54 protein-coding genes and 3 rRNA genes (2 of these 57 only partly in view) are annotated in these 55375 nt (G+C 69.6%); 28 read left to right on the top strand and 29 right to left on the bottom strand.

Going from position 1 to position 55375, the window contains the following annotated elements; genetic code table 11:
• The 4 genes from DEJ46_RS18560 to rrf all read left to right on the top strand — a co-directional run.
• Nucleotides 1-16, top strand: the final stretch of a protein-coding gene (locus DEJ46_RS18560) for a MarR family winged helix-turn-helix transcriptional regulator (RefSeq protein ID WP_055642278.1). The gene continues 551 nt to the left of window position 1, outside the view; only the last 16 of its 567 coding nucleotides appear in the window; its start codon lies beyond the left edge, outside the window; it ends in the stop codon at nucleotides 14-16.
• 649 nt (nucleotides 17-665) lie between these two features.
• A 16S ribosomal RNA gene (locus DEJ46_RS18550) occupies nucleotides 666-2191 on the top strand.
• Nucleotides 2192-2480: 289 nt separating this feature from the next.
• A 23S ribosomal RNA gene (locus DEJ46_RS18545) occupies nucleotides 2481-5603 on the top strand.
• A gap of 84 nt (nucleotides 5604-5687) precedes the next feature.
• A 5S ribosomal RNA gene (gene rrf / locus DEJ46_RS18540) occupies nucleotides 5688-5804 on the top strand.
• Together the 16S, 23S and 5S rRNA genes form the textbook arrangement of a ribosomal RNA operon.
• 60 nt (nucleotides 5805-5864) lie before the next feature.
• On the opposite strand, the gene DEJ46_RS18535 is transcribed toward rrf, so the two are convergent.
• Genes DEJ46_RS18535 through DEJ46_RS18520 form a run of 4 tightly spaced genes read right to left on the bottom strand, consistent with a single transcriptional unit; the run spans nucleotide 5865 to nucleotide 9493 of the window.
• Nucleotides 5865-6536, bottom strand: a complete 672-nt coding sequence (locus DEJ46_RS18535; protein ID WP_150267891.1) for a response regulator — start codon at nucleotides 6534-6536, stop codon at nucleotides 5865-5867.
• Nucleotides 6533-7780 (bottom strand): sensor histidine kinase, encoded by a 1248-nt coding sequence (locus tag DEJ46_RS18530; RefSeq protein ID WP_150267889.1) that lies wholly within the window; start codon nucleotides 7778-7780, stop codon nucleotides 6533-6535. The genes DEJ46_RS18535 and DEJ46_RS18530 overlap by 4 nt, the downstream gene beginning before the upstream one ends.
• A 13-nt stretch (nucleotides 7781-7793) precedes the next feature.
• Nucleotides 7794-8594: an ABC transporter permease gene (locus DEJ46_RS18525; protein ID WP_150267887.1), complete on the bottom strand. Its 801-nt coding sequence runs from the start codon at nucleotides 8592-8594 to the stop codon at nucleotides 7794-7796.
• Nucleotides 8591-9493 carry an ABC transporter ATP-binding protein gene (locus DEJ46_RS18520; RefSeq protein ID WP_150267885.1) on the bottom strand — a complete coding sequence of 301 codons (903 nt, stop codon included), beginning with the start codon at nucleotides 9491-9493 and terminating at the stop codon, nucleotides 8591-8593. The genes DEJ46_RS18525 and DEJ46_RS18520 overlap by 4 nt, the downstream gene beginning before the upstream one ends.
• A 156-nt stretch (nucleotides 9494-9649) precedes the next feature.
• Here DEJ46_RS18520 and DEJ46_RS18515 point away from each other — a divergent pair, with 156 nt between their 5' ends.
• On the top strand, nucleotides 9650-10210 hold the full coding sequence (locus tag DEJ46_RS18515) for a GNAT family N-acetyltransferase (protein ID WP_150267883.1): 561 nt from the start codon (nucleotides 9650-9652) through the stop codon (nucleotides 10208-10210).
• A 45-nt stretch (nucleotides 10211-10255) separates the two neighbouring features.
• Here DEJ46_RS18515 and DEJ46_RS18510 read toward each other — a convergent pair whose 3' ends face one another.
• The 7 genes from DEJ46_RS18510 to DEJ46_RS18480 form a co-directional block, all read right to left on the bottom strand.
• The gene (locus DEJ46_RS18510; RefSeq protein ID WP_150267881.1) at nucleotides 10256-11728 is read right to left on the bottom strand and encodes a type IV secretory system conjugative DNA transfer family protein; all 1473 of its coding nucleotides are present in this window, start codon (nucleotides 11726-11728) and stop codon (nucleotides 10256-10258) included.
• The gene (locus tag DEJ46_RS18505; protein ID WP_150267879.1) at nucleotides 11729-13123 is read right to left on the bottom strand and encodes an ATP-binding protein; all 1395 of its coding nucleotides are present in this window, start codon (nucleotides 13121-13123) and stop codon (nucleotides 11729-11731) included.
• Between the two features lie 20 nt (nucleotides 13124-13143).
• The gene (locus DEJ46_RS18500; protein ID WP_150267877.1) at nucleotides 13144-14697 is read right to left on the bottom strand and encodes an SCO6880 family protein; all 1554 of its coding nucleotides are present in this window, start codon (nucleotides 14695-14697) and stop codon (nucleotides 13144-13146) included.
• Nucleotides 14694-16031 carry a hypothetical protein gene (locus DEJ46_RS18495; protein ID WP_150267876.1) on the bottom strand — a complete coding sequence of 446 codons (1338 nt, stop codon included), beginning with the start codon at nucleotides 16029-16031 and terminating at the stop codon, nucleotides 14694-14696. Before DEJ46_RS18495 ends, DEJ46_RS18500 begins: the two co-directional genes overlap by 4 nt.
• The gene (locus DEJ46_RS18490; protein WP_150267874.1) at nucleotides 16021-16854 is read right to left on the bottom strand and encodes a hypothetical protein; all 834 of its coding nucleotides are present in this window, start codon (nucleotides 16852-16854) and stop codon (nucleotides 16021-16023) included. Before DEJ46_RS18490 ends, DEJ46_RS18495 begins: the two co-directional genes overlap by 11 nt.
• 115 nt (nucleotides 16855-16969) lie before the next feature.
• Nucleotides 16970-17278 (bottom strand): hypothetical protein, encoded by a 309-nt coding sequence (locus DEJ46_RS18485; RefSeq protein ID WP_017242359.1) that lies wholly within the window; start codon nucleotides 17276-17278, stop codon nucleotides 16970-16972.
• Nucleotides 17279-17558: 280 nt separating this feature from the next.
• Nucleotides 17559-18131 carry a TetR/AcrR family transcriptional regulator gene (locus tag DEJ46_RS18480; RefSeq protein ID WP_150267872.1) on the bottom strand — a complete coding sequence of 191 codons (573 nt, stop codon included), beginning with the start codon at nucleotides 18129-18131 and terminating at the stop codon, nucleotides 17559-17561.
• A gap of 114 nt (nucleotides 18132-18245) precedes the next feature.
• Between DEJ46_RS18480 and DEJ46_RS18475 the strand changes: the two genes are divergently transcribed.
• The 5 genes from DEJ46_RS18475 to DEJ46_RS18455 all read left to right on the top strand — a co-directional run bounded on the left by DEJ46_RS18475 (nucleotide 18246) and on the right by DEJ46_RS18455 (nucleotide 22688).
• Nucleotides 18246-19139: an NAD(P)-dependent oxidoreductase gene (locus tag DEJ46_RS18475; RefSeq protein ID WP_150267870.1), complete on the top strand. Its 894-nt coding sequence runs from the start codon at nucleotides 18246-18248 to the stop codon at nucleotides 19137-19139.
• Between the two features lie 113 nt (nucleotides 19140-19252).
• On the top strand, nucleotides 19253-20254 hold the full coding sequence (locus DEJ46_RS18470; protein ID WP_411757762.1) for an NlpC/P60 family protein: 1002 nt from the start codon (nucleotides 19253-19255) through the stop codon (nucleotides 20252-20254).
• A gap of 224 nt (nucleotides 20255-20478) precedes the next feature.
• Nucleotides 20479-21201, top strand: coding sequence for a phosphatase PAP2 family protein (locus DEJ46_RS18465; protein WP_150267866.1), 723 nt, complete (start codon nucleotides 20479-20481; stop codon nucleotides 21199-21201).
• Between the two features lie 322 nt (nucleotides 21202-21523).
• Nucleotides 21524-22366 (top strand): hypothetical protein, encoded by an 843-nt coding sequence (locus tag DEJ46_RS18460; protein WP_150267864.1) that lies wholly within the window; start codon nucleotides 21524-21526, stop codon nucleotides 22364-22366.
• A 142-nt stretch (nucleotides 22367-22508) separates the two neighbouring features.
• Entirely contained in the window at nucleotides 22509-22688 is a 180-nt protein-coding gene (locus DEJ46_RS18455) for a hypothetical protein (RefSeq protein ID WP_150267862.1), read from the top strand.
• Between the two features lie 38 nt (nucleotides 22689-22726).
• On the opposite strand, the gene DEJ46_RS18450 is transcribed toward DEJ46_RS18455, so the two are convergent.
• Nucleotides 22727-23092 (bottom strand): metal-sensitive transcriptional regulator, encoded by a 366-nt coding sequence (locus DEJ46_RS18450; RefSeq protein ID WP_150267860.1) that lies wholly within the window; start codon nucleotides 23090-23092, stop codon nucleotides 22727-22729.
• Between the two features lie 193 nt (nucleotides 23093-23285).
• Here DEJ46_RS18450 and DEJ46_RS18445 point away from each other — a divergent pair, with 193 nt between their 5' ends.
• Together DEJ46_RS18445 and DEJ46_RS18440 are read left to right on the top strand one after the other, a co-directional pair.
• Nucleotides 23286-23906: a DUF47 domain-containing protein gene (locus DEJ46_RS18445; protein ID WP_015035093.1), complete on the top strand. Its 621-nt coding sequence runs from the start codon at nucleotides 23286-23288 to the stop codon at nucleotides 23904-23906.
• 6 nt (nucleotides 23907-23912) lie between these two features.
• On the top strand, nucleotides 23913-24911 hold the full coding sequence (locus DEJ46_RS18440) for an inorganic phosphate transporter (protein WP_150267858.1): 999 nt from the start codon (nucleotides 23913-23915) through the stop codon (nucleotides 24909-24911).
• A 119-nt stretch (nucleotides 24912-25030) separates the two neighbouring features.
• On the opposite strand, the gene pstB is transcribed toward DEJ46_RS18440, so the two are convergent.
• The 11 genes from pstB to mshD all read right to left on the bottom strand — a co-directional run bounded on the left by pstB (nucleotide 25031) and on the right by mshD (nucleotide 36556).
• Nucleotides 25031-25807: a phosphate ABC transporter ATP-binding protein PstB gene (gene pstB, locus DEJ46_RS18435; protein ID WP_150267856.1), complete on the bottom strand. Its 777-nt coding sequence runs from the start codon at nucleotides 25805-25807 to the stop codon at nucleotides 25031-25033.
• A 24-nt stretch (nucleotides 25808-25831) separates the two neighbouring features.
• The gene (gene pstA / locus DEJ46_RS18430) at nucleotides 25832-26905 is read right to left on the bottom strand and encodes a phosphate ABC transporter permease PstA (protein ID WP_150267855.1); all 1074 of its coding nucleotides are present in this window, start codon (nucleotides 26903-26905) and stop codon (nucleotides 25832-25834) included.
• The gene (pstC, locus tag DEJ46_RS18425) at nucleotides 26902-27876 is read right to left on the bottom strand and encodes a phosphate ABC transporter permease subunit PstC (protein WP_150267853.1); all 975 of its coding nucleotides are present in this window, start codon (nucleotides 27874-27876) and stop codon (nucleotides 26902-26904) included. Before pstC ends, pstA begins: the two co-directional genes overlap by 4 nt.
• A gap of 107 nt (nucleotides 27877-27983) precedes the next feature.
• A complete protein-coding gene (gene pstS, locus DEJ46_RS18420; protein ID WP_150267851.1) occupies nucleotides 27984-29129 on the bottom strand; it encodes a phosphate ABC transporter substrate-binding protein PstS in 1146 nt (381 codons plus the stop codon).
• A 210-nt stretch (nucleotides 29130-29339) separates the two neighbouring features.
• A complete protein-coding gene (locus DEJ46_RS18415; RefSeq protein WP_150267849.1) occupies nucleotides 29340-29753 on the bottom strand; it encodes an NUDIX hydrolase in 414 nt (137 codons plus the stop codon).
• Nucleotides 29750-30769 (bottom strand): CHAD domain-containing protein, encoded by a 1020-nt coding sequence (locus DEJ46_RS18410; protein WP_150267847.1) that lies wholly within the window; start codon nucleotides 30767-30769, stop codon nucleotides 29750-29752. Before DEJ46_RS18410 ends, DEJ46_RS18415 begins: the two co-directional genes overlap by 4 nt.
• The gene (locus DEJ46_RS18405; protein ID WP_411757761.1) at nucleotides 30756-33098 is read right to left on the bottom strand and encodes an RNA degradosome polyphosphate kinase; all 2343 of its coding nucleotides are present in this window, start codon (nucleotides 33096-33098) and stop codon (nucleotides 30756-30758) included. The genes DEJ46_RS18410 and DEJ46_RS18405 overlap by 14 nt, the downstream gene beginning before the upstream one ends.
• A gap of 239 nt (nucleotides 33099-33337) precedes the next feature.
• Nucleotides 33338-34306 (bottom strand): ABC transporter permease, encoded by a 969-nt coding sequence (locus DEJ46_RS18400; protein ID WP_223834758.1) that lies wholly within the window; start codon nucleotides 34304-34306, stop codon nucleotides 33338-33340.
• The gene (locus DEJ46_RS18395; RefSeq protein ID WP_150267845.1) at nucleotides 34303-35151 is read right to left on the bottom strand and encodes an ABC transporter ATP-binding protein; all 849 of its coding nucleotides are present in this window, start codon (nucleotides 35149-35151) and stop codon (nucleotides 34303-34305) included. Before DEJ46_RS18395 ends, DEJ46_RS18400 begins: the two co-directional genes overlap by 4 nt.
• Nucleotides 35148-35531, bottom strand: coding sequence for a GntR family transcriptional regulator (locus tag DEJ46_RS18390; RefSeq protein ID WP_150267843.1), 384 nt, complete (start codon nucleotides 35529-35531; stop codon nucleotides 35148-35150). Before DEJ46_RS18390 ends, DEJ46_RS18395 begins: the two co-directional genes overlap by 4 nt.
• Before the next feature lie 98 nt (nucleotides 35532-35629).
• A complete protein-coding gene (gene mshD, locus DEJ46_RS18385; RefSeq protein WP_150267841.1) occupies nucleotides 35630-36556 on the bottom strand; it encodes a mycothiol synthase in 927 nt (308 codons plus the stop codon).
• A gap of 152 nt (nucleotides 36557-36708) precedes the next feature.
• Here mshD and DEJ46_RS18380 point away from each other — a divergent pair, with 152 nt between their 5' ends.
• Complete coding sequence (locus DEJ46_RS18380; RefSeq protein ID WP_150267839.1) at nucleotides 36709-38553, top strand: bifunctional metallophosphatase/5'-nucleotidase; 1845 nt, start codon at nucleotides 36709-36711, stop codon at nucleotides 38551-38553.
• A 117-nt stretch (nucleotides 38554-38670) separates the two neighbouring features.
• Nucleotides 38671-39522, top strand: coding sequence for a phosphatidylinositol-specific phospholipase C domain-containing protein (locus DEJ46_RS18375; protein WP_150267837.1), 852 nt, complete (start codon nucleotides 38671-38673; stop codon nucleotides 39520-39522).
• Here DEJ46_RS18375 and DEJ46_RS18370 read toward each other — a convergent pair.
• The 5 genes from DEJ46_RS18370 to DEJ46_RS18350 form a co-directional block, all read right to left on the bottom strand.
• Entirely contained in the window at nucleotides 39487-40911 is a 1425-nt protein-coding gene (locus DEJ46_RS18370) for a sensor histidine kinase (RefSeq protein ID WP_223834756.1), read from the bottom strand. The two genes, DEJ46_RS18375 and DEJ46_RS18370, sit on opposite strands and share 36 nt — an antisense overlap.
• Entirely contained in the window at nucleotides 40908-41633 is a 726-nt protein-coding gene (locus DEJ46_RS18365; protein ID WP_150267835.1) for a response regulator transcription factor, read from the bottom strand. Before DEJ46_RS18365 ends, DEJ46_RS18370 begins: the two co-directional genes overlap by 4 nt.
• Nucleotides 41634-41665: 32 nt before the next feature.
• Nucleotides 41666-42748, bottom strand: a complete 1083-nt coding sequence (locus tag DEJ46_RS18360; RefSeq protein ID WP_150267833.1) for a S1C family serine protease — start codon at nucleotides 42746-42748, stop codon at nucleotides 41666-41668.
• A 108-nt stretch (nucleotides 42749-42856) separates the two neighbouring features.
• Nucleotides 42857-43882: a LacI family DNA-binding transcriptional regulator gene (locus DEJ46_RS18355; protein WP_150267831.1), complete on the bottom strand. Its 1026-nt coding sequence runs from the start codon at nucleotides 43880-43882 to the stop codon at nucleotides 42857-42859.
• Nucleotides 43883-43906: 24 nt separating this feature from the next.
• Nucleotides 43907-44728: a winged-helix domain-containing protein gene (locus tag DEJ46_RS18350; protein WP_150267829.1), complete on the bottom strand. Its 822-nt coding sequence runs from the start codon at nucleotides 44726-44728 to the stop codon at nucleotides 43907-43909.
• Between the two features lie 217 nt (nucleotides 44729-44945).
• Between DEJ46_RS18350 and DEJ46_RS18345 the strand changes: the two genes are divergently transcribed.
• The 8 genes from DEJ46_RS18345 (at nucleotide 44946) to DEJ46_RS18310 (ending at nucleotide 50241) form a co-directional block, all read left to right on the top strand.
• Entirely contained in the window at nucleotides 44946-45770 is an 825-nt protein-coding gene (locus DEJ46_RS18345) for an alpha/beta hydrolase (RefSeq protein ID WP_150267827.1), read from the top strand.
• A 45-nt stretch (nucleotides 45771-45815) separates the two neighbouring features.
• Entirely contained in the window at nucleotides 45816-46070 is a 255-nt protein-coding gene (locus tag DEJ46_RS18340) for a MoaD/ThiS family protein (RefSeq protein ID WP_024756296.1), read from the top strand.
• Nucleotides 46071-46080: 10 nt separating this feature from the next.
• Nucleotides 46081-47262, top strand: a complete 1182-nt coding sequence (locus DEJ46_RS18335) for a hypothetical protein (protein WP_150267825.1) — start codon at nucleotides 46081-46083, stop codon at nucleotides 47260-47262.
• Between the two features lie 123 nt (nucleotides 47263-47385).
• Entirely contained in the window at nucleotides 47386-48072 is a 687-nt protein-coding gene (locus DEJ46_RS18330) for a DUF2993 domain-containing protein (RefSeq protein WP_150267823.1), read from the top strand.
• Nucleotides 48073-48371: 299 nt separating this feature from the next.
• Complete coding sequence (locus tag DEJ46_RS40915) at nucleotides 48372-48452, top strand: putative leader peptide (protein WP_350497993.1); 81 nt, start codon at nucleotides 48372-48374, stop codon at nucleotides 48450-48452.
• 165 nt (nucleotides 48453-48617) lie between these two features.
• Nucleotides 48618-49457: a sulfurtransferase gene (locus tag DEJ46_RS18320; RefSeq protein WP_150267822.1), complete on the top strand. Its 840-nt coding sequence runs from the start codon at nucleotides 48618-48620 to the stop codon at nucleotides 49455-49457.
• A 45-nt stretch (nucleotides 49458-49502) separates the two neighbouring features.
• The gene (locus DEJ46_RS18315; protein WP_030693674.1) at nucleotides 49503-49793 is read left to right on the top strand and encodes a DUF1416 domain-containing protein; all 291 of its coding nucleotides are present in this window, start codon (nucleotides 49503-49505) and stop codon (nucleotides 49791-49793) included.
• A gap of 187 nt (nucleotides 49794-49980) precedes the next feature.
• The gene (locus tag DEJ46_RS18310; RefSeq protein ID WP_150267820.1) at nucleotides 49981-50241 is read left to right on the top strand and encodes a DUF3099 domain-containing protein; all 261 of its coding nucleotides are present in this window, start codon (nucleotides 49981-49983) and stop codon (nucleotides 50239-50241) included.
• 27 nt (nucleotides 50242-50268) lie between these two features.
• Here the strand turns inward: DEJ46_RS18310 and DEJ46_RS18305 are convergent, their stop codons facing one another.
• Nucleotides 50269-50631, bottom strand: a complete 363-nt coding sequence (locus DEJ46_RS18305) for a DsrE family protein (RefSeq protein ID WP_024756301.1) — start codon at nucleotides 50629-50631, stop codon at nucleotides 50269-50271.
• 191 nt (nucleotides 50632-50822) lie between these two features.
• Here DEJ46_RS18305 and DEJ46_RS18300 point away from each other — a divergent pair, with 191 nt between their 5' ends.
• The 6 genes from DEJ46_RS18300 to DEJ46_RS18270 form a co-directional block, all read left to right on the top strand.
• Nucleotides 50823-51527, top strand: coding sequence for a hypothetical protein (locus DEJ46_RS18300; protein ID WP_223834754.1), 705 nt, complete (start codon nucleotides 50823-50825; stop codon nucleotides 51525-51527).
• On the top strand, nucleotides 51524-52384 hold the full coding sequence (locus DEJ46_RS18295) for a hypothetical protein (protein WP_223834752.1): 861 nt from the start codon (nucleotides 51524-51526) through the stop codon (nucleotides 52382-52384). The genes DEJ46_RS18300 and DEJ46_RS18295 overlap by 4 nt, the downstream gene beginning before the upstream one ends.
• Nucleotides 52381-53193: a hypothetical protein gene (locus DEJ46_RS18290; protein WP_150267818.1), complete on the top strand. Its 813-nt coding sequence runs from the start codon at nucleotides 52381-52383 to the stop codon at nucleotides 53191-53193. The genes DEJ46_RS18295 and DEJ46_RS18290 overlap by 4 nt, the downstream gene beginning before the upstream one ends.
• 239 nt (nucleotides 53194-53432) lie before the next feature.
• Nucleotides 53433-54005, top strand: a complete 573-nt coding sequence (locus tag DEJ46_RS18280; RefSeq protein WP_150267816.1) for an FABP family protein — start codon at nucleotides 53433-53435, stop codon at nucleotides 54003-54005.
• A gap of 352 nt (nucleotides 54006-54357) precedes the next feature.
• Entirely contained in the window at nucleotides 54358-55017 is a 660-nt protein-coding gene (locus tag DEJ46_RS18275) for a hypothetical protein (protein ID WP_150267814.1), read from the top strand.
• A gap of 70 nt (nucleotides 55018-55087) precedes the next feature.
• Nucleotides 55088-55375 carry the beginning of an N-6 DNA methylase gene (locus tag DEJ46_RS18270; RefSeq protein ID WP_190622736.1) on the top strand. It continues 1290 nt past the right edge of the window, so the window shows 288 of its 1578 coding nt (coding positions 1-288); it begins with the start codon at nucleotides 55088-55090; its stop codon lies off the right edge, out of view.

Genomic DNA, 55375 nt, shown 5'->3' with positions numbered 1-55375 from the left:
GACGGACCTGGACTGACCCCACCACCGCGCGCCCCGGCCGGGGGTTGACACGCCCCCCGCCGGATGCGTAATGTTCTCCGAGTTGTCACGGAGCCGGAACGGTTCTTCGACAGCCACTCACGCCGCTGATGCGGCACCTCTACTCAGCACGATCTCCCCACCGGGACGAATTTCGGCATGCCGAAATTCAATTCGAAAGACTCGATTATGAGTTGACGGGGGAATCCGCTAGAGTTTGAGACGTCGGAACGGCCCAACAGCCGGAAAGACAAACCCCGCTGACTGGGGATCAGACGCCGAAAGGATCTGATAGAGTCGGAAACGCCGGAAGGGCCCGGAGCGAAAGCGAAAGGGACCGGAAAGCACCGAGGAAATCGGATCGGAAAGATCTGATAAGCTTCGGAACGAAGGAAAAGCCCGGAGGAAAGCCCGCGAGGGTGAGTACAAAGGAAGCGTCCGCACCTTGAGAACTCAACAGCGTGCCAAAAATCAACGCCAGATTAGTTGATACCCCGTCCATCTTCGGATGGCGAGGTTCCTTTGAAAGTCCTGCCGGCCCTTGTGGCGGGTAGGCAACATACACAGCGAGGACGCTGTGGACGGTCGGCCACATTCCGGCATGACCGTCCCGCTCAACGCGAGTGTCACCCGATTACGGGTAAACATTCACGGAGAGTTTGATCCTGGCTCAGGACGAACGCTGGCGGCGTGCTTAACACATGCAAGTCGAACGATGAAGCCCTTCGGGGTGGATTAGTGGCGAACGGGTGAGTAACACGTGGGCAATCTGCCCTTCACTCTGGGACAAGCCCTGGAAACGGGGTCTAATACCGGATAACACCGGCCTCCGCATGGAGGCTGGTTGAAAGCTCCGGCGGTGAAGGATGAGCCCGCGGCCTATCAGCTTGTTGGTGGGGTAATGGCCTACCAAGGCGACGACGGGTAGCCGGCCTGAGAGGGCGACCGGCCACACTGGGACTGAGACACGGCCCAGACTCCTACGGGAGGCAGCAGTGGGGAATATTGCACAATGGGCGAAAGCCTGATGCAGCGACGCCGCGTGAGGGATGACGGCCTTCGGGTTGTAAACCTCTTTCAGCAGGGAAGAAGCGAAAGTGACGGTACCTGCAGAAGAAGCGCCGGCTAACTACGTGCCAGCAGCCGCGGTAATACGTAGGGCGCAAGCGTTGTCCGGAATTATTGGGCGTAAAGAGCTCGTAGGCGGCTTGTCACGTCGGGTGTGAAAGCCCGGGGCTTAACCCCGGGTCTGCATCCGATACGGGCAGGCTAGAGTGTGGTAGGGGAGATCGGAATTCCTGGTGTAGCGGTGAAATGCGCAGATATCAGGAGGAACACCGGTGGCGAAGGCGGATCTCTGGGCCATTACTGACGCTGAGGAGCGAAAGCGTGGGGAGCGAACAGGATTAGATACCCTGGTAGTCCACGCCGTAAACGTTGGGAACTAGGTGTTGGCGACATTCCACGTCGTCGGTGCCGCAGCTAACGCATTAAGTTCCCCGCCTGGGGAGTACGGCCGCAAGGCTAAAACTCAAAGGAATTGACGGGGGCCCGCACAAGCAGCGGAGCATGTGGCTTAATTCGACGCAACGCGAAGAACCTTACCAAGGCTTGACATATACCGGAAAGCATTAGAGATAGTGCCCCCCTTGTGGTCGGTATACAGGTGGTGCATGGCTGTCGTCAGCTCGTGTCGTGAGATGTTGGGTTAAGTCCCGCAACGAGCGCAACCCTTGTCCTGTGTTGCCAGCATGCCCTTCGGGGTGATGGGGACTCACAGGAGACCGCCGGGGTCAACTCGGAGGAAGGTGGGGACGACGTCAAGTCATCATGCCCCTTATGTCTTGGGCTGCACACGTGCTACAATGGCCGGTACAAAGAGCTGCGATGCCGCGAGGCGGAGCGAATCTCAAAAAGCCGGTCTCAGTTCGGATTGGGGTCTGCAACTCGACCCCATGAAGTCGGAGTTGCTAGTAATCGCAGATCAGCATTGCTGCGGTGAATACGTTCCCGGGCCTTGTACACACCGCCCGTCACGTCACGAAAGTCGGTAACACCCGAAGCCGGTGGCCCAACCCCTTGTGGGAGGGAGCTGTCGAAGGTGGGACTGGCGATTGGGACGAAGTCGTAACAAGGTAGCCGTACCGGAAGGTGCGGCTGGATCACCTCCTTTCTAAGGAGCACAGTACCGATTGCAGACAAACGTTCTGCACGGTCAGCTCATGGGTGGAACGTTGATTAGTTGGCACGGTCTCAAGGACCTCTTCACAAGTACTGCTTCGGCGTGGAACGTGACGAAGGCCCGGAGGATCGTGCTTGGCACGTTGTTGGGTGTCTGAGGGTACGGCCGTATGGTTCGTATCTTCGAGGATGCCGGCCCCAGTGAACTCATCGGTTTGTCCGGTGGGGTGATGGGTGGCTGGTCGTTGTTTGAGAACTACACAGTGGACGCGAGCATCTGTGGCCAAGTTTTTAAGGGCGCACGGTGGATGCCTTGGCACCAGGAACCGATGAAGGACGTGGGAGGCCACGATAGTCCCCGGGGAGCCGTCAACCAGGCTTTGATCCGGGGGTTTCCGAATGGGGAAACCCGGCAGTCGTCATGGGCTGTCACCCATGCCTGAACACATAGGGCATGTGGAGGGAACGAGGGGAAGTGAAACATCTCAGTACCCTCAGGAAGAGAAAACAACCGTGATTCCGGGAGTAGTGGCGAGCGAAACCGGATGAGGCCAAACCGTATGCGTGTGATACCCGGCAGGGGTTGCGCATGCGGGGTTGTGGGATCTCTCTTCTGTCGTCTGCCGGCGACAGGACGAGTCAGAAACCGTATGGATAGGCGAAGGACATGCGAAAGGTCCGGCGTAGAGGGTAAGACCCCCGTAGCTGAAATTCATACGGCTCGTTTGAGAGACACCCAAGTAGCACGGGGCCCGAGAAATCCCGTGTGAATCTGGCGGGACCACCCGCTAAGCCTAAATATTCCCTGGTGACCGATAGCGGATAGTACCGTGAGGGAATGGTGAAAAGTACCGCGGGAGCGGAGTGAAATAGTACCTGAAACCGTGTGCCTACAAGCCGTGGGAGCGTCGCTCATTGGGTTTACCCAATGGGTCGTGACTGCGTGCCTTTTGAAGAATGAGCCTGCGAGTTTGCGGTGTGTTGCGAGGTTAACCCGTGTGGGGAAGCCGTAGCGAAAGCGAGTCCGAATAGGGCGATTTAGTAGCGCGCTCAAGACCCGAAGCGGAGTGATCTAGCCATGGGCAGGTTGAAGCGGAGGTAAGACTTCGTGGAGGACCGAACCCACCAGGGTTGAAAACCTGGGGGATGACCTGTGGTTAGGGGTGAAAGGCCAATCAAACTCCGTGATAGCTGGTTCTCCCCGAAATGCATTTAGGTGCAGCGTCGTGTGTTTCTTGCCGGAGGTAGAGCACTGGATAGGCGATGGGCCCTACCGGGTTACTGACCTTAGCCAAACTCCGAATGCCGGTAAGTGAGAGCACGGCAGTGAGACTGTGGGGGATAAGCTCCATGGTCGAGAGGGAAACAGCCCAGAGCATCGACTAAGGCCCCTAAGCGTACGCTAAGTGGGAAAGGATGTGGAGTCGCAGAGACAACCAGGAGGTTGGCTTAGAAGCAGCCACCCTTGAAAGAGTGCGTAATAGCTCACTGGTCAAGTGATTCCGCGCCGACAATGTAGCGGGGCTCAAGCGTACCGCCGAAGTCGTGTCATTGCAGCAATAGGGCCAACGCCCGCTGTGATGGGTAGGGGAGCGTCGTGTGCCGGGTGAAGCAGCCGCGGAAGCGAGTTGTGGACGGTTCACGAGTGAGAATGCAGGCATGAGTAGCGATACACACGTGAGAAACGTGTGCGCCGATTGACTAAGGGTTCCTGGGTCAAGCTGATCTGCCCAGGGTAAGTCGGGACCTAAGGCGAGGCCGACAGGCGTAGTCGATGGACAACCGGTTGATATTCCGGTACCCGCTTTGAAACGCCCAATATCGAGCCCATTAATGCTAAGGCCGTGAAGCCGTTCCGGACCCTTCGGGGAAAGGAAAGTGGTGGAGCCGTCGACCCAAGGTGGTAGTAGGTAAGCGATGGGGTGACGCAGGAAGGTAGTCCAGCCCGGGCGGTGGTAGTCCCGGGGTAAGGGTGTAGGGCGTGTGATAGGCAAATCCGTCACGCATTAAGCCTGAGACCTGATGCCGAGCCGATTGTGGTGAAGTGGATGATCCTATGCTGTCGAGAAAAGCCTCTAGCGAGTTTCATGGCGGCCCGTACCCTAAACCGACTCAGGTAGTCAGGTAGAGAATACCGAGGCGTTCGGGTGAACTATGGTTAAGGAACTCGGCAAAATGCCCCCGTAACTTCGGGAGAAGGGGGGCCATCACCGGTGATAGGACTTGCTCCTTGAGCTGGGGGTGGCCGCAGAGACCAGCGAGAAGCGACTGTTTACTAAAAACACAGGTCCGTGCGAAGCCGTAAGGCGATGTATACGGACTGACGCCTGCCCGGTGCTGGAACGTTAAGGGGACCGGTTAGTCACATTTCGGTGTGGCGAAGCTGAGAACTTAAGCGCCAGTAAACGGCGGTGGTAACTATAACCATCCTAAGGTAGCGAAATTCCTTGTCGGGTAAGTTCCGACCTGCACGAATGGCGTAACGACTTCTCGACTGTCTCAACCATAGGCCCGGTGAAATTGCACTACGAGTAAAGATGCTCGTTTCGCGCAGCAGGACGAAAAGACCCCGGGACCTTTACTACAGTTTGATATTGGTGTTCGGTTCGGCTTGTGTAGGATAGGTGGGAGACTTTGAAGCCGTGACGCCAGTCATGGTGGAGTCGCCGTTGAAATACCACTCTGGTCGTGCTGGATGTCTAACCTCGGTCCGTGATCCGGATCAGGGACAGTGTCTGATGGGTAGTTTAACTGGGGCGGTTGCCTCCCAAAGGGTAACGGAGGCGCCCAAAGGTTCCCTCAGCCTGGTTGGCAATCAGGTGTTGAGTGTAAGTGCACAAGGGAGCTTGACTGTGAGACCGACGGGTCGAGCAGGGACGAAAGTCGGGACTAGTGATCCGGCGGTGGCTTGTGGAAGCGCCGTCGCTCAACGGATAAAAGGTACCCCGGGGATAACAGGCTGATCTTCCCCAAGAGTCCATATCGACGGGATGGTTTGGCACCTCGATGTCGGCTCGTCGCATCCTGGGGCTGGAGTCGGTCCCAAGGGTTGGGCTGTTCGCCCATTAAAGCGGTACGCGAGCTGGGTTTAGAACGTCGTGAGACAGTTCGGTCTCTATCCGCTGTGCGCGTAGGAATATTGAGAAGGGCTGTCCCTAGTACGAGAGGACCGGGACGGACGAACCTCTGGTGTGCCAGTTGTCCTGCCAAGGGCATGGCTGGTTGGCTACGTTCGGGAGGGATAACCGCTGAAAGCATCTAAGCGGGAAGCCTGCTTCAAGATGAGTATTCCCACCTCCTTGAGAGGGTAAGGCTCCCAGTAGACCACTGGGTTGATAGGCCGGATGTGGAAGCCCAGTAATGGGTGGAGCTGACCGGTACTAATAGGCCGAGGGCTTGTCCTCAGTTGCTCGCGTCCACTGTGTTAGTTCTGAAGTAACGAACACGCCCCCCTTCGGGTGGTGCGGCGGTTCATATCTTCATAGAGTTTCGGTGGTCATAGCGTTAGGGAAACGCCCGGTTACATTCCGAACCCGGAAGCTAAGCCTTTCAGCGCCGATGGTACTGCAGGGGGGACCCTGTGGGAGAGTAGGACGCCGCCGAACAATCATTGTGGGAAAGCCCCGCACCTTATGGTGCGGGGCTTTTCTGCGTTTACGGGCCGGTCAGGCCGGCGTCACCAGTTGGGTGTCGTAGGCCAGGATGACCGCCTGGACGCGGTCGCGGGCGCCCGTCTTCGCGAGGATGCGGCCGATGTGCGTCTTCACCGTGGACTCCGCGAGATGGAGGCGCTCGGAGATCTCCGTGTTCGTCCAGCCCTGGCCGACGACCGTGAGGATCTCGCGCTCCCGTTCCGTGAGGGAGGAGAGGCGAGGGTCCTCCTGGGGCGGGGCTGCCGGGGCGGCGGACTGCGGCAGGTGGTGGATGTAGGCGTCCAGGAGACGGCGGGTCAGGCTCGGGGCCACGACCGCGTCGCCGCTCGCGACCGCGCGGATGCCCGCGAGGAGCTCCTCCGGCTGGGCGTCCTTCACCAGGAAGCCGCTCGCGCCGGCGCGCAGGCCCTCGTACGCGTACTCGTCGAGGTCGAAGGTGGTGACGATCAGGATCCGGGTGCGGGCGCCCGTCGCGACGATGCGGCGGGTGGCCTCGATGCCGTCGAGGCCGGGCATGCGGATGTCCATCAGGACGACATCGGGGTGGTGGCGGTCGACCAGGCGGATCGCCTCGGTGCCGTTCGAGGCCTCGCCGACGACCGTCATGTCGTCCTGGCTCTCGAGGAGCATGCGGAAGCCGAGGCGCTGCATCGGCTGGTCGTCCGCGATGAGTACGGTCGTCACGAGGGGGAGCCTTCCAGGGGGAGTCGGAGACGGACGTGCCAGCCGCCGGCCGGCAGGGCGCCGGAGTCGAGCCGGCCGTCGTAGAGGGCGGCGCGTTCGCGCATGCCCGTGAGGCCCTGGCCCTGCCCCCGGTGGGGGCGGGGGGCCGTCGGAGTGCCCGTGTCGACCACCTCCACCAGGAGTTCCTTCGGGGCGTACGCCAGGAGGACGGTCGCACGGGCCGACGGGCCCGCGTGCTTGAGGGTGTTGGTCAGGGCTTCCTGGATCACGCGGTAGACCGTCAGCTGGGCGCCCGGGGCGAGGGGTTGAGGGGACGGCTCGTCGCGGACCTCCAGCTCCACCGCGAGGCCTGCCTTCCGTACGCCGGTGAGGAGGGTGTCCAGGTCGGCGAGGGTGGGCTGGGGGTCGCGGACGGCCTCCTGTTCGTCGTCGCGCAGGACGCCGAGGAGGCGGCGGAGGTCGTCGAGTGCCTGGCGGCTCGTCGTGCCGATGGCGTCGAGGGCCTGGGCGGCGCGCTCGGGGCTCTTGGCCGCCGCGTACCGGCCGCCGTCCGCGAGTCCGGTGATGACCGAGAGGTTGTGGCCGATGATGTCGTGCATCTCGCGGGCGATCCTGGTGCGTTCGGCGGCGGCGGCGAGGCGGACCTCCTGGTCGCGTTCGACCTCCAGGCGGCGGGCCCGGTCGACGAGGCCGGCGGTGTGGTCCCTGCGGGAGCGGACCACGATGCCGAGGAGGGCGACGAGCGCGTACGCCCACAGGGCGGGGATGACGCGCTGGTCCCAGGTCTCGTGGGGGAAGCGGACCGCGCCCGTCACGAGCGGCGTCAGGATGAGGGCGAAGGCCCAGAGGAGCGCGCGGGGCGGGCGGCTGAGCGCGAGGTGGAAGACCGGGATCGCCTGCAGGTACCCGGCCTGGAGGAAGGCGCCGGAGGCGTCGCTGACGAGTGCCGCGCAGGACATCACGGCGAGCGCCGTCAGGGGACGGCGGCGGCGCCAGCAGAGCGGCAGGGAGAGGGCCAGGCTGAGGACGAGGACGAGCCAGGACGGTACCGACGGGTCCCGGGCGGTGTTCTGCCAGCCGCCCGTCGCGTCCACGAGCGCCGCTCCTGCCCAGGAGAGCGTCAGCGTGGCGTCCCACACCCAGGGGTGTCGGACGTCGAAGGCGCGCGTCCGGGTCAGCAGGCGCTGGATGTGCCTGCTGAGGCCCGTCGCCCCGGCCGTGTGCGGTGTCTCCCCCGTGATCATCCGGCCATCATCCTCATACGTCGCGGCGCTTGAGCAACAGGGCGGGGACCAGGAGGGCCGCGGCCGCCCAGAGGAACAGGGCGAGGAGTGCGGCGCCGGGGGAGGCCGCGCCGGGCATCGGGGTCGCGGAACCGAGGGCTCCGGCCGCCTGGGTGGGGAAGTACCGGATGACCGTGTCCATGGCCTCGTACGGGAGCATCCCGAGGATCTCGGGGACGATCAGGACCCCGCCGACGAAGGCGCCGATCGCGCCCGGGACGGAGCGGAGGGCGGCGCCGAGGCCGAGGGCGATGACACCGAGGAGCGTGACGCCCGCAGCGTTGCCCGCGACGGCGGCGAGGACGCCGTCGTCGGTGAGGGACGCGGCCTGGTCGGTGCCGGAGAGGAAGATCTGGGCCGTCAGGAAGGTCATCAGGGCGGTCAGGAGGGAGAGCGTGAACACGACGGCGGTGTAGACGGTCGCCTTCGCCCGCAGGACGGGGAGGCGGCGGGGGACGGCGGTGAAGGTGGCGTGGGCCAGGCCCGTCGCGTACTCGCCGGCGGTGAGGAGGATGCCGAGGACGGCGAGGGCGATACCGCCGAGCTGGGAGCCGTAGAGGGTGAGGACGACGGTGTCGACGTCGGAGTCGCCGCCGTCGGAGGTGTAGGTGGAGCCCATGAGGATGCCGACGCCGAGGACGAACGCGACGGCGGTGAGGACGGTGATCCAGGTGGAGCGGACCGTCCACAGTTTGTGCCACTCCGAGCGGAGGACGCGGGTGGTCGTGAGGCCATGGGTCGGGGTGGTGGTGGCGGGCACGGCGGTGGTCGTCATGCGGGGGCTCCCTGGTATTCGACGGAGTCGCGGGTGAGGTCCATGAAGGCCTGCTCCAGCGAGGCGGCCTGCGGGGTGAGTTCGTGGAGGGGGATGGCGTGGGCGGCGGCCGCGCGGCCGATCTCCGGGGCTTCCAGGCCGGTGACGAGGAGGGTGTCGGGGGCCTCCGTGGTGAAGCGTGCGTCGGGGAGGAGACGGCGGAGGCGGTCCGCTTCCGGGGTGACGACCTTCACCGAGGTACCGCCCGAGGTCCGTACGAGCTCGTCGACCGTGGTGTCGGCGAGGAGCCGGCCCTTGCCGATGACGATGAGGTGATCGGCGGTGAGGGCCATCTCGCTCATGAGGTGGGAGGAGACGAGGACGGTACGGCCTTCGGCGGCCAGGGACTTGAGGAGGGTGCGGATCCAGAGCACGCCCTCGGGGTCGAGGCCGTTGACGGGTTCGTCGAGGACGACGGTGGCCGGGTCGCCGAGGAGCGCGGCGGCGATGCCGAGGCGCTGGCCCATGCCGAGGGAGAAGCCCTTGACGCGTTTGCGGGCGACGTGGGTGAGGCCGGTGAGGGCGAGGACCCGGTCCACGCGGGTGCGGGGGATGCCGTGGGTGTGGGCCAGGGCCATGAGGTGGTCGTATGCGGAGCGGCCCGGGTGCAGGGAGCGGGCTTCGAGGAGGGCGCCGACCCGGGTGAGCGGGGCGCGGTGGCCGGCGTAGGGGCGGCCGTCGACGGTGGCGTGGCCGCGGGTGGGGGCGTCGAGGCCGAGGATCATGCGGAGAGTGGTGGATTTTCCTGCGCCGTTGGGGCCGAGGAAGCCGGTGACGTGTCCGGGGTGGACGGTGAAGCTGAGGTCCTGGACGACGGTGGTGTCCCCGTACCGCTTGGTGAGGTTCTCTGCTCGGATCATGGCGACGACGCTACGGAGCGGGCGACGGCCGGACGTCGGACCGTGGGAGTGTGCCGGGGCGCGCGTGTAGTACTGGGGTACGACGGCCGGTGCGGGGTGGGTGTGTGAGGGAAAAGTCCTTGTCAGGGGGGTCTCGCCGTGGCGAGGATCGAGGGCATGGACTATTCGATTCGTACCATCCGCGCCGACGAGTGGGAGCAGGTCCGTGCGCTGCGGCTTGCCGCGCTCCAGGACCCGGTCGCGCACCTGGCGTTCCTGGAGACGTACGAGGACGCCGAGGCGCGGCCGGATTCCTTCTGGCAGGAGCGCACGGTGAAATCCTCGGAGAGCGGGCCCGGTGGAGTGCGCCAGTTCGTCGCGGAGGCGCCGGACGGGCGCTGGGTGGGCACGGCGACGGTGCTCGTGGAGCGGGCCGCGGCGGAGACGTTCTTCGGGGATGTGCCGGTGGTCGAGCAGACGCATGTCGTCGGGGTGTTCGTACGGGACGAGGCGCGTGGCTCCGGGGTGATCGAGGCGCTCTTCGAGGCGGCGCAGGCGTGGTCCTGGTCGCTGGAGCACCGGGTCGAGCGGGTGCGGCTGTACGTCCACGGCGAGAACGTCCGGGCCCAGGCGGCGTACCGGCGGCTCGGGTTCGTGGACACCGGTGTCCGGGTCGCCCTGCACGGCAGCCCGGTCGCGCAGGAGTTGGAGTACGAGGTGCTGCGGCCGGCGGGGTAGGTCCGCTTCTCGGCGGCTGAGCGTTCCTCAGCGGTTCGGCGTTCCTCAGCGGCTCAGGGAGTTCTCCGGCCAACGGGATCTGGCTTGTTCGGGGGACCGCATCAGGGCCAGGGTCGGGAGGCCCTGGTCGTGGCCGTTGGCGAGGAGCTCCGGGAGGTGGGGGAGCGGGGCCACGGCGGCGACGTCGTCGAGGACGAGCGTCAGTGGTGGGTCGAGCCGACCGTCGGATGACCGTGCGGCCATGCGGCGGCCGTGCTCGACCACGCTTGCGGCGAGGGCCGTGAGGAGCGGCATCGCGCCGGGGTGGGCCCGGGGGTTCTCGATCGGTTCGCCCACCACGTAGAGCGTGCCCCCTTCGGCGAGGAAAGATGCGAGGGCCAGCGAATCCGTTCGATTCGGGACGCAGGCCTCGCGGATGTGGATCGAGGAGAGCGCGGCGAGTGCACGGGCCGTCAGTTCCTGTGCCAGGCGGCGGCTTTCGGGGTGGGCGGTGAGCGCCGATTCGAGGAGGCCGGCGAGGCCGGAGGCGGCTTTGGGGTGGCTGCGCAGGATGCGTACGGGCTCGTGGGCGCCGGCGCCCTGGGCCCAGCGGTGGACCTGGCGGAAGGGGCGGCCGTCGACGGCGGCGGCGTGCAGCCAGCAGCGCAGAAGCGTTTCGGCGGTGTCGGCGGTGGCCGCGTCGAGACGGGAGTGCGGGCGTACGGGGGCGAGCAGGGCGGCTGCCCGCTGCTGGGCGACGGCCGGGTCCTCGCAGTGCTCGGACGGGGACCAGTGGAGGCGCCCGGGGGTGTCGCAGAGGTGGCCGGGGTCGTGGACGAGGACCGGGCCGAGCTTGCCGCGCGCGTCCTTCGTCGAGGACCACACGGTGGGGTCGGAGGTGACGGCCAGGACGGGGCCCTCGGCGTCGTGGATCGCCTGGACGGCGACGGGGTGGCGGGTCTCCGGGGGGCCGTAGACGAGGCGGGTGGTCCGGCCGGGGGTGGGGCCGGGGTGCGCGGCCGGTGCAGGCTCGGGGGCCTGTGCGGCGGGGAGCGGCTCGGTGGGTGCCGGGGACGGGGCCGGCTCCGTGCGGGGCGGGGCGATCCGGACGGTCTCGGCGGGTGCCGTCGGGGCCGGTTCCTTACGGTCCCGGGTGGCGTGGGCGTACACGCCCGCCTTCCGGTTCGCCCTCACCGCGCGCCAGCGGGCGATCGTGCCCAGGGCGAAGATCGCGAGGACCAGCAGGATCATCGCCTCGCCGATGAGGAGGCCCCAGAAGAGCCCGTACCCCGAGAGCTGGTCCGGCGGGGTGGCCGGCCAGGCCGCCGCGAGGTCCGTGGGGGCCGTGGCCAGGGAGCGCAGGGCCGCGGGCGTGCCCATGAAGGCGACGCCCCGCGGCCAGGCCCCGTGGGCGAAGAGCCCGGCGAGGCCCGTCGCCGTCCACACGAGGGCCGTGAGGCAGAAGAGGAGGCCGAACAGGCCGAGCAGCAGCCCGTCGGAGACTCCTCCTCCCTTCCGTGCCGTGTCCGTCCTGTCCATCTACGCCACCGTGGACTGCGAAGTGCCGTTCATCTGCTGCTCGATGAGGATCGCGCGCTGCTCCGTCTCCCACTCGAGCTCGGGATCGACGACGGAGGACTCGGTCATGGCGCGGTCGGTGTAGACGAGGGGGCGTTCCTTCTCGGTGATGAGGTGTTTGACCACCTGCACGTTGCCGTTGACGTCCCAGACCGCGATGCCGGGGGTGAGGGTCGGGATGATCTCGACCGCCCAGCGCGGCAGGCCGAGGACCCGGCCCGTGTTGCGTGCCTCGTCGGCCTTCTGGGCGTAGATGGTCCGGGTGGAGGCCATCTTGAGGATCGCCGCGGCCTCCTTGGCCGCGGCTCCGTCGACGACGTCGGAGAGGTGGTGGACGACGGCGACGAAGGACAGGCCGAGGCGGCGCCCGAACTTGAGCAGGCGCTGGAACAGCTGCGCCACGAACGGGCTGTTGATGATGTGCCAGGCCTCCTCGACGAGGAAGATGCGCTTCTTCCGGTCGGGGCGGATCCAGGTGTGCTCCAGCCAGACGCCGACGATCGCCATGAGGATCGGCATGGCGATGGAGTTGCGGTCGATGTGGGAGAGGTCGAAGACGATGAGGGGCGCGTCGAGGTCGATGCCGACGGTCGTCGGACCGTCGAACATGCCCCGGAGGTCGCCGTCGACGAGCCGGTCGAGGACGAGGGCGACGTCCAGGCCCCAGGCGCGTACGTCGTCTATGTCGACGTTCATCGCCTCGGCCGATTCGGCCTCGGGGTGGCGGAGCTGCTCGACGATGTCGGTGAGGATCGGCTGGCGGTGGGTGGTGTGCTCGGTGACGTAGGCGTGGGCGACCTTGAGGGCGAAGCCGGAGCGCTCGTCGAGGCCGTGGCCCATCGCCACCTCGATGATCGTGCGGAGCAGCGCGAGCTGGCCGGTGGTGGTGATCGAGGGGTCGAGGGGGTTGAGGCGGATGCCGGAGTCGTTGGCGACCATCGGGTCGAGCCGGATGGGAGTTATTCCCAGCTCCTGCGCGATGAGGTTCCATTCGCCGACGCCGTCCTCGCCCTGGGCGTCGAGGACGACGACCTGCCGGTCGCGGAAGCGGAGCTGGCGGAGCACGTACGTCTTCTCCAGGGCCGACTTGCCGTTGCCGGACTCGCCGAGGACCAGCCAGTGCGGGGCGGGGAGCTGCTGCCCGTACAGCTGGAAGGGGTCGTAGATGTACCCCTTGCCGCTGTAGACCTCGCGGCCGATGATCACGCCGGAGTCGCCGAGGCCGGGGGCGGCGGTCGGCAGGTAGACGGCCTGGGCCTGTCCGGTGGAGGTGCGGACGGGCAGGCGGGTCGTCTCCACCTTGCCGAAGACGAAGGAGGTGAAGGCGTCGGTCAGGACGGACATCGGATCTCGCATCGGACGGTGCCCCTTCGGCCTTAGCGGCGGATGCCGGTCGCGAACGGCAGGGTGTTCACAAAGGCCCTGTGGTGCTCGCGGTCGCACCACTCCAGCTTCAGGTACGACTTGCCGGCGGAGGCCCTGATCGTGCGCTTGTCCCGGGCGAGGGCCTCGGGCGAACGCGACGACACCGTGATGTACCCGACGAGGTTGACTCCGGCAGCGCCGCTGGCGAGATCTTCACCCCGCTGGTCGAGCCGGCCGTGGGCGGCGATGTCGCGGGGGTCGACGGTGCGGTTCATCTTGGCGGCGCGGCTGGCGTCGGCCTCGTCGTTGGTCTTCTCGGTGAGCATGCGCTCGATGGCGACCTCGGTGGGCTCCAGGTCCATGGTGACGGCGACCGTGCGGATGACGTCGGGGGTGTGGACGAGGAGCGGGGCGAGGAAGTTGACGCCGACGGGGGTCATCGGCCACTCCTTCACCCAGGCGGTGGCGTGGCACCAGGGGGCGCGGGTGGAGGACTCGCGGGTCTTGGCCTGGAGGTACGTCGGTTCCATCGCGTCGAGTTCGGCCGGCCAAGCGTTTCGTTTCGTCATGGCCTGGATGTGGTCGATGGGGTGGTCCGGGTCGTACATGGAGTGCACGAGGGAGGCGAGCCGGGACTGGCCGAGGGGCTGGCGTACGCGGATGTCGGCCTCGGCGAGGCGGGCGCAGATGTCGGTGAGCTCGCGGGCCATGACGACGGCGAGGCCGGCGTCGCGGTCGAGCTTGCGGGCGCCGGAGGCGTGGCGGGCGGCGCGGGCCATGACGTTGGCCTCGGCGGCGAGTTCGCGGGTGTAGTGCATACAGGCGACGAGGTAGGCGCGGTGCTGCTCGCTGGAGGTGGAGACCATCGACTGGAGCTGCTCGTACGACTCCTTGAGCCAGGCGGGGGCCGTCGTGTCGCCGCGCTGGGTGACGTCCTTGGCGTGGGCGTCGGGGTCGGCGGGGAGGGTGCGGGCCAGCATCTGGAGGCGGGTCACGAAGCCGTCGCCGTTGGCGACGTGCTTGAGGAGGGTGCCGAAGCGGTCGACGAGGGCTTCCTGGTCCTCGCTGTCGCGCAGGCCGACGCCGGGGCCCTCGATCTCGATGGCGGCGGTGACGGTGCGGCGGTCGGCGTGGAGGAGTACGGCGATCTCGTCGGGGCCGAAGGGAGCGGCGAGCCAGCCGACGCGGCCGATGCCGGGGGGAGGGCCGATCTCGACCTCGCGGCCGTCGAGGTGGGTGCCGGACTCGGCGGCGACGGAGCGGTAGGCCGTGCCGCGCTTGAGCATGCGCTTGTAGCTGCGGTTGATCTCGAACCACTTGTAGAAGGTGCGGCCCTTGTACGGGAGGTACACGGCGGCGATCGCGACCATGGGGAGGCCGGCGAGGAGCGCGATCCGGAGGGGGAGGACGGGGACGAGGAGTCCGCTCATCATGCCGAGGAAGGCGCCGACGATGATGAGGGCGATCTCGCCCGTCTCACGGTTCTTGCCGACGATCGCGTTGGGCCGGGCACGGCCGACGAGATACGTACGGCGGGGCGCGACCGGCTGGGACTGGGTCGTCAACGCCCTCCACCTCCAGAGTTGCGGTTGCTGTGCGGGGTACCCGTGGTGGGACTGCTGCTACGGGGCGCGGGTGGGGGCGTGGCCCCGCCGCCGCGGTTGTCGCCGCCGCGGCTGCTGTGGGCGGCGACGCCGCCGGCGAGGGGGTTGGCGGGGCGTGCGGCCTGGGAGCCCTGGGCGCCGCCGCCTCCGCTGTCGCGGGTGCTGTGGGTCTTGATGCCCTGCGAGACGAGGGAGGCGGGGGAGGAGATGACGGCGGCGGCGGTGTTCTCGCCGGCGCGGTGGAGCCGGTTGTTGCGGGAGGCGGCGATCTCGTCGCCGAAGCCGGGGACGAAGCGGTAGATCACGGCGGAGGCGAAGATGGCGAGCAGGATGATCGCGAGTCCGGACACGACGGCGGAGAACGAGTCGGGTCCGGTGCCGGAGGAGAGCGCGCCGGCGAGGCCGAGGACGATCACGATGACCGGCTTGACGAGGATCACCGCGATCATGATTCCGGCCCAGCGGCGGACGTGGCCCCACATGTTCTTGTCGACGAGGCCGGAGTAGACGACGACGCCGAGGAGGGCGCCGACGTAGAGCATCACGGCGCGGAGGAACAGCTCCAGGTAGAGCACGCCGGCGGCGAGGACGGTCACCAGCGACACGATGATCAGCATGATGGGGCCGCCACCGATGCTGTCGCCCTTCTGGAGGGCCTGTTTGAAGCTGCCGAAGAAGACGTCGGTCTGCTGGCCGGTGCCGGAGGCGATGACCTCGGTGACGGCGTCGGTGGCGTTGACGACGGTGTAGAGGATGAGCGGGGTGAAGGCGGAGGCGAGGACCGTCAGCCAGAGGAAGCCGATGGCTTCGGAGAGGGCGGTGGCGAGGGGGACGCCTCGGATGGCCCGCTTGGCGACGGCGAGGAGCCAGAGGAGGAGAGTGAGGACGGTGGAGGCGGCGAAGACGATCGCGTACCGGCCGAGGAACTCCGTGTTGGTGAAGTCGACGTCGGCGGTTTCCTTGACGGCCTTGGAGAGGTAGTCGATGGTCGCGATGGCGGCGTCGGCGCAGCCTCGGGCGAGGGAGGAGAGGGGGTCGAGGGCGGTGGTGGGGTTGGGCAGGGGTGCCTGGTCGCCGCCGGACTCCCTCTCGCAGAGCTGCCGGGCCGTTCCCGTGAGGAGGTCGCACTCCTTGTTGCCGACGGGCGGGGTCGGTGCGGGGGCCGACGGCGTCGGGGCGGTCGGCGTCGGGGTGGGGGCCGCCTGGGCGGCCGGGGCGAGCAGGAAGGGGGCGGCGAGGAAGGCGGCGAGGGCCGCGGTCGTCGCGCGTCCGGCCAGGCTTCGGTCAGCGGGCATAGGTGAACCCTCCGTATCCCTCGACGGCCTCGGCGATCTCGTCGGCCGTGGAGGCGCGACTGTCGCCGTTGACCGGGGTGGGGCCCTCGCTCTGGCTGAAGGACTCCACGCGCCAGTCGCCCCCGACCCACTTGAGCTTCTGCGTGATGGTGAACCAGGTGGAGGTGACGGGCTTGGTCGAGCCCGCTCCGGCGAGGCCGCCCAGGCCGGTGCACCAGACCTCGACCGTCGCGGAGTCCTCCGTGTAGTCGCGGACCTTGGTGCCGATCGGGATGGTGCGTGAGACGAAGGTCAGGCCGGTGGGGGCGGTGCCGTTCTCGTCGAGTCCCATGCCGGCCATGAGGCCCGCGGAGTAGGAGGCGTCGAGCTTCTTCAGGAGGTCCTCCACGACCGCGGGGTCGTGGATGGCGCGCACGATCTCCGCGCGGGGGCCGTCCTGGAACATCTCGGCCGAGCCGAGGACCACCGCGTAGTTCGTCGCCGCGCTCTGTGCGCCCTGGTCGGTGTGGGCGAAGCCGGCCGGGAGTTGGCCGTTCTTGCCCGTCACCGGGCGGATGCCCGTGGCTGCTGTCGGGGCCGCGGCGCCCGCGGTGCCTGTCGTGGGGGCCGCGTCCGCCTCGTCTCCGCCGCCTCGGTTGGCGAAGGCGATCGCCGCGATGAGGAGGACGACCACGCCCACGACCGTGATCAGGGAGCGGGAGCTGCGGACGGGGCGGCGGGCGCCGCCGTAGATGTCGCCGCTGTTGCCCTCGGGCAGGCGGGTCCGGGTCTGGCCCGAGCCGCCCACGCCGCCGAAGCCGTCGTGCTCGTCGCCGAGACTCATGCCGGGTACGCCCCCTCACTCGTTCGCGGGTACGACAGTGCTGCAACATGGCTGGGCATCAGGGAACGCAAACACGACATCAGCAGGCCTCAGGGGAAGGGAGTCCGACGGGGGATCAGACGGCCATCCCGTACACGATGGTGAACAGCGTCCCCAGTGATCCGATGATGAAGACACCGGTGAGGCCGGCCACGATCAGGCCCTTGCCCTGTTCCGCGCTGAAGGTGTCGCGGAGTGCGGTCGCGCCGATGCGCTGCTTGGCGGCTCCCCAGATGGCGATGCCGAGGCAGAGCAGGATGGCCACGGCCATCACGACCTCGATCATGATCTTGGCTTCGGCGCCGAGGCTGCCGAAAGGGCCCCAGTTAGGGGCGATTCCACCGATGATGGTGGTGATGTCGCCCTTTTCTGCCGCCAGGTACATGTAACTCACCGCCCCTGTTGGGTAGTTAACTGCCCCTGCCGGACGGCATGGGTCATCGCCCTATCTTCGCTGATGAAACCGCTCGTGTGTGACGCCTTGACGGGTCTCTTTACCCGATCCCCGCACACTTGACCGGTCTGACCGTCTTGACCTGCGGCGGTGTGGCCGGTTTCCATGCGAAGAAGCGTATGGTCACTCTGTGTATCACGGAGGGTGACTCCGGGCAATGATTGTCGTTGTTGCACTCTTGGGGCGCCGTCGCGCCGCCGTCGGGCGAGTCTCAGACGTACGAGGCGATCAGGCGCGACAAGTGACGGCCCGCCAGGAGGAGAGGGTCCTCGCTCCGGGTGACCTGGGCGGTCACTTCCGCGCCTTCGAGCGTGTTGATGACGGTGGCGGCCAGGTCGCGGGCCTCGGGGGAGGGGAGTCCGCAGCCGAGGAGCTTCTCGGCGACCAGGTTCTGCCAGGTGCGCAGGGCGTCGGCGCAGGCCTGCTGGATGGGGTTGTCGGAGCCGAGGGTCTCCAGGGCGGCGGCGGTGACCGGGCAGCCGTCGGTCCAGCCGGAGGCGCGGAGTTCGCGGGCCAGGAGGCGCGCGCAGGAGTCGACGGCCTCGGCGGGGCCGGCCTCGGCGTCCAGGGCGGTGCGCAGGAGGTCGGCGAACTCCTCGCGGCCGTGCGCGATGGCCGCGACCGCGACGGCTTCCTTCCCGCCCGGGAAGAAGTGGTAGACGGAGCCGAGAGTGGCGTCCGCCTCCTTCGCGATCTGCTTGATGCCTGTTCCGACGTAGCCCTGGCGCTGGATGAGGCGTGAGGCGGCGACGACGATCCGGTCGTGGGTGCTGCTCGTCTGCATGGGGCGAGTCTAGTCCGCTTAATGAGTAGAGCGTTCGTTTTAGATCGTGCTACGGTCTTGCCCAGTCACTAAGTAGAGCGTTCGTTTTAGAGCGCCTCCGGATGGGGGACCGTCATGCAGAACGACCATTCCGTCAGCACCGCCACCGCCACCGCCGTCACCGTCATCGGCCTCGGGCCCATGGGACGCGCCATGGCCGGTGCCTATCTCGACCAGGGGTACGAGGTCACCCTCTGGAACCGGACCCCGAGCCGGGCCGCCGAGCTCGTGCGCCGTGGGGCGGTCCTCGCCGCGAGCCCCTCCGAGGCCGTCGCCGCCAACGAGCTCGTCGTCCTCAGCCTCACCGACTACGACGCCGTCTACGGCGTCCTCGGCGCGGTCGACCCCGCCGTCCTGGCGGGCAAGGTCCTCGTCAACCTCAGCTCCGACACCCCGCTGCGGGCCCGGGAGGCCGCCGCCTGGGCGGCGGAGCGCGGCGCGGTCCAGCTCACCGGCGGCATCCTCACCCCGCCGTCCGGCGTCGGCGACCCGGCCAGCTCCGCCTTCTACAGCGGCCCCCGGGAGGTCTTCGAGGCCCACCGCGGCACGCTCTCCGTGCTCACCGGCACCGACTACCGCGGTGAGGACCCCGGGCTCGCCGCGCTCTTCTACCAGCTCAACATGGTCATGTTCTGGACGGCGCTCTCCGGCTACTGGCAGGCCATCGCCCTCGCCGGCGCGCACGGCATCACGGCCACCGAGCTCCAGCCGTACGCCCGGAACGCCCTCGACCTCGATCAGTTCATCGACTTCTACGCGCCCCGGGTCGACGCCGGCCACCACGGCGGTGACGTCGACCGCCTCGCGATGGGCCTCGCGAGCACCGAGCACGTCCTGCACACCGTCACCGACGCGGGCGTGGACGGTGCCCTGCCGGCCGCGGTCGCCGACCTGTTCCGGCGCGGCGTGGAGGCCGGCTACGGGGACGGCAGTGCCTCCGGTCTCGTGGAGTTGCTGAAGAAGAACTGACGGCACGTCGCGCAACCGCCCCGCCGGACACCCCGCCGCCTAGACTGTCCCGGGGCGTACTGCCATGAACCGAGGGGTGGTTGACGGTGCGTAGGGCTGGCAAGGCGTGGCTGGTGGCCGGCGGGTCCCTCGGGGTCTGCCTCGGCTTTGTCGCACTGCTCGTCGTCGGGACGTACTCCGCGGCGGCCGGTCTCATCGGCGGCGCGGGCAGCGGCAAGAACGGCACCGTGGGGCTGGCCAAGGGCTCCGTTCCCGCCCTCTACCAGGGGCTCGTGCAGAAGTGGGGCAACCTCTGCCCCGCGATCAACCCCGCCCTGCTCGCCGCGCAGCTCTACCAGGAGAGCGGCTGGAACCCGCGGGCCGTCTCCTCCGCCGACGCCCGCGGCATCGCCCAGTTCATCCCCGGGACCTGGGCCGGCCACGGCATCGACGGCGACGGGGACGGCGACCGGGACATCTGGGACCCCAAGGACGCGATCCCCTCGGCCGCCTCGTACGACTGCGAGCTCGCCGGCTACGTGAAGAACGTGCCGGGGGACCCGGCGAACAACATGCTGGCCGCGTACAACGCGGGCGCGTACCGGGTCATCAAGTACCGCGGGGTGCCGCCCATCAGCGAGACCCAGAACTACGTGCGGATCATCCGCTCCCTGGAGAAGAGCTTCGCCCGGCCGGTGGGCCGCGTCGACCCCTCCCGGCAGGCCGCCGGGGCCATCCACTACGCCCAGGGGAAGCTCGGCACCCCCTATCTCTGGGGCGGTACGGGCACGGCCGCGCAGGGCGGCCGGTTCGACTGCTCCGGGCTCACCCAGGCCGCGTACCTGAGCGTCGGCATCGAGCTGCCGCGCGTCGCCAACGACCAGTACAACGCCGGGCCGCACCCGAGCCGGGAGGAGCTCCTCCCCGGCGACCTCGTGTTCTTCTCCGACGACCTGACGAACTCGCGGGCCATCCGGCACGTCGGCATCTACGTCGGAGGCGGGTACATGATCGACGCGCCGCGCACCGGGGCGGTGATCCGCTTCACGCGGATCGACACCCCGGACTACTTCGGCGCGACCCGCGTCACGAAGGACGGCGCGGCCGCGCTTCCCACCCATCTCCCGCAGACCTAGGGGCAGGAGACGGGCCGTCGGGTCGCAAGGCAGTCGTAAGGGACATGGCCGGAACTCTCCGTCATGCCATGGCCCTGAGCTGCGGTGCACCGTCACTCTTCGATAACGTCGTCATGATCCACCGAAGAGAGCGGAACGCACGCCTCAAGCAGTTCGTTCCCTGATCCGAACGCTCTGACCACGGGGGTGGGAAGACAGACACGAGAAGCAAGGGGCCGCAGCAGATGGCTGGACTCGCATCGGACGGCGCCAACCCCGATGTCAGCCTGCTCTACGACATCAACGGGCTGGCGAAGGCCGCTCCGCCGTGGTTCGACCGCGTCATGGAGTTCGTCGGCGAGTACGGGATCATGCTCGGGATGGTCCTCGTCGTGCTCTGGTGCTGGTGGAGCGTCCGCCGCGGCGGCACCCTCGCGGACTCCGTCTCGGCCGTCGCCGGGCTCGTCTGGGCCCCGCTGGCCGCCGGTGTCGCCCTTCTCGTCAACATCCCCATCCGGGGCTTCGTCGAGCGCCCCAGGCCGTTCAACGACCACCAGGGCCTTGAGGTCCTCGTCGCGGGCAAGACCGACTTCTCGTTCGTCAGCGATCACGCCACGATGGCCATGGCGCTCGGCGTCGGCCTCTTCGTCGCCCACCGCAAGTTCGGCCTCGCCGCCATCGGCCTAGCCCTCACCGAGGGCTTCGCGCGGGTCTACATGGGCGTCCACTACCCCACCGACGTCATCGGCGGCTTCGCCCTCGGCACGGCGGTGGCGCTGCTCCTCGCGCCCGTCGCGCTCGCCCTTCTGACCCCCGTCGTCTCCGCCGTCGCCCGCTCCGGCCGCGGCGCCGTGCTCGTCCGCTCCAGGAAGGCCGCGGGACCGCAGCAGCCGGAGACCGTCGGCATCCCCGAGCCCCGGCTCGGCGGCCCCGCCACCGGGACCACCCAGAACGACCTCGCCGCCTAGGGCCTGAGCAGCCTCCTCTAGTGCTGAGGGGCGCCGGCCGGCGTCGCCGTGTCGCGGTGTTCCGAGGCGTCCGTGCGGGCTCGCTCCCGCGATCTGCGGGCCGGTCCCGACCAGCCGCAGCTGCACCTGGCCAGCGCGAACGAGCCGCGCTCCGTCGTCGTGGTCGTGTGGGGGGAGGACTCCGCGTGCACACCACCACCGTACTGCGCGTGACGGCTCGCCCGGGCCGTCGTTATCCGGATCGGGCGTTCCCAGGCCCGCGGGGCCGGGGGGCGTGCGGGTCCCGGGCAAACAGCGGTGAGGCGTTGGGGGTTGGCAGACGATGGTGGTGCAGCGGTACGGGCGTCCGCACGGTCGCGGGAGCGGGGCGTTCGCCGTCACCGCCGCGCTGGTCGGCTCACTCGTCGGGGGTTCGGCGGTCACGGGCTGCGGCGCCCCCGAGGACCCGAAGCCCGCGATGGACCCCCTTCTCGCCGTACGGAACGCGGCCGACGCGCTGACCAGGGCCGGAACCGCCAAGGCGAGCACCTCCATGGAGATGGCCGCCGGGGGGACCCGGGTCACCATCCGGGGCGAGGGCGGCTACGACTTCCGCCGCCGCACCGGCCGGCTCCAGGTGGTGCTGCCCAAGGACGCGGCCGGGGCCGACGAGCACCGGCCCATCACCGAGCTCCTCACCCCCGGCGCCCTCTACATGAAGAACCGGGGCGCGGGCGTGCCCGCCGACAAGTGGGTCCGCGTCGACACCACCGCCCTCGACGACGGCAACCTCGTCACGGGCGGGGCCACCGACCCGGCGGCCGCGGCGGAGCTGCTGCGGGGCGCCCGGGAGGCCACGTACCTCGGCGAGGTCGATCTGGCAGGGGTGAAAGTCGGCCACTACCGCGGCGTCGCCGACATCGCCGACGCGTCGCGCGTCGCCTCGCCGCAGCTGCGCGGGGCGCTCGCCGCGGCGGCGAAAGGGTTCGCCAAGGACACGGTGCCCTTCGACGCGTATCTGGACGCGGAGGGCCGGCTGCGGAAGGTCCGCCATCAGTTCAGCTTCAGCAACCAGGGCCGCACGGTCGCGGTCGCGTCGACCACCCTGCTGTACGGCTTCGGGGTCACCGTGCAGGTGACGCTGCCGGACCGGCGGGACATCTACGCCGGGAAGATCAAGGCCTGACCGGGGGCGCGGCCGGGCCCGGGTGGTTCGGACCATCGCCAAATGGTCCGGACGTGTCATGCGCCCCGGCACGCCCTCTCCCTACGCTGGGAGACCTCCGGGAACCTGGGAGACAGAAGCCGGCAGGAAGAGGTGACCGCACGTGGCCCCGCCCGGTACAGCGACCGTTTCCGCGGACCCGGACCGTGTCGCCCTCGCCGAGATCGAGCTGTGCGGCGAACTGATCATCGCCGCTTCCACCGCGGACGGGGAGCGCCTCAGCGCCGACCGGATCGACGAGGTCCTGCGGGTCGCCGCCGAGCGGGCCGTACGGGAACACTGACCGTCCGGCCCCCCGTCCCGTACGACGAGGACGCCCGCTCAGGTGCGCATCATGCGGGCGATGGCCTTGGTGGCCTCCTCGACCTTGGCGTCGATGCCCTCGCCGCCCTTCGTGGCCGCGTCCGCGACGCAGTGCCGCAGGTGCTCCTCCAGGAGCTGGAGGGCGAACGACTGGAGCGCCTTCGTCGACGCCGACACCTGGGTGAGTATGTCGATGCAGTAGACGTCCTCGTCGACCATCCGCTGGAGGCCGCGGATCTGGCCCTCGATCCGGCGGAGCCGCTTGAGGTGCTCGTCCTTCTGCTTGTGGTAGCCGTGCACGCCGTGGTCGTGGTCGGCAGGCTCGACTGCCCCGACAGCCTCGACGGGCTCGGGGGTGACCTGGTCCGCCTCGGTGGTCGTCATCGCGTCCTCCCGTTGTCCAGAAAGGGGTGGTATACCCCTCGTGGGTATATGGTACCGATCCCCGCCGATCCGGGCGGGGGCCCGTGCAGTTCACTGTGCCTGATGGGCGACACTGAGAGGACGCCGGTTAGCCGTGGCTGGATGATGCGCCTAGCATCAGCCTGACCGAAACCCAGCACCCCGAGGACCTCACGTGCGATTTCGTCTGACCCCCAGGGAGACGAGCTTCTACGACATGTTCGCCGCGTCCGCGGACAACATCGTCACGGGCTCCAAGCTCCTGATGGAACTGCTCGGAGCGGAGCCTTCCGCCCGGGCCGAGATCGCGGAGCGGATGCGGGCAGCGGAGCACGCAGGCGACGACGCCACCCACGCGATCTTCCACCAGCTGAACTCCTCCTTCATCACGCCCTTCGACCGTGAGGACATCTACAACCTCGCGTCGTCCCTCGACGACATCATGGACTTCATGGAGGAGGCCGTCGACCTGGTCGTCCTCTACAACGTCGAGGAACTCCCCAAGGGTGTCGAGCAGCAGATCGAGGTCCTGGCCCGGGCGGCGGAGCTGACCGCCGAGGCCATGCCGAACCTGCGGACGATGGCCAACCTCACCGAGTACTGGATCGAGGTCAACCGTCTGGAGAACCAGGCCGACCAGATCCACCGCAAGCTGCTCGCGACGCTCTTCAACGGCAAGTACGACGCCATCGAGGTGCTCAAGCTCAAGCAGATCGTCGATGTGCTGGAAGAGGCGGCCGACGCGTTCGAGCACGTCGCCAACACGGTGGAGACCATCGCGGTCAAGGAGTCCTGAGGCTTCGTGGACACCTTTGCTCTGATCGTGACCATCGGTGTCGCGCTCGGCTTCACGTATACGAACGGATTCCACGACTCCGCCAACGCCATCGCCACCTCGGTGTCGACCCGGGCGCTGACCCCCCGGGCGGCGCTGGCGATGGCCGCGGTCATGAACCTCGCGGGTGCCTTCATGGGCAGCGGGGTCGCCAAGACCGTCAGTGAGGGGCTCATCGAGACCCCGACCGGCGACAAGGGGATGGGCATCCTCTTCGCCGCGCTGGTGGGCGCGATCATCTGGAACCTCGTCACCTGGTACTTCGGTCTGCCGTCCTCCTCCTCGCACGCCCTGTTCGGCGGCATGGTGGGCGCGGCTCTGGCCGGTGGCACCGAGGTGCTCTGGGGCGGCGTCCTCGACAAGGTCGTCATCCCGATGTTCATCTCACCGGTCGTCGGTCTCGTCGCCGGTTACCTGGTCATGTGCGCGATCATGTGGATGTTCCGCAAGACCAACCCGCACAAGGCCAAGCGCGGCTTCCGTATCGCGCAGACGGTGTCGGCGGCCGGCATGGCGCTCGGTCACGGTCTGCAGGACGCGCAGAAGACGATGGGCATCGTGGTGATGGCCCTGGTCATCGCCGACGTGCAGCAGGCGGGTGACGACATCCCGGTGTGGGTGAAGGTCGCCTGTGCCGTGATGCTCTCGCTCGGTACGTACGCGGGCGGCTGGCGCATCATGCGGACGCTCGGCCGCAAGATCATCGAGCTGGACCCGCCGCAGGGTTTCGCGGCGGAGACGACGGGTGCGTCGATCATGTTCGGCTCGGCGTTCCTCTTCCACGCGCCGATCTCGACGACGCACGTCATCACCTCCGCGATCATGGGCGTCGGCGCGACGAAGCGCGTCAACGCGGTGCGGTGGGGTGTCGCCAAGAACATCATCCTGGGCTGGTTCATCACGATGCCGGCCGCTGCGCTGGTCGCTGCCGCGAGCTTCTACGTGGTGCAGCTGTTCTTCGGCTGACGGGCGGCGCCGTCTTCGGCTGACGGATGGCCGGAAATGGTCGGGCCCGGCTCCCCTGTGGGGGAGCCGGGCCCTTCGTCTTACGGTGGCACCGCCATGCAGCACCGCAGGACGAGTCTTTATCCGAAGCGGCCGGAGATGTAGTCCTCGGTCGCCTGGACGCTCGGGTTGGAGAAGATGCGCTCGGTGTCGTCCAGCTCGATGAGCTTGCCGGGCTGGCCGACGGCCGCCAGGTTGAAGAAGGCCGTGCGGTCGGAGACGCGGGCGGCCTGCTGCATGTTGTGCGTCACGATGACGATCGTGAAGCGCTCCTTCAGCTCGCCGATCAGGTCCTCGATGGCGAGGGTGGAGATCGGGTCGAGGGCCGAGCAGGGCTCGTCCATGAGCAGGACGTCCGGCTCGACGGCGATGGCCCGGGCGATGCACAGACGCTGCTGCTGACCGCCGGAGAGGCCGGAGCCCGGCTTGTTCAGGCGGTCCTTGACCTCGTTCCAGAGGTTCGCGCCCTTGAGGGACTTCTCGACGATGTCGCTGAGCGCCGACTTCTTGTACTTGCCGTTCAGGCGCAGGCCCGCCGCCACGTTGTCGAAGATCGACATGGTGGGGAAGGGGTTGGGGCGCTGGAAGACCATGCCGACCGTGCGGCGCACGGCGACCGGGTCGACGTTCGAGCCGTACAGGTTCTCGTCGTCCAGCATCACCTTGCCCTCGACGCGGCCACCGGGGGTGACCTCGTGCATGCGGTTCAGGGTGCGCAGGAAGGTGGACTTGCCGCAGCCGGAGGGGCCGATGAAGGCCGTCACGGAGCGGGGCTCGACGGTCATGGAGATGTCGTCGATCGCCTTGTGGGCGCCGTAGAAGGCGGAGAGGCCGCTGACGTCGATGCGCTTGGCCATGTGAATCACTTCCTATTGCCGCGGTCAGCGGCCGGTCTTCGGGGCCTTCCAGCGGGCGATGCCGCGGGCCACCAGGTTGAGGATCATGACGAAGGCGATCAGGACGAGCGCGGCGGCCCAGGCACGGGCCACCGAGGCGTCGGTGCCGACCGCGTACTGCTCGTACACGTAGAGCGGCAGGGAGGACTGGGCGCCTTCGAAGGGGTTCGGGTTGATGAGCTTCGTACCGAACACGAGGAGCAGGACGGGGGCCGTCTCACCGGTGATGCGGGCGACCGCGAGCATGACGCCCGTGGTGATGCCGCCGATCGCGGTGGGCAGGACCACCTTCAGGATCGTCCGCCACTTGGGGATGCCGAGGGCGAGGGAGGCCTCGCGGAGCTCGTTCGGGACGAGCTTGAGCATTTCCTCGGTGGAGCGGACGACGACCGGCATCATCAGGATGGCGAGGGCCATCGCGCCGGCGAAACCGGAGGGGCCGAAGCCCAGCATCAGGTTCCAGGTGGCGAGGATGAAGAGGCCGGCGACGATCGACGGGATGCCCGTCATGACGTCGACGAAGAAGGTGACGGCCTGGGCGAGCTTCCCGCCGCCGTACTCGACGAGGTAGACCGCGGTCAGGAGGCCGATCGGGGCCGCGATCAGCGTCGCGATGCCGACCTGCTCGATGGTGCCGAGGAGGGCGTGGTAGACACCGCCGCCGGCCTCGGCGTCGAGGACGCCGTTCATCGAGTGGGTCAGGAAGTAGACGTCGAGGACGGCCATTCCCTTGCTGATCGTGACCCAGGCGAGGGAGAGCAGCGGGACGACGGCGAGGACGAAGCAGACCCAGACGAGGCTGGTCGCGACGCGGTCCTTGGCCTGGCGGCTGCCCTCGACCTTGGTGGTGACGGCGTACGTCGTGAGGACGAAGAGCAGGGCGGCGAGCATGCCCCACTGGACCTTGCTGTGCCAGCCGGCGGCGAGGCCGATCCCGATGCCCGCGGCGATGGAGAAGACGGCGACGGCGGCCGGGGTCCAGCGCGGGAGGCGGGCGTGGGAGAGGGGTCCGCGCCCGGGGGCGACGGTGACCGGACGTTCCTGTATGGCGTGGCTCATGCCGCGGCCCCCGAGTACTCCTTGCGGCGGCCGATGATCCAGCGGGCGGCGCCGTTGACCAGCAGGGTGATGACGAAGAGGACGAGACCGGACGCGATCAGCGCGTCCCGGCCGTACTCGTTCGCCTCGTTGAACTTGGCGGCGATGTTCTGCGCGAAGGTGCCGCCGCCCGGGTCGAGCAGGTGGCCCGAGAGGAGGAAGCTGGGGGAGAGGACGACGGCCACGGCCATCGTCTCGCCGAGTGCGCGGCCGAGGCCCAGCATGGACGCGGAGATGATGCCGGAGCGGCCGAAGGGCAGCACCGACATGCGGATGACCTCCCAGCGCGTGGCGCCGAGGGCGAGGGCTGCCTCTTCGTGCATCTTCGGGACCTGGAGGAAGACCTCACGGGTCACGTTGGTGATGATCGGCAGGATCATGATCGCCAGCAGGATGCCGACGGTGAAGAGCGAGCGGGCGGGGCCCTCGTTGGCCTTGTCGAAGATGTACGTCCAGCCCAGGTACTCGTCGAGCCAGAGGTTCAGGCCGTCCAGGTACGGGACGAGGAAGATCGCGCCCCAGAGGCCGTAGATGATGCTGGGCACGGCGGCGAGCAGGTCGACCACGTACGCGAGCGGCTTGGCCAGCTTGCGCGGTGCGTAGTGCGAGATGAAGAGCGCGATGCCGATCGCGACGGGCACGGCGATCGCCATCGCGATGATCGAGGAGACGACCGTGCCGAAGGCGAGGACGGCGATGCCGAAGACCGGCGGGTCGCCGGCGGGGTTCCACTCGAAGGTGGTGAAGAAGCTGGTGCTGTCCTTCGAGATCGCGAGGACGGCGCGGTAGGTGAGGAAGCCGGCGATCGCGGCCATGATCACGAGGAGGGTGATGCCGGAGCCTCGGGACAGACCGCTGAAGATGCGGTCACCGGGGCGGGACGCGCTCTTGGCGCGCCTGTTCCTCTGTATGTCTGGTGTGGTGGTAGCCATCTGCTTCTCCGGTCTGCGGTGCCCGTACGGATGTGCGGGCTCCTGGCGGCGGTGCACCGGATGCCGGGCCCGGCCCCTTCAGGTGAGGGGCCGGAACCGGCCGGGGGTCAGGACAGGGTGGGGACGATCGCGCGGACCTTGGCCGCGATCTCGGCCGGGAGCGGGGCGTAGTCGGCCTCGGCGAGGACCTTCTGGCCCTCCTCGCTCACGGCGTAGTTGAGGAACGCCTTCAGGGTCGGCAGGGTCTCCGCCTTGTTGCCCTTGTCGCAGGCGATCTCGTACGTGACGAGGACGATCGGGTACGCGCCTTCGGCCTTGGTCGCGTAGTCGAGGGAGAGGGCCATGTCGTTGCCCGTGCCCTTGATCTTGGCGGCGGCGATGGCCTTGGAGGCGTTGTCCGTGGTGGCGGCGACCGGGGCGGCGGCACCGGTGGCGATGCTGACCGTGGAGATCTTGTTCGCGGTGGCGTACGAGAGCTCGAAGTAGCCGATGGAGCCCTCGGAGTCCTTGACCGCGGTGGCGACACCGGAGGATCCGTTGGCGGCCTGGCCACCCTGGGCGGGCCACGACTTCGACTTCGGGTCGTGCTTCCAGTCGGCCGCGGCGGCGGTGGAGAGGTACTTGCCCAGGTTCTGGGTGGTGCCCGACTCGTCCGAGCGGTGGAAGGCCTGGATGGTGGAGTCGGGGAGCTTGGCGCCCGGGTTCAGCTTGGCGATCGCCGGGTCGTTCCACTTGGTGATCTTGTTGTCGAAGATCTTGGCGATGGTGGAGGCGTCCAGGACGAGGTTGTCCACGCCGTCCAGCTTGTAGCCGATGGCGATGGGTCCGCCGACCATCGGGAGGTTGACGCCCTTGCCGGTCTTGCAGATCTTCTGCGACTCGGCGACCTCTTCGTCCTTCAGGGCGGAGTCGGAGCCCGCGAAGGCGACCTGGCCCTGGTTGAACTTGGTGATGCCGCCACCGGAACCGATGGACTGGTAGTTGATCTCGACGCCGGAGCAGGCGGCCTGGAAGTTCTTGACCCAGAGGTCCATCGCGTTCTTCTGCGCGCTGGAGCCGGCGGCGAGCAGCTGGCCCTTGGCGCCCTCGCACGCGATGTTCGACGCGGCGGCGGAGGTCGTCGCCTTGCCGCCCTCCTTCGCCGGGGTCTCCGTGTTGTTGTCCGAGCCACACGCCGAGAGGACCAGGGCGCCGGAGACGACGAGGGCACCGATCGCGGAGGCGCGAAGCCCGTTCTTGCGCGAAAGCTTCACTTTCGGGTGTTCCTTCCAGAAGCCGCCTTGCCGCGGACCCGATGTCCCGACCGTTTCTACGGCGGCGTGTGTCGGTTGGTGGTGCATCGCTGTGCTCCGTGCACCGTGTGAGTCCGAAATTAGGCAGAACAGGTGAAGCGGTCGACCGAAGAGAGTGAACGGGAAGTGAACCGTGCCGGAAGCCCGGGTGTGGACGTTCCGGGCGGGGGGTCAGTGGCGTGAGGTCGCCACGGCGGCGTCGAGGAGCTCGCGGTCGCGGGGCTGTGTGAGGCGTGCACGGGCTTCAGTCGGCGGCAGCCAGACGAGGCTGTCGACCTCGTGGTCGGGCGTGAAGGTGCCGCCGAGGGCCCGGGCCGCCCAGTAGACGACCTCCTTGGGGCGGTCGGCCACCGTGTAGCGGGCCGTGGGCAGGCGGGGGCCGAGCGCGCAGCGCTGACCCGTCTCCTCCAGGACCTCGCGCAGCGCGCAGGCCTCCGCGGTCTCCCCGCGCTTCCGTTTCCCTTTCGGGTGCGACCAGTCGTCGTACTTCGGTCGGTGGACCAGGGCGATCTCGATGCCGTGGCCGGAAACCGCCGGGCGCCAGAGGACGCACCCGGCGGCGAGGATCGGCGGCGGGGAGCTCACAGGACCGGGGCTGTCGCTCTTCGCCAGGCGTGCTGGAAGGCGAAGCGGGCCGCTTCGACCTCGTGGCGCTGGTCGGCGTGGAGGACTCCGAGGGCGTACGCCGTCGCCGGGGCGATCCGGGGGGTGCGGGCCGCCGTGGCGGCGGCCCCCGCGGCCTCGGCGGCGTCGCGGTGCCGGTCCAGGGCGCGGGCGGACTCGTACAGGACGGGGTCGGGCTCGCCGCCGGTGTGCAGGACCTCGGAGGCGTACCGGTGCAGGCGCAGCAGGTGCCGGGTCCGGTGCCAGGGCGCGTCCTGGGACTCGCCGGCGGCGAGGGCGAGGGCGTCGGAGTTGTACGGGTGGGCCGCCCGGGTCAGCGGGAGCGCGGCCACCGATTCGAGGAGGCGCCGCTCGGCGGCCGCGGCGGGCGCGTCGACGACCTCCATGGCGGGGGCCGAGCCGGCGGGGCCGAGCGGCACATCGGAGGCGAGGAGGGCGACGGCGTCGGCGACCGCGTGGAAGCGGGCGGAGCCGAGGGCCTGGAGCGCCGCCGAGTGGGCGCGGGTCCGGGCCAGGGTCAGCTGGCGTTCGAGGAGGGCGCCGGCGCGGGCGGCGCCGACGGTGAGGCCTGTCCCGGCCCCGGCCCCGGAGCCTGTGCCCGACCCGGGTCCCTCGCTGCCGCGGGCCGCCGGGACCGGGCCACCCGTGCTCGACAGGCGGGACAGAGCGTCCACCAGGCGGACGAGCCGGGACGTGCAGGCCTGCTCCAGGGCCAGGGTCCCGGAGAGCCACGCCAGCTCGGTCCGCAGCTGGTCGGCCCAGGCGGCGTCGAGCAGCGGCCGGAAGGTGTGGAGGGTGCCGCTGATCCGGCGGGCGGCGGCCCGCAGCGTACGGGCCGCCTCGTCCGCCCCGGCCGAGTCGGAGCCGCTCTCGCCGTGGACCCGCAGGCCGCGGAGGAAGTCCGCGGCCCGGGCGTGGAGATAGGGGGCCACGACCTCGCCCGCCGTGACGTCCCGCAAGGGGTCAAGGTTGTGCACGCCGGCGCCTCCGCGCGTCGATGAGCATCTCCTGGACGTGCCGCAGCGGCTTGCCCTCGGGGTCGGTCGCGTGCCGCGTCCAGTTCCCGTCGGGGCCGAGGTGCCAGGAGGAGGTGGTGTCGGACATCCCGGTCTCCAGGAGCCGGGTCAGAGCGGCCCGGTGGGCCGGGTCCGAGACCCGCACGAGGGCCTCGATCCGGCGGTCCAGGTTGCGGTGCATCATGTCGGCGCTGCCGAGCCAGACCTCGGGCTCGCCGCCGTTGCCGAAGGCGAAGACCCGGGAGTGCTCCAGGAAGCGGCCGAGGACCGAGCGGACCCGGACGTTCTCGGAGAGCCCGGTGACCCCGGGGCGCACGGCGCAGATGCCGCGGACCCAGATGTCGACGGGCACCCCGGCCCGGGAGGCCTGGTAGCAGGCGTCGATGATCGCCTCGTCGACCATCGAGTTGACCTTGATCCGCACGTAGGCGGGCCGGCCGGCCCGGTGGTGGGCGATCTCCTTGGTGATCCGGGAGACCAGACCGTCCCGCAGCGACTTGGGCGCGGTGAGCAGACGCCGGTACGTCTCGCGCCGCGAGTAGCCGGAGAGGCGGTTGAACAGGTCGGACAGGTCCGCGCCGACCTGGGGGTCGGCGGTGAGCAGGCCCAGGTCCTCGTACAGCCGGGCCGTCTTCGGGTGGTAGTTGCCGGTGCCGACGTGCGAGTACCGGCGCAGGGTCTCGCCCTCCTGGCGGACGACCAGCGACAGCTTGCAGTGGGTCTTCAGGCCGACGAGGCCGTAGACGACGTGGCAGCCGGCCTCCTCCAGCTTGCGCGCCCACTTGATGTTGGCCTGCTCGTCGAAGCGGGCCTTGATCTCGACGAGGACGAGGACCTGCTTGCCGGACTCGGCGGCGTCGATGAGGGCGTCGACTATCGGGGAGTCGCCGGACGTCCGGTAGAGCGTCTGCTTGATCGCGAGGACGTCGGGGTCGGCCGCCGCCTGCTCCAGGAAGGCCTGGACGGAGGTGGAGAAGCTGTCGTACGGGTGGTGGAGCAGCACGTCCCGCTCGCGCAGCGCGGCGAAGATGTCCGGCGCGGACGCCGACTCGACCTCGGCCAGGTCACGGTGCGTGCCCGCGACGAACTTCGGGAACTTCAGCTCGGGCCGGTCCTGCCCGGCGATCCCGAAGAGACCGGTGAGGTCGAGCGGGCCGGGCAGCGGGTAGACCTCGGCGTCCGAGACCTTCAGCTCGCGCACGAGGAGGTCGAGGACGTACGGGTCGATCGACTCCTCGACCTCAAGGCGCACCGGCGGGCCGAAGCGGCGCCGCATGAGCTCCTTCTCCAGGGCCTGGAGGAGGTTCTCGGCGTCGTCCTCCTCGACCTCAAGGTCCTCGTTCCTGGTCACCCGGAACATGTGGTGCGCGAGCACCTCCATGCCGGGGAAGAGCTCCTCCAGGTGCGCCGCGATGACGTCCTCCAGGGGGACGTACCGCTGCGGGGAGGCCTCCAGGAAGCGGGAGAGCAGAGGCGGCACCTTCACGCGCGCGAAGTGGCGGTGGCCGCTGACCGGGTTGCGTACGACCACGGCGAGGTTGAGGCTCAGGCCGGAGATGTAGGGGAAGGGGTGGGCCGGGTCCACGGCCAGCGGGGTGAGGACCGGGAAGATCTGCTGGCGGAAGAGGGTGAAGAGCCGCGCCTGCTCCTTCTCGGTGAGCTCGGGCCAGCGGATGAGGTGGATGCCCTCGTCGGCCAGGGCCGGCGCCACGTCCTGCTGGTAGCAGGCGGCGTGGCGGGCCATGAGCTCGCGGGAGCGGGTCCAGATCTGTTCGAGGACCTCGCGGGGCTGGAGGCCGGAGGCGGAGCGGGTGGCGACGCCGGTGGCGATGCGGCGCTTGAGGCCGGCGACCCGGACCATGAAGAACTCGTCGAGGTTCGAGGCGAAGATCGCGAGGAAGTTCGCTCGTTCGAGGAGGGGGGTGGTCGGGTCCTCGGCGAGTTCGAGGACGCGTTCGTTGAACGCGAGCCAGCTTCGTTCGCGGTCGAGGAAGCGTCCCTGGGGCAGCTCGTCGCCGAGTGCGCCGTCGGCGACGTAGGTGTCGGGATCGGCGTCCATGCCGGCGAGGGTGGCCGCGTCGGCCTCGTCGGTCGCGTCCGCGCCGAGGGGGCGGTGTGCGGCTATGGAGCCGAGGCCCGCCTGGGGGGACGTCTTCGCGGGGGTCTTCGCGGTCTTCGCGGACGACTTCGCAGAGGTCTTCGTCGACGACTTCGCGGAGGCGTTCGCGGACGTCTGGGCGGACGGCGTGGCGGAGGACTGGACCGGGACCTCGGCGGGCTGCTGGCTCATGGCCCCATTCTTCCGCGCGAAGAGGTCGTCGTGCGCGTCGGAGCGGGCCGTGGGGGAGGGGAGTCTCCCTTTGGGGAGGACCGCCCTGCCGGGCGTGATCACGGATCGCTTCATTGCGTGAGCGTCGCAAGCGCGTCTGAATGGCCGGTAACGACGACATGTCGTACGGGAATCGGGGGCGGGGCCTTGTCAGGGCCCCGCCCCTCTTGACCGGTTGAATGCTTTACGGGGTGAACGCTTTACGGGTGCCGGGCGCGCAGGACGCGGAAGGCGGCGTACAGGGCGAGGGCGGCGAGGGCGAGGCAGATTCCGGTCTCGACGAGCTGGATCGGCCAGTAGTGGGAGGCGGGATGGACGTCGAGGAAATCGACGACCCCACCGCGGTCGGCCATGCATTGCGCGGCTTTCTGCGGCTGGGCGACGAAGCAGCCGTCCCAGGAGATGCGCTCACCGGATGCGGTGAGCATGCCCCTGTCCACTTGCCAGACCTCGCCCTTGGGCGACAGTCCGTGGCCGGTCAGCGTCTGTAGGGGCCAGAGGCCGTCGCGCAGCCAGGCGAGGACCGCCAGTGCCGTGCCGGTGATCAGCGCCGCGACAGCCATCGCGATGACGGTACGCCGGACGAGGAGGCCGGCGACGGCACCCAGGGCCAGACCCAGGAGCGCGTGTGCCACCGGCACGATGCCGTACGAGACGAACACCCACGGCTCGTACCAGTAGGTGGGGAAGTCGTTGGCGGGGCCCGTCGACCAGGACCAGTAGAAGATCAGGCTCAGCAGGGGGACGACCGTGAGGGCGAGTGCCGCGGGTACCGTCACCTTGGCCGCGAGCCAGTGCGCCGGGCTGATGGACTGCGTCCACGCCAGCTTGTACGTCCCCGACTCCAGCTCGCGGGCGATCATCGGCCCCGCGACGAACGCTCCGAGCAGGCCCGGTAGGACGAGCATGCCCAAGGCCGCGTACCTGACGAGATCCCGGGCGATCCACTGGTCGTCGGTGTAGTTGCGGGCGGACTGGAAACAGGACCGGTCCGGGCTGTCGACGGTGCAGCCTGCCGAGCGCAGTGCGTCCACCGCACTGTCGGACCACAGGCGGGAGGTGACCAGGACCGCGACCGCGGCGGCTACGAGGGCGAGCGACCACCACAGGGCTCGCCGGTGCTGGCGGACCGTCACCCAGTGGGGACCCTTGAGGGTGAGGGCGGTCATGCGGGCACTCCTTCCGGGGCGCGCGAGGCGCGGAGGTGGGCGAGGAGGAGTTCTTCGAGGGAGGGCTCGGCGGATTCCCAGGGGCCTTCGATCGGGCCCTCTCGGCGTACCAGCGCCGTCAGTTGACGGCCCGTCGTGCGGGATTCGACGACGGTGTGCGGAGCAAGGTCGGCCACCGGACCGGTCAGGAGGGTGTGCGCGGCGAGCAGGTCGTCGATCGCGCCGTCGAGGCGGATCCGGCCGTCCTTGACGAGGAGCAGGTGGTCGCAGGCGCCCTCCAGCTCGGTCAGGATGTGCGAGGACATGACGACGGTCGTGCCGTTCTCGGCGGCGTCGGCCATGAGGGCGCCCATGAGTTCGTGCCTGGCGAGCGGGTCGAGGTCTGCCATCGGTTCGTCGAGGAGCAGGAGCTCGGGCCGCTTTCCCAGGGCGAGGGCGAGCGCGAGGCGTGTGCGCTGGCCGCCGGAGAGGGAATGGACCCGTGCGTTCCCGGGCAGTGGACCGGTCTCGACGACGCGGTCGGCGACGGCGGGGTCCCAGCGGTCCGGGTTGAGTTCGCGGCCCATCCTCAGCGTCTCGCCCACGGTGAGCTGTCCGTACAGGGGCTTGTCCTGGGCGACGTACGAGAGGCGGTCCCTCGCGGGTGCCTCGATCCGGCCCTCCGTGGGCCGCAGCAGGCCCGCAGCGAGAGCGAGGAGGGTCGACTTGCCTGCCCCGTTGTGGCCGGCGACGGCGACTACCCGGCCCGCGGGCAGGGTGAAGGTGCAGTCCTTGAGTGCCCAGGTCTTGCCCCGCTGCCGATAGCGCATGCCGAGACCCTCGGCCTTGATGACCGGGTCGGTCATTCGTCCCCCTCGAAGTGTTCCTTCAGTACAGATGTGAAGAGCGCGGACACGTCCTCGCGGTCCATTCCGGCGGCGCGGGCGCGGCGGGCCCAGTCGGTGAGTTCGCCGCGCAGGGGCGAGTCGGCTGGGCCCGTGCCGAGCGTGGCGCGGACGAAGGTGCCGAGGCCGCGGCGGGCCTCGACGAGGCCTTCGCGTTCGAGCTCGCGGTAGGCCTTGAGGACCGTGTTGGGGTTGATGGCCGTCGATTCGACGACCTCGCGTGCGGTGGGCAGTCGGTCGCCGGGCTCCAGGAGGCCCATCCGGAGGGCCTGCTTCGTCTGCTGGACGATCTGGAGGTAGGTGGCGACGCCACTGCGCCGGTCGATGCGGTACTCGACCACGTTCCCTTCCACCACCCTTTCACTAATCAAGTAGTGAAAGGGTGGTGGAAAGAAGGGGGCGGTGTCAACCGCCCCCTGGGTAACAGATGTTACGCGTCCTACGACTCCGTGCGGTACATCAGGTCCACCTCGTGCGTCGCGAAGCCCAGGCCCTCGTAGACCCGCACCGCCGCCGTGTTGTCCGCGTCCACGTACAGCATCGCCGTCGGCAGCCCCTGCGCCGCCAGGTGCCGCAGGCCGATCGCCGTGAGCGCCTTGCCGAGGCCGCCGCCCTGCTCCTCGGGCAGGATGCCCACCACGTACACCTCGCCGAGCTGCTCCTCGGCGTGCGTCTTCGTCCAGTGGTAGCCGATCAGCTTCCCGTCCCGCTCCGCGAGGAAGAAGCCCTTCGGGTCGAACCACGGCTCGGCCGTCCGGTCGTCGAGGTCGCGCTGCGTGAGCGAGCCCTGCTCCGGGTGGTGCGCGAACGCGGTCGCGTTGACGGCGAGCCAGGCCGTGTCGTCCTGGCCGGGGACGAACGTACGCACGGTGACGCCCTCGGGCAGGACCGGCTCCGGGATGTCGAGCGGCGTCAGGGACCGCCGCAGCTGGCGGAGTTCGCGGAACAGCGTCAGGCCGAGGACCTGCGCGAGGTGCCGGGCCGCCGACTTGCCGCCGTGCGCCCAGACGCGCAGCCGCTTGCCGGAGGCGGCGAGCAGGGCGGTGCCGAGCGCCCGGCCGTGGCCGCGGCCGCGGTGGGACGGGTGGACGACGAGCTCGGCGGCCGGGGCCTCGATCGGGTCGGTCTCCTCCAGTTGGGCGTAGCCGTAGAGGTGCGGGCCGACGGAGAGCAGGAAGTGACGCACGCCCTCGCGGCGGCCGTGCCGCAGGTAGAGCCGCCCCTGCTCGGACACGGCGTGCAGGCCGTCGGCCCGGTCGGCGGCCTCGAGGAGCTCCAGTACGTCCTGGACCTGCTCGGGGGAGAGCTCGTCATACGTGTGGATCTGCCGTCCCGGTTCGAGGGCCGGCGCCGCGTCGGAAGTCATGGGTACGAGCCTACGGCGACAGCTCGTCAGCAAGAGGCAACTGTCTTGTAACCGGCTACCCCCTGTTGCGCTACGCGCGTTGACTCTAGGCTGCACGCGCAACGGGGGAGCAGATCAAGGCCGCGAAACGGGGCAAGGGGACTAGGGGAGAGATGGCAGCGACACCGAGGAAGAACAAGACCGGGCGGCGGATTCTGGCCGCGGGCGCGGGACTCGCGACCGTCGGGGCGCTTTTCGCCGCGATCCCGTCGTCGGCGGGGGCCGCCGGGGACGAGTTCGCAGCCGAGGCCGCGAGCGGGTACGGGAACGGCAAGGGCTGGGGCCGGATGGTCGACGTCCAGCTGCTGTCGTTCAACGACCTCCACGGCAACCTGGAGCCGCCGACCGGCTCCTCCGGCCGGCTCTCCTACCTCAAGGAGGACGGCACGACCGGGACCATCAACGACGTCGGCGGCGTCGAGTACCTCGCCACGCACCTGCGGCAGGCCCGTGAGGGCAACCGGTACTCCGTCACCGCCGCGGCGGGCGACATGATCGGTGCCTCGCCGCTGGTCTCCGGGCTCTTCCACGACGAGCCGACCATCGAGGCGCTGAACAAGCTGAAGCTCGACGTGAGCTCGGTCGGCAACCACGAGTTCGACGAGGGCGCGCGCGAGCTGGCCCGCATCCAGAACGGCGGCTGCCACCCGACCGAGGGCTGTTTCGAGGAGGGCAAGACCTTCAAGGGGGCGAACTTCCCCTACCTCGCGGCCAACGTGACGGACGAGAAGAGCGGCAAGCCGCTGCTCGACCCGTACTTCGTCTGGGAGCGCGACGGCGTCAAGATCGGCTTCATCGGTGTCACCCTCGAGGGCACGGCGAACATCGTGTCCGCCGAGGGCATCAAGGGCCTGAAGTTCGGCGACGAGGTCGAGACGATCAACAAGTACGCCAAGGTGCTGGAGCGCAAGGGCGTGAAGTCGATCGTCGCCCTGCTCCACGAGGGCGGCCTGCCCGCCTCGGGCGCGTACAACTACGACTGCGACAGCCCGGGCCCCGGCAACGGCATATCCGGCCCGATCGTCGACATCGCCAAGAACGTCAGCCCGCAGGTCGACGCCCTGGTCACCGGCCACACCCACCAGGCGTACGCGTGCACCATCGCGGACCCGGCGGGCAAGCCGCGCACGGTCACCTCGGCGGCTTCCTTCGGCCGGCTCTACACCGACACGACGCTCACCTACGACCGTCGTACGAAGGACATCGTCCGCACCGCCGTCGCGTCCGCGAACCACGTCGTCACCCGTGACGTGCTCCCGGCCGACGACATGAGCAAGCTGATCAAGCGCTGGAAGGACCTGGCCGCGCCGATCGCGGGCCGTCCCGTCGGTCACATCGCCGCGGACATCGAGAACCCCCTCGACGCGGGGGTGTACGAGAAGCCGCTGGGCAACCTGATCGCGGACGCGCAGCTGGAGGGCATGGCCCCGGCCGACAAGGGCGGCGCCCAGCTGGCCCTGATGAACCCGGGCGGCGTCCGCGCGCCGTTGACCCACAAGGCGTCCGGCGCCGAGGGCGACGGGGTCGTGACCTACGGCGAGGCGTACACCGTCCAGCCGTTCACCAACATGATGACGGCGGTCGACCTGACCGGCGCCCAGCTCGTGACCGCGCTCCAGCAGCAGGTAAGCGGCGCCAACCTGGGGTCGCCGAAGATCCTCCAGGTGTCGAAGGGCTTCACGTACACCCTGGACATGACCAAGACCGGCGCCGACCGGATCGTGGTCGACTCGGTGCGCCTGAACGGTGCGGCGATCGACCCGGCGAAGACCTACCGGGTCGCGATGAACGAGTTCCTCTCCGGTGGCGGCGACGGCTTCCCGGTCCTGAAGGAGCACAAGAACAAGCTGGTCGGCGCGTCCGACCTGGACATGTTCACCGCCTACCTGGGCGCCCACTCCTCGGCCGCCGCGCCGCTGTCGGCGCCGGCCACGGACCGCATCACGGTCGTCAAGTAGCCCTTCCGGGCCCCTGAGCGAAGGGGGCGGCGGACCGTTCCGACGGGCCGCCGCCCCCTTTCGCGCGTTCCGGAGGCCCTCTGGTGAATTTGTCGTGGCCCTGTCATTATCCGGTCCATGGAGCGACGACGCTTTCTCGTGGGGGCCCTCGCCGCCGGGGCCGGAGTGATGCTCGGGGCGCCCGCCGCCTCCGCCGTGGACGTACGGGCCTGGATGGCGGCGCACGGCGACGGGACCGACCTGCGGCGGCTCACGATCCCCGGGACGCACGACTCGGGCGCCCGCTTCGGCGGCCCCTGGTCCGAGTGCCAGAACACCACCATCGCCCAGCAGCTGGACAGCGGGATCCGGTTCCTGGACATCCGGTGCCGGGTGACCGGCGGATCGTTCGCGATCCACCACGGCGCCTCGTACCAGAACATGATGTTCGGGGACGTCCTCGTCGCCTGCCGGAACTTCCTCGCCGCACACCCCTCCGAGACCGTCCTCATGCGGGTCAAGCAGGAGTACTCCTCGGACTCCGACGCCACCTTCCGCGCGATCTTCGACGACTACCTCGACAACCGCGGCTGGCGGTCGCTGTTCCGCATCGGCGACACCCTCCCCGCCCTCGGCGAGGCGCGCGGCAAGGTCGTCCTCATCGCCGACAACGGCGGCCTGCCCGGCCTCAAGTGGTGGGACGGCGGGGCCATCGCGATCCAGGACGACTGGAACGCCCTGCCGAACGCCAAGTACCCCAAGATCGAGGCCCACTTCCGCCAGGCCGTCGAACAGCCCGGCAAGCTGTACATCAACTTCGTCAGCACGTCCGCGTCCCTGCCGCCGCGCTGGAACTCCGACAACCTCAACCCCCGGGTGCACGGCTTCCTGGACGGCACGGCGAACACCTGGAAGGGCCTCGGCATCGTCCCCATGGACTACCCGAACACCCGCTCAGGCCTCGTCGCGTCCCTCATCCGCCACAACTGACGGCGGCGGCGTCGGCGCGCCCGGCAGCCGGAGCGTCGCCACCGTGCCGCCGCCCGGGGCCGGGCCGAGGGTCGCCGAGCCGCCCGCCTGGTGGACCGTGCGGGCGACGATCGAGAGCCCCAGGCCCGAGCCCGGCAGGCTGCGGGCCGACGGGGAGCGCCAGAAGCGGTCGAAGACGTGCGGGAGCTCGTCCGGCGGGATGCCCGGGCCGTGGTCCCGGACCGTCAGCTCGCCCCGCATCAGGGTCACCTCGACCGTGCCCCGGGGCGGCGAGAACTTCACCGCGTTGTCCAGGACGTTGACGAGGGCGCGCTCGATCGCCGCCGGCTCCGCCCGGACGTACCAGGGTGCGAGGTCCGTGACGAAGGTCAGCTCCGGGCCGCGCAGCCGGGCCCGGTCCAGGGCCGAGCGGAGGATGCCGTGCAGCGGTACGACCTCCAGCGGTCCCGGCCGTACCGTGTCCGGGCGGGCCAGCTCCTGGAGGTCCCCGATCAGCGCCGCCAGCTCCGTCATCTGCGCCTTCACCGAGGCCATCAGGGCCCGCCGGTCGTCCGCAGGGATCGCCCGGCCGGTCTCCTCGCTCCGCGCGAGCAGCTCGACGTTCGTCCGGAGCGACGTGAGGGGCGTACGGAGTTCGTGGCCGGCGTCCGCGATCAGCTGCGCCTGCCGGTCGCGGGAGGTCGCGAGCGCCGCCGTCATCGCGTTGAAGGAGCGCGACAGGCGGGCGATCTCGTCCTCGCCGTCCACCGGGATGCGGACGGTCAGGTCCTCGGTCGCGGCCACGTGCTCGACGGCGCCGGTCAGCCGGTTCACCGGTTCGAGGCCGGTCCGCGCCACCCACAGGCCCGCCGCGCCGGCGCCGACGACGCCGATCCCGGAGACCAGGAGCAGCACCCAGCGCAGGGTGGACATCGAGTTGTCGATCTCGGCGAGCGGGCGGGCGACGGAGACGGCGAGCCCGGGCGGCCCCGGCTGCGGGTAGGTGTAGACCCGCATCTCCCGGCCGTCGTCGTCCTTCACCGTGTGCAGCGCGTACGCCAGCCGGCCGCGCGCCACCGCGAGGTCGGCCGGGCCGGCCGGGATCGCGGCCTGGCCGGCGGTGCAGACGAAGCCGTTGGCGAGGATCACCTGCACCGTGTACGAGCCCCCGACCGGCGGTGGCGTCGTGCCCTCGCGGCAGAGGTCGAGCAGGCTGTCCACCGAGGCGGCGTCCAGCTTGCTGCTGCGCAGCGAGGAGTCCAGCTCCGCCTCCAGCTGGGCCCGCGTCACGAACCAGCAGGCCAGCGAGACCGCCGCCACCGCGACCGCCACCGCGAAGGCGGTGAGCAGGGCGAGCCGCGACCGCAGGGGCCGCGAACGGAACCACGCCAGGGGCCGGAAACGGGTCACTCGCCGCCTCCTCCACGCAGGACGTAGCCGACGCCCCGCACCGTGTGCACGAGGCGCGGCTCGCCGCCCGCCTCCGTCTTGCGCCGCAGGTACATCACGTACACGTCGAGCGAGTTCGAGCTCGGCTCGAAGTCGAAGCCCCACACGGCCTTGAGGATCTGCTCGCGGGTCAGCACCTGCCGCGGGTGCGCCAGGAACATCTCCAGGAGCGTGTACTCGGTGCGCGTCAGCTCCACCGTCCGCCCGCCGCGGGTCACCTCGCGCGTCGCCAGGTCCATCCGCAGGTCCTCGAAGGACAGCACGTCGTCGTCGGCCGGGGCCGCGGCGGCGGAGGCGTACGAGCTGCGCCGGAGCAGCGCCCGGATCCGGGCGAAGAGCTCGTCGAGCTCGAAGGGCTTCACGAGGTAGTCGTCCGCGCCCGCGTCGAGGCCGGTGACCCGGTCGCCGACGGTGTCGCGGGCGGTCAGCATGAGGATCGGCACGGTCGAGCCGGCGGCCCTGATCCGCCGGGCCGCGGTGAGCCCGTCCATCCGGGGCATCTGGACGTCGAGGACGACGAGGTCGGGGGCGTACGCCTCCATCCGCGCGAGCGCGTCGAGCCCGTCGACGGCGTCCTGGGTGTCGTACCCCTCGAAGGCGAGGCTGCGGCGGAGGGCCTCCCGCACGGCGGGCTCGTCCTCGACGATCAGGATGCGCTCGGCTTCGTTCTGCTGTCCCGTCATGGGCTCAGCCTCGCACGACGCCCGTTCGCCGGTCAGTTGTCGCCGCCCGCGCGCAGGCTGTCGAGGTCGGCCTTCACCGCGTCGATCGGAATGGCGAATCCGAGGCCGACACTTCCGGCCGTGGAACCGCTCGAAGAACTGGGCGAATGCATGGCCGAATTGATTCCGATGATCTCGCCCTTCATATTGATCAACGCGCCGCCGGAATTCCCCGGGTTGAGCGAGGCGTCGGTCTGGATCGCCTTGTACGTCGTCTTCGACGTGCCCGTGTCGCCGTTGAACTGCTGTCCGCCGAACTCGAACGGCCAGCCCTGCCGCGGGTCGTACCGCTGCCCCTGCTGCTGGTCCCGGCTGCCGCCGTCGTCGTCCTTGGCGACGGTCACGTCCCGGTCGAGCGCCGAGACGATGCCGCTCGTGACCGTGCCGGTGAGGCCCTCGGGGGAGCCGATCGCCACGACCTCCTCGCCGACCTTCACCTTCGACGAGTCGCCGAGCGTGGCGGCCTTGAGGCCGGAGGCGCCCTGGAGCTTGATCAGCGCGAGGTCCTTGTCGGGGTCCGTGCCGACGACCTCGGCCTCGTACGTCTTCCCGTCGCTGAGCTGGACGGAGATCGAGGAGGCGCCGGAGATCACGTGGTTGTTCGTGACGATCTCGCCGTCGGAGGTGATGATCACGCCCGAGCCGGTGGACTTGCCGGAGTTCGAGCTCGCGGAGATCTCGACGATGGAGGGGGAGACGGCCTGGGCGACGCCCGCGACCGTGCCCACGCTGCTCGCGGAGACGTTCGTGCCGTTCACGACCGAGGAGGCGGTGACGGGGCTGTCGGAGGTCAGCTGCTGGACGAGGGTCGCCGTGCCGCCGCCGACCGCCGCGGCCGCGATGGCCACGGCCGCGAGGAGTCCGACCCCGCGCTTGGCGCGCCGACGGGAGCCCGGAGCGGCGCCGGGCGCCGCGGCGGCGGCGACCGGGGGGCCGGCGGGCGGCGGCGGGACGTGCCCGCCGGACGGCCAGACCGTCGTCCCCGGCTCGGTGGTGATCGGCTGGGTCGGGGCGTACGGGGGCTGCGGCGGGTAGTACGGCTGCTGCTGTGGCTGCTGCTCCTGGAAGTCCGTCATGGCTATGACTCTCGGAGCCGTTCATGAGAGCCGTCTGAGGACCGGCTGAGAAGCCCGACAGAACCCTGTATGCCCCATATAAAGGGTCCGGGGGAGTAGGGGGTGGGGCTACTCTCCGCAGCCGCAGGAGCGGCGGACGACCAGGGTCGAGGGGAAGAGCTTGAGCCGCTCGCGGCGCGAGCCGGCGACGCGCAGGCCGTCGTCCAGGACCAGGTCCACCGCGGCCCTGGCCATCGCCGGGCGGTCCGAGGAGACCGTGGTCAGCGGCGGATCGGTGAGCGCCGCCTCCTTCACGTCGTCGAAGCCCGCGACCGCCAGCTCCGTGGGCACCTCGATGCGCAGCTCGCGCGCCGCCCGCAGGACACCGAAGGCCTGGTCGTCGGTGGAGCAGAAGATGGCCGGCGGCCTGTCCGGGCCGGAGAGCAGCTTCAGGGCCACCTGGTAGGCGTCGTAGCGGTTGTACGGGGCCTGGAACAGCCGGCCCTCGATCGACAGGCCCGCCTCCAGCATGGCCTGGCGCCAGCCCTCCTCGTGGTCGGCGACGGGGTCGCCGACGGCGGGAGTGTTCGGGACGCCGCCCAGGCAGGCCACGTACGGGTGGCCGTGCTCCAGGAGGTGCCGGACGGCGAGCTTGGCGCCGTCGATGTCATCGGTCACGACGGCCACGTCGTCGATCGCCTCGGGCCGCTCGTGGAGCAGCACCACGCGCGCGTCCCAGGCCTCGATCTCGCTCGCGGCCTGCTCGCTCATGCCCTGGCTGACCAGGATCAGTCCGGAGACCCGCATCCCGAGGAAGGCGCGCAGGTAGTGGATCTCGCGTTCGGTGCGGTAGTCGGAGTTGCCGACGAGGACCATCTTCCCGCGCTCGGCGGCGGCCTGCTCGACCGCGTGCGCCAGCTCCGCGAAGAACGGCTGCCGGGCGTCCGGGACGATCATGCCTATGAGGTCCGTGCGCCGGGACGCCATCGCCTGGGCCACCCGGTCGGGGCGGTAGCCCAGCTCCTTGATGGCGGCGAGGACACGCTCGCGCGTGGCCGGGGCGACCGGCCGGGGTCCGTTGTTGATCACGTAGCTCACGACCGCGGTCGAAGTACCTGCCAGTCGAGCTACGTCATCCCGCGTCACCTTGGCCACGCGCGGCAGTCTACGCGGGGTGACCTACCTACCGGCAGGTCGCACTGTGGCGTCCGCCACGTTCCTGTCCTCCGCCGGAGTGACGTCCCGGTCGGCCTCCTTGACACGGGCGGAACGGGCGGCCTCCGCCGACCGGGTGTCCTTCGCCCGGGCGTCCTCGGCCGCGCGCTCGACCTTCTCCGGGGTGACGAAGCGGTAGCCGACGTTCCGCACGGTGCCGATCAGCGACTCGTGCTCGGGGCCGAGCTTCGCGCGCAGCCGACGCACATGGACGTCGACCGTTCGGGTACCGCCGAAATAGTCGTACCCCCACACCTCCTGGAGGAGCTGGGCACGCGTGAAGACCCGGCCCGGGTGCTGGGCCAGGTACTTGAGCAGCTCGAACTCCTTGAAGGTCAGGTCCAGGACCCGGCCCTTGAGCTTCGCGCTGTACGTCGCCTCGTCGACCGACAGGTCGCCGTTGCGGATCTCCATCGGGGAGTCGTCGGACACGATCTGCTGGCGGCCCATGGCGAGCCGCAGCCGCGCCTCGACCTCCGCGGGGCCCGCGGTGTCCAGGAGGACGTCGTCGATGCCCCAGTCGGCGGTGACGGCCGCGAGGCCGCCCTCCGTGACGACGAGGATCAGCGGACAGCCGGGCCCCGTGGAGCGGAGCAGCTGGCAGAGCGAGCGGACCTGGGGGAGGTCGCGCCGGCCGTCGACGAGGATCACGTCCGCGCCGGGGGTGTCCACGAGGGCCGGGCCCTCTGCCGGGGCCACCCGGACGTTGTGCAGCAGCAGGCCGAGTGCCGGAAGCACCTCGGTCGACGGCTGGAGGGCGTTGGTCAGGAGCAGCAGAGAGCTCATACCGCGCCACCTGCCATCGGTCGGACGTGCTGCGTTCGCTCGCTCATAACGTCGGTTCCTCCTCGGTCCCTGCGAGGACGTGCACTGCTTCGTACAGATCACTGACGGCTCTCGCGCCCTGAGAGCTTTTGTTCACCTATCCGTAACAACGGTCGGAAAACGCAAAAGGACCCGGGGGCTGCATCGCCCGGATCCTCTGCCCAGCAGAATAGCCCACATGAGTTCAGAGGGAGAGAGTCGATTTCACATGGTGGATGTCTCGTCGCTCACTTCCGTCCATCCCGCTGATCCGCGGCGTGTGATGTTGCGTACGGATGACGGTGTCCGTATCGAGGCGGTTTACGAACCCTCCGCTGCAAGTGTCACCGATACGGCGGTGGTCGTCGCGCACGGTTTCACCGGATCGGCCGACCGGCCCGCCGTCCGCCGCGCCGCCCGCGCCTTCGCGGAGCGCGGCGCGGCCGTCGTGACCTTCTCCTTCCGCGGGCACGGCGGCTCCGGCGGCCGCTCCACGGTCGGCGACCGGGAGGTCCTCGACCTGTCCGCCGCCGTCCGCTGGGCCCGCGAGCTCGGCCACGCGCGCGTGGTGACCGTCGGCTTCTCCATGGGCGGGTCCGTCGTCCTGCGCCACGCGGCCCTGGAGCGGGGCGCGGAGGGCCGCGTGGACGCGGTGGCCGCCGTCTCCGCCCCCGCACGCTGGTACTACCGGGGTACGGCCCCGATGCGCCGCCTCCATTGGGTGGTCACCCGACCCGCGGGGCGGCTGGTCGGCCGATACGGGCTCCGCACCCGGATCGACCGGCGGGCCTGGGACCCCGTGCCCCTCTCACCCGTCGAGGCGGTCCCGCTGATCGCGCCGGTGCCGCTGCTGATCGTGCACGGCGACCGGGACGCGTACTTCCCCCTCGACCACCCGCGCACCCTTGCCGCCGCCGGGGGCGACGCCGCGGAGCTGTGGCTGGAACGCGGGATGGGCCACGCCGAGAACGCGGCGGACGAGGAGCTGCTCGCCCGGCTGGGGGACTGGCTCACGCGCCGATAGCCCATCATGGGGGGCGGCGCGCACACGAACGAAGGGAGCGCCGCTATGGCAGCGGGAACCATCCGCTACTGGGCCGCGGCCAAGGCCGCCGCCGGTGTCGCCGAGGAGCCGTACACCGCCGAGACCCTGGCGGAGGCCCTGGACGCGGCCCGCGAGAAGCACCCCGGCGAGCTCGTCCGGGTCCTCCAGCGGTGCTCGTTCCTGATCGACGGCGACCCCGTCGGCACCCGGAGCCATGAGACCGTACGGCTTGCCGAGGGCGGCACGGTCGAGGTGCTCCCCCCGTTCGCAGGAGGGTGAACCCCAGAGCATGAGCAACGACCCGCAGTACGACCCGTACGCGAACGGGCAGCAGAGCCACGGGCAGCAGGCCCACGGGCAGCAGGCCCACGACGTCACCCAGACGTGGGAGGGCCAGACCTGGGACACGCAGTTCCAGCCCACGGTCCGGCCCATGGCGCAGCCTGCGGCCCAGCAGCAGCCCGTGGCGTACGAGACGCCGTACCAGGATCCGTACGCGCAGCCCGCGTACGGGCCGGCCTACGACAGCACGGCGTATCTGCCGCCGCAGGGTGTGACGTACGAGCAGCAGCACGTGCAGCAGTACGCGGCGGCCCCTGCGGCCCCCGTGGCGTACGACACGCCCGCGCCGGAGCCCGTGGCCCCCGCGCCCGCTCCTGAGACCGAGGCGGCCGCGCCCGGCTGGTCGTCGCCCACCACCTCCGGGAACACCCGGATCACCGACGCCCAGCGCGCGCGTGCCGAGGGCCGCTCGCCCGTGATCGAGCCCGGGTTCCAGCCGGCGGTCCTGACCGCCGTCCTCGGCCTCCTGCTCGCCGGTGGCGCCGCCCTCGGTCCGTACGGGCTGCTCGTCCCGCTCGTCCTGCTCCAGGGCCTCACCGCCGCAGGCTGGTTCCGGCTCAACGGCATGTGGCCGGCCCGGCAGGGCATCGCCCTCGCCTTCGCCGGCGGTCTCGTCGCCGACGCCGCCCTGCTCGCCACCGGCCGGGAGCACGCGGCCGCCGCGATCCTGGGCACGCTCGGCGCCTGGGTCCTGCTCTGTCTCGTCCTCCAGCTCCGCAGCCACGCCGACCCGGACGAGCGCATGTACGGCCTGATGGCCACCATCGCCTCGGCCGCGCTCACGGTCGTCGCCGCCGGGCACCTCGGCGCCGACCCGGACACGGTCGTCGTCGGCGGGATCGCGGTCGCCGCGACCGTCGTCGCCCGGGCGCTCCCGCTGCCCGGCCCGGTCTCCCTGGTCGTCGCGCTCCTCGCGGGCGCGGGCGCCGGGATCGCGGCCGGCGGCCTGAACGACCTGGGCGCCTCCGGGGCGCTGGTCGGCCTCGCGGCCGGGGTCTGCGCGCTGGTCGGCCTGCGGGTCGCGAGCTACGACTACCCGTCGCGCTTCGTCCACATGACCGCGGGCATCGCGCTGCCGCTGACGGCCGCCGCGCCCGCCGTCTACCTGCTGGGCCGCGCGCTGGGCTGAGCCGGCGCGGCAGCGGCCAGGGAACCAACCGGCCCCCCGACACGTCGATCTTCGTGTCGGGGGGCCGAACACTTATCCAGACGTTCCAGACGCGTAACTGTCTATCGGGGAGACGCACAACCCATGCGAGCACTGCGGATTCTGTTGATCGTGGCCGTCGTGCTGGGCGGGGTGCTCGTCGGGATCGACCGGCTCGCCGTGGCGTACGCCGAGTCGGAGGCGGCGAGCCGGGTGAAGCTCTCGGGCGCGTCCAGCGATTCGTTCGAGGTCGACATCAAGGGCTTCCCGTTCCTCACGCAGGTCGCGGACAAGCGGTTCGGCGAGGTCGACGTGGTGGCGAAGGGCGTCAAGGCGACGGCGGGCAGCCGGCAGATCAGGATCGCCGAGCTGACGGCCGCGCTCCGGGACGTGACCGTCACCGGCGACTGGGCGGGCGCGCGGGCGGGCTCGGCCTCCGGCACGGCCCTCATCTCGTACGCGGACCTCACGGCCGCCTCCGACCGCGAGGCGAAGGTCGAGTACGGGGGCGACGGCAAGCTGAAGGTCACGGGCGGGGTCGAGATCATGGGCCGCACGCTGACCCGCTCCGTCCTGTCCACCGTGACCATCGTGAACGGCGACACGATCAAGGTCCGCGCGGACGAGGTGCCGGGCGAGGGCATCCCGGGCGTGGAGGAACTGGTCCGGAAGCGGACCGACTTCGAGCGGCCGATCGGTCTGATCGCCGGGATGAAGGTGGAGAAGGCCGAGGCGACGCCGGAGGGCCTCGCGGTCGCGGTCTCGGGCAAGGACATCGCCCTGGCGGGCTGAGGCCCCCGGAGAGCGCCGCCGGACCTCTCGGCGGCCCGGGCGGCCACCTCGCCGCGCCCGGGGCGACCACCTCGCCGGCCCTGGGCGCCCCCTCACCGGCCCCCGGCGCTCCGAAAACCGCACCGTGATCACATGCTGAGACACCCCCGTCCGATCCGCAGAAACTCCACCGGACACCGCTGTACGGGGGCGTCCGGGGCCGACGCGTGGGGTGATCGCGTCTCGCATCTCGGACGATCGCGTCTCAAAATACGACACACCGGTGACACGGCCGCCTGTCCGTCCCTACGATCGAGGGCATGAAGCGACAGGCGGATCTCACGAAGCGGCGGGCAGTAGACCTGTGCCGCGTCGCCGCCATGCTCTGTCGTTCAGTCTGAGCGGGAGCACCGACTCCCGTATTCCCTCAGGCCCTTCGACCGCGGTCGGGGCCACCCTGTGCAGCCGTACGTACGTCCGTCGTACGCCACGCGACGACGCGTACCGCATCACAAACCCGCACCAACCGCACCACACCGCCGCACACTGCCCCGGAGGAGAACAGCATGGCTCGCAGCGACGTCCTGGTCGACGCGGACTGGGTCGAGGCCAACCTCGACAACCCGCAGGTCGCCATTGTCGAGGTCGACGAGGACACCTCGGCCTACGAGAAGAACCACATCCGCAACGCCATCCGGATCGACTGGACCCAGGACCTTCAGGACCCGGTCCGCCGTGACTTCATCGACCAGGAGGGCTTCGAGAAGCTCCTCTCGGCCAAGGGCATCGGGAACGACACCACGGTCGTCCTCTACGGCGGCAACAACAACTGGTTCGCCTCCTACGCCTACTGGTACTTCAAGCTCTACGGCCACCAGGACGTGAAGCTCCTCGACGGCGGCCGCAAGAAGTGGGAGCTCGACTCCCGCGACCTCGTCGCCGAGGTCCCGTCCCGCCCGGCCACCGAGTACAAGGCCAAGGCCCAGGACTCCTCGATCCGCGCCTTCCGCGACGACGTCGTGGCCGCGATCGGCGCCCAGAACCTGGTCGACGTCCGCTCGCCCGACGAGTTCTCCGGCAAGCTGCTCGCCCCGGCGCACCTCCCGCAGGAGCAGTCGCAGCGCCCCGGCCACGTGCCGAGCGCCCGCAACATCCCGTGGTCGAAGAACGCCAACGACGACGGCACCTTCAAGTCGGACGCCGAGCTCAAGGCCCTCTACGAGGACGAGCAGGTCGATCTGGCGAAGGACACCATCGCGTACTGCCGCATCGGCGAGCGCTCCGCGCTCACGTGGTTCGTCCTGCACGAGCTGCTCGAGGTCACGAACGTCAAGAACTACGACGGTTCGTGGACCGAGTACGGCTCCCTCGTGGGCGTGCCGATCGAGCTCGGCGCCAACAAGTAGTACCGGTCGCGCGACCCCCGATTCCTCTAGGACAGGACAGAGAACATGTGTGGAGCTCAGGTCGGCGGCCCCGACGTCAGCACGCTCAAGCCCGGTGAGACGGCCATCCAGGGCCAGGTGACCAAGGACGGCGAGCCCGTCACCGGTTACGTGCGCCTCCTCGACGGCTCCGGCGAGTTCACCGCCGAGGTCCCGACCTCGGCCACCGGCCAGTTCCGCTTCTACGCGGCGACCGGCGAGTGGACCCTGCGCGCCCTGGTTCCGGGCGCCCAGGCCGACCGCAAGGTCGTCGTCACCGAGGCCGGCAGTCTGACGGACGTGGCCATCGCGGTCTGATCCGCGAACGCGGTGACACACCGCACTCGAACGGCCGGAGGGCCGTGCCTCCTGGGGGGTTGGACGCCATCACCAGGACTTGAGGCACGGCCCTCCGGTCACTTCTCTTTGACGCGCAGGGTTCGGGCCGCCGCGGCGGCCTCCGGCTGCCGGTGACGGGGGCCCTGCCCGGACGTACGCTGAAGATGTGTACGCACGCCGTCGCCACGTCTACTTCTGGATGATGGGCGCCTGCCTGGTGCTTTTCGTGGGCGCCTGGGCCGTCGTGCGGCTCTTCTCGATGCCGGTGGCGATCGGGATGTGCGTCGTCGCCATGGTCATCCCCCCGGTCGCCGCGATGATGGCGAACCGCCGGGGCCCGGAGGACCGCTGGTGGGACGACCCCTCCGGGGACCCGAAGTCGGACGAGTGGTGGGACGAACTCGACGGCAAGAAGCACAGGTCCTAGAGGATCCTGCGCATCCTCGGTTCGTCGTCAGTAGACGAGCGCCTGCGTCTCGTCGGCCATGGCCTCCTGGACGAAGACCTGCGCGCCCGCGATGCGGATGCCGTCCAGGACGTCCTTCTCCGTGATCTCGCGACGGGTCGCGCACTGCGTGCACAGCGTCACCCGGCCGGCCGCCAGGACCGAGTCGATCAGGTCCGGCAGGGGCGCGGCGTGCGGCAGCTCGAACTCGGCGGCGCGGCCCGGGAGGGCGAACCACGAGGACTCGCCGGTCAGCCACAGCGACACCTCGACGCCACTGGCGACGGCGACGGCGGCCACTGTGAAGGCCTGGGAGCAGCGTTCGGGGGCGTCGGCCCCTGCGGTCACCTTGATCACGAGCTTCTTCGCCATATGCCGAACTGTAATGCGCGGCGCTGCAACCTCCGGTGTCCCTCACGTGTCAGCTGGGTGCGCGGGTGATCGGAATCCGTGGTTCAGGTCTCGTGGGGGGACTTTTGAGTATCGAGGAAAGCGTCCAAAATCCGGACGAGGCGCGGGATACGGCTCCGGACACACCGCCGGTCGTACGGCCGCGGCGCCGCGTGCTCCGAACGGTCGGGCTGATCGCCGTCGCCGCAGTCATCGGCCTCGTCGGCGGCACCGCCACCGGCTACGGCATCCAGGCCGAGCGCGAACCGACCCCGCTGCCCCCGCTCAACCAGTTGGGCGGTCTCGCCTACCCGAAGCCGCTCACGAAGGGGCAGGAGCCCGAACCGCTCTCCGCCGTCGAGGACCGGCAGGTGAAGGCGAACGGTGATCTGCGGAGGCTGCTCCTGCCGCGCCCGGAGGGGGCGCGGGCCGACGGTGTGGACGGGTGGCTGTCGCTGTCGGAGTACGTCGGCAGGTACAACCGCCCCGCCGGGGCGCTGGAGGACCAGCTCGGCCTGAGCGTCCGCCGGGTCGCGTCCCGTTCGTGGCTGTCAGGTGAGCACCGGAGCGTCACGATCTACCTCGTTCAGTTCCGCCCCGGTTCGATGATCGGTGCCCGGGGGTTCGTCAAGAACCAGCAGAGCATCGTGAGCGGCGAGGAGCGGGCCGACAGCATCGGGACGGCGCTGGAGGGCTCCGGCAACGGCCGTACCTTCGTCTACCCGGTGCAGCGCAAGGCGGGGTACCTCGACATGTATGAGGCCCGGGCGTACGTCCAGCGCGGAGACATCGCGATCGAGATCCTCATGTCCGACACACGGAAGATCGCCGAGAAGGACATCGTTTCTCTGGCCGAGCGGCAGCTGGAGCGCCTGTGACCGAGAAGACCGAGAAGGCCGAGAAGACCGAGAAGGCCGAGAAGAGCGGGAAGACCGGGAAGACCGGGAAGACCGGGAAGACCGGGAAGACCGTGAGCCGGAAGCGCCGGGTCCTGACGAACATCACGACCGCCGTGCTCGTGCTCGGGGCTGTCGGGGGCGGGGTCGCGTACACCGCCGTCACCGCCGAAGGCGCCGACCGGACGGCCCCCACCGTGGGGTGGGAGGAGCCCACCGCGACCCCGACCTCCGCGGATCCCGCCACCGGTTTCGCGAAGGGGCGGGCCTCCACCCCGCTGAGCAGGCTTCTCCTGCCCGCGCCGGACGGCTATGTGCTCGGTGCGGACATCAAGGGGTACGGCAACGACGACGAGCTGGCCGCCAAGGAGGCAGTGGCCCTCTTCAAGCAGACGAACAAGGGCCTCTACGGCAAGAAGCGCCGCGCCTACGAGAAGGAGATCGACAAGCTCGGGATCCAGGGCATGGCGATGCGCTCGTACGCCTCGGTGGACAGCACCCGCCAGGTGGAAGTGCTCGTCCTGCGGATGAAGGACAAGAAGGCGGTCCGCCGGTTCTCCGACGTCCGGAAGGACTTGTTCGAGTTCCTGGAGCTGCCCGAGGGGCCGAAGGTCAAGGGCCACGAGAAGAACGCCGCCTGCTTCCTGGTGCCCGAACCGCAAGGGGGCGACGAGGAGGAGCGGGAGGCCCGGCTGCAGTCCATGATCTGCCAGGCGTACGACGGTGAGGTGATGGTCACCGTCACGGCGTTCGGTGGCCGGCCGTTCGGCCGGCAGGCCGTGGCGGAGCTGGTGAGGAAGCAGCTCGATCACATCGAGTCCCCGGGGGAGTACGTATGACCGAGCAGCTGACCGAAGAGGCCCCCCAGGTCCTGGTGCCGGAGGCTCCCGCCCCCGGCCGGACCCGCCGTGTCCTGTGGGCCGTCGCCCGCTGGACGGCCGCCGTCGCCGTGTGCGGCGGCGTGGGCGCCGGTACCGCCATGGGGATCACCGCGCTCGACCGGACCGACGTCCCCGGTCTGGCCACCGAGAGCGACGGTCGCTGGGAGTACCCGCAGCTCCGGCTGCCCGCCCTGCCGGCGGACCGGCCCCGGCCCTTCACCGAGGGCAACGACGCCGAGATCCATCACACCGACGCGCGGAAGCTGCTGCTGCCCGCACCGGCGGGCGCCGCCGTCGACCCGGAGATGAACGGCGGCTGGGTGTCCGAGGAGGCCTACCTGGCGGGCTACGGGAAGGAGTACCGCACGCAGGTGCGGCAGGTGCTCGACGACACGGCCCTGCGCCACATCGCGGGCCGGGCCTGGACGATGCCGGACGGCACGAGGACCAGCGTCCTCCTGCTGAAGTTCTCCTCCGTCGCCCACGCGGACGAGCTGTACAGGACCCTCTCGGACGACGGGGTCGAGGTGCTGCCCGCCGGGGTCGCCGAGCTGGAGATCCTCGATCGTGTGGCGGGTGACGTCCGGGTGCCGAACCTGTCCGCGTACGCCTACGGGGAGACGAAGCCCTTCGGCTCCGAGCAGACCCGCTGGGCCTACATCACGGCCGGCGACACCCTCGCCGTGGTCACGCAGACCCGGAAGGGCGGGGCGCTCGCCGTGCCCTTCCAGCAGACCGTCGTCCTCCAGGCGCAGCTGCTCGGCTGAGCCGGTCGTGACACCGCGTCGCTAGACCCACCTCACAGAGTGGGCCGGGCCCCCGCCCACTAAGCTGGGGTCCGGCCCGTTACGCCTTCACCGCTCAGCCGAGGAGCACCCCGTGATCATTTTCTTCGAAACTCTGCTGGTGCTCGTCGCTGTCGGCGTGCTCGCCTTCACCGGTCTCGCCGTGAAGAAGCTGTACCAGGGCCAGCGCTAACCACTTCTAGAGAACGCCAGAGCTGCTCATGATCGAGATCCCGTCCGACCTCAACCCGGACCTCGTCCCCCTCGCGTTCCTGCTCGGTACGTGGGAGGGCGCGGGCGTCTCCGACTTCCCCGGCGCCGAGAAGTGCAACTTCGGCCAGTCCGTGACGTTCAGCCACGACGGCCGGGACTTCATCGAGTACCACTCGCACTCCTGGGTCCTCGACAGCGACGGCAACAAGGTCCGTCCGCTGGAGAGCGAGAGCGGCTACTGGCGCATCGACAAGAACCGCCAGGTCGAGGTCGTCATGGTCCGTGACCAGGGCATCGTCGAGATCTGGTACGGCGAGCTCGCCGACCAGAAGCCGCAGATCGACCTCGCGACGGACGCCGTCGCCCGGACCGAGGCCGCCAGCCCGTACAGCGGTGGCAAGCGGCTCTACGGCTACGTCAAGAGCGACCTCATGTGGGTCGGGGAGAAGGCGACCCCCGAGGTCCCGCTCCGCCCCTACATGTCGGCACACCTGAAGAAGGTCGTGACGCCCGAGGAGGTCGCGGAGATGGCCCGCAACCTCGGCGACCTGCCGGACGACGGCATCGCCTTCTTCCGCTAGACCTGCGATCGCCCTCAGGGCGATCCGACGCGTTCCCCCGTCCGGGCCCACCGACTGATCGGTGGGCCCGGAGTGTTAACCCCTCCCACCCTCAAGGCTTAACAGAATCCAGATGACTGCCATCTACTTGTGATCGCGGTCGATGTGGGCTACCTTCATGGAAGTGGGAGCTTCGGTAACGGAAAACCCCCGGCCGCATGAGGCGTGGCCGGGGGTTTCACATTCCGTGCTCCAGGTGGCATGCCGAAGCAGAGGCGATCCAGAAGCTTTCCCGGGAAGTGTAACGCCCGGCGGCGTCGAAGGCCACAGGCTGCTTCAGCGGCGCATCGCATCGCATCGGCAAGGGGGAAATGTGAACGACGAGCTGCCCGCATGGATGTCAGAGGTCCTCTCGGAGGCCCGGCTCCGTGCGTACGTGGACTTCATGCGGGGGGACGGTCCGGGGGCCGTCCGTCTGTACCGGTGGAACGTGGAGGCGTCCGCCGCACTGTTCGGCCCGTTCCACTGGCTCGAGGTCGCCCTCCGCAACTCCGTCCACAACCGGCTGTCGGAGCACCACGCCCGTCCGGACTGGTGGGCGGTCGCGCCGCTCGACGGAGGAGGCGTACGGAAGGTCGCCGAGGCCCGCAGGAACTGCCTGGGCCGAGGCAAGGCCGGTACGCCCGACGACATCGTCGCCGAGCTCTCCTTCGGCTTCTGGGGGAAGCTGCTGACGCGCTCGAACGACAGGGGCTTCTGGGTCCCGGTGGTGCACAAGGCGTTCCCTGGATACCAGGGGAGCCGGAGGGTCCTCGCCGACCAGGTCCTTTCGCTGGTGCTGCTGCGGAACCGCATCATGCACCACGAGCCGATCCATCACCGGGACCTCCGTGAGGACCATGCCAAGCTGTACCGAGTCATGGGGTACGTGAACCAGGACCTCGCAAAGGACGTCCGGGCGATGGACCGGTTCCCGGCGATCCTCGCGGACAAGCCCCGGGCGCTGCGCGACGACCGGCAGCCCCGGTTCTGAGAAGGTGACTCCTGTGCGTCCACCCGCCGAAGTACTGGTCACCCGGTCGGACATCGCTCGCCTCGCGGGCGTGAATCGTCCTGCCGTCACCAACTGGGCACGTCGGCATGAGGACTTTCCGCAGCCCGTCGACTCCGTACGGACCGGCACGGGGGCGGCTGACACGTTCCGGGCCTCCGAGGTGGCGGAGTGGCTCGCGACCAGGCGGATCCCCGTCAGCGGTCTCCAGGCGGGTGAACCGGAGGGGACGACCTACGGAGACCGGGTCCTGGCCTCCCTCGGGGTGGGCAGGCGAGCCACCCCGCAGACCGTTCTCACGCACATCCTCGACCGGGTCAGGGGCGAGGCCACCACGGAG

The organism is Streptomyces venezuelae (assembly GCF_008642375.1).
Lineage (GTDB): Bacteria > Actinomycetota > Actinomycetes > Streptomycetales > Streptomycetaceae > Streptomyces > Streptomyces venezuelae_G.
This window is presented reverse-complemented; position numbering and strand designations above follow the sequence as displayed.

Excerpts from the sequence above, each read along its gene's own strand:
- pstB (WP_150267856.1), bottom strand. The coding sequence starts at position 25,807 with ATGGCCAAGCGCATCGACGTCAGCGGCCTCTCCGCCTTCTACGGCGCC.
- DEJ46_RS18480 (WP_150267872.1), bottom strand. The coding sequence starts at position 18,131 with ATGCAGACGAGCAGCACCCACGACCGGATCGTCGTCGCCGCCTCACGC.
- DEJ46_RS18405 (WP_411757761.1), bottom strand. The coding sequence starts at position 33,098 with ATGAGCCAGCAGCCCGCCGAGGTCCCGGTCCAGTCCTCCGCCACGCCG.
- DEJ46_RS18495 (WP_150267876.1), bottom strand. The coding sequence starts at position 16,031 with ATGCCCGCTGACCGAAGCCTGGCCGGACGCGCGACGACCGCGGCCCTC.
- DEJ46_RS18335 (WP_150267825.1), top strand. The coding sequence starts at position 46,081 with ATGAGCAACGACCCGCAGTACGACCCGTACGCGAACGGGCAGCAGAGC.
- DEJ46_RS18510 (WP_150267881.1), bottom strand. The coding sequence starts at position 11,728 with ATGGACAGGACGGACACGGCACGGAAGGGAGGAGGAGTCTCCGACGGG.
- DEJ46_RS18395 (WP_150267845.1), bottom strand. The coding sequence starts at position 35,151 with ATGACCGACCCGGTCATCAAGGCCGAGGGTCTCGGCATGCGCTATCGG.
- DEJ46_RS18530 (WP_150267889.1), bottom strand. The coding sequence starts at position 7,780 with ATGATCACGGGGGAGACACCGCACACGGCCGGGGCGACGGGCCTCAGC.
- DEJ46_RS18350 (WP_150267829.1), bottom strand. The coding sequence starts at position 44,728 with ATGAGCTCTCTGCTGCTCCTGACCAACGCCCTCCAGCCGTCGACCGAG.
- DEJ46_RS18465 (WP_150267866.1), top strand. The coding sequence starts at position 20,479 with ATGGCTGGACTCGCATCGGACGGCGCCAACCCCGATGTCAGCCTGCTC.
- DEJ46_RS18505 (WP_150267879.1), bottom strand. The coding sequence starts at position 13,123 with ATGCGAGATCCGATGTCCGTCCTGACCGACGCCTTCACCTCCTTCGTC.
- DEJ46_RS18520 (WP_150267885.1), bottom strand. The coding sequence starts at position 9,493 with ATGATCCGAGCAGAGAACCTCACCAAGCGGTACGGGGACACCACCGTC.
- DEJ46_RS18365 (WP_150267835.1), bottom strand. The coding sequence starts at position 41,633 with ATGACGGGACAGCAGAACGAAGCCGAGCGCATCCTGATCGTCGAGGAC.
- pstC (WP_150267853.1), bottom strand. The coding sequence starts at position 27,876 with ATGGCTACCACCACACCAGACATACAGAGGAACAGGCGCGCCAAGAGC.
- DEJ46_RS18490 (WP_150267874.1), bottom strand. The coding sequence starts at position 16,854 with ATGAGTCTCGGCGACGAGCACGACGGCTTCGGCGGCGTGGGCGGCTCG.
- DEJ46_RS18515 (WP_150267883.1), top strand. The coding sequence starts at position 9,650 with ATGGACTATTCGATTCGTACCATCCGCGCCGACGAGTGGGAGCAGGTC.
- DEJ46_RS18475 (WP_150267870.1), top strand. The coding sequence starts at position 18,246 with ATGCAGAACGACCATTCCGTCAGCACCGCCACCGCCACCGCCGTCACC.
- DEJ46_RS18525 (WP_150267887.1), bottom strand. The coding sequence starts at position 8,594 with ATGACGACCACCGCCGTGCCCGCCACCACCACCCCGACCCATGGCCTC.
- DEJ46_RS18375 (WP_150267837.1), top strand. The coding sequence starts at position 38,671 with ATGGAGCGACGACGCTTTCTCGTGGGGGCCCTCGCCGCCGGGGCCGGA.
- DEJ46_RS18450 (WP_150267860.1), bottom strand. The coding sequence starts at position 23,092 with ATGACGACCACCGAGGCGGACCAGGTCACCCCCGAGCCCGTCGAGGCT.
- DEJ46_RS18290 (WP_150267818.1), top strand. The coding sequence starts at position 52,381 with ATGACCGAGCAGCTGACCGAAGAGGCCCCCCAGGTCCTGGTGCCGGAG.
- DEJ46_RS18330 (WP_150267823.1), top strand. The coding sequence starts at position 47,386 with ATGCGAGCACTGCGGATTCTGTTGATCGTGGCCGTCGTGCTGGGCGGG.
- DEJ46_RS40915 (WP_350497993.1), top strand. The coding sequence starts at position 48,372 with ATGAAGCGACAGGCGGATCTCACGAAGCGGCGGGCAGTAGACCTGTGC.
- DEJ46_RS18460 (WP_150267864.1), top strand. The coding sequence starts at position 21,524 with ATGGTGGTGCAGCGGTACGGGCGTCCGCACGGTCGCGGGAGCGGGGCG.
- DEJ46_RS18320 (WP_150267822.1), top strand. The coding sequence starts at position 48,618 with ATGGCTCGCAGCGACGTCCTGGTCGACGCGGACTGGGTCGAGGCCAAC.
- mshD (WP_150267841.1), bottom strand. The coding sequence starts at position 36,556 with ATGACTTCCGACGCGGCGCCGGCCCTCGAACCGGGACGGCAGATCCAC.
- DEJ46_RS18380 (WP_150267839.1), top strand. The coding sequence starts at position 36,709 with ATGGCAGCGACACCGAGGAAGAACAAGACCGGGCGGCGGATTCTGGCC.
- DEJ46_RS18305 (WP_024756301.1), bottom strand. The coding sequence starts at position 50,631 with ATGGCGAAGAAGCTCGTGATCAAGGTGACCGCAGGGGCCGACGCCCCC.
- DEJ46_RS18360 (WP_150267833.1), bottom strand. The coding sequence starts at position 42,748 with ATGACGGACTTCCAGGAGCAGCAGCCACAGCAGCAGCCGTACTACCCG.
- pstA (WP_150267855.1), bottom strand. The coding sequence starts at position 26,905 with ATGAGCCACGCCATACAGGAACGTCCGGTCACCGTCGCCCCCGGGCGC.
- DEJ46_RS18340 (WP_024756296.1), top strand. The coding sequence starts at position 45,816 with ATGGCAGCGGGAACCATCCGCTACTGGGCCGCGGCCAAGGCCGCCGCC.
- DEJ46_RS18315 (WP_030693674.1), top strand. The coding sequence starts at position 49,503 with ATGTGTGGAGCTCAGGTCGGCGGCCCCGACGTCAGCACGCTCAAGCCC.
- DEJ46_RS18485 (WP_017242359.1), bottom strand. The coding sequence starts at position 17,278 with ATGTACCTGGCGGCAGAAAAGGGCGACATCACCACCATCATCGGTGGA.
- DEJ46_RS18280 (WP_150267816.1), top strand. The coding sequence starts at position 53,433 with ATGATCGAGATCCCGTCCGACCTCAACCCGGACCTCGTCCCCCTCGCG.
- DEJ46_RS18400 (WP_223834758.1), bottom strand. The coding sequence starts at position 34,306 with ATGACCGCCCTCACCCTCAAGGGTCCCCACTGGGTGACGGTCCGCCAG.
- DEJ46_RS18345 (WP_150267827.1), top strand. The coding sequence starts at position 44,946 with ATGAGTTCAGAGGGAGAGAGTCGATTTCACATGGTGGATGTCTCGTCG.